The sequence below is a fragment of the Sphingomonas sp. genome (assembly GCF_019749955.1).
In the GTDB taxonomy this organism is placed as follows: domain Bacteria; phylum Pseudomonadota; class Alphaproteobacteria; order Sphingomonadales; family Sphingomonadaceae; genus Sphingomonas.
Window position 1 is genome coordinate 1 of sequence record NZ_JAIEPC010000003.1, and the last position, 57,022, is coordinate 57,022.

Genomic DNA, 57,022 nt, shown 5'->3' on the forward strand with positions numbered 1-57,022 from the left:
CGATGACGTTGTCGGCGCTGTCGTAGGTGTAATCGACGCTCGACGACACTGATCCATCGCCCGCCGACACGGTGATCCTGGTCGGCAACAGGTTTAGCCCGCCGCCCGACGCCGCATATTCCAGCGCTGTGACTTGTTCCGACGCGCTGCCCGCGCAGGTCGCAGCCGTTGCACACTGCGTTTGCCGCGTCAGTTTCCACACCGGGCTGTCCGCATCGACCAGGGCGCCCGCCTGATTGCGAACCTTGGCGTAGAAGGGGGCATAGGTCGCGTTGATTTCGGGACGCGGCGCACCGGCAGTCGGCGCCGGCAGCTGGACGCGCGTCGCCTCGCCGTGATCGTTGCTATAGGTGATGTCAGTGCGGTTGCCGCGCGCGTCCTGCGTCCACACCGGCTTCATGCAATATTTGACGCCATCGACCGTGCAGTTCGCAACATAACCGGCGGTCGATACCAGATCGGGCAACCCGCTTCCTGGCTTGGCCCTGTTACGCACTTCGACGATGCGCCCGATCGGGTCATAGCTGGTCTGGGTCGCATCACCCTCAGGCGCCGTCACCAGATACAGCCGGTTCTCGCTGTCATAGCCATAGGTTGTCGTGTTGTTCAGCTCGTCGGTTTTGCTCTCGAGCCGCGTCGGCAGCGCGCTCGAAGATCGGATGACAAAGGTGTCGACCATGTTGTTTGGCCCCGTGCGCGTCACCGTCAGCTGATCGCCCGACCTTGCATAGCTATAGGTCGTCGCCACGCCGTGCCGCACGATCTGGTAGATCATGCCGTCGGGATAACGGCTGACCGACCAGTCATCATTGTTCTGATTGTCACTGTTGACCGCGAGCAGTCCCGTCGCGCTGATGCGCGCCAGGAAATCCCCGCCCAGCGTCGACAACAGCTTTTGCTGATTGCCGTTGGGATCGGTTGAAATCGAGATACTCAACGTGGGCCAAGGCTGCGTCAGATTCGAGCAGGCATCCGCATTGGCGTCGCAATAATCGACAGCTCGGTTGATCGCCTGGACGCTCGTCAGTTTGCTGAAATCGGCACCAGGCGTGTTCGTCGCGTAGTTCGCCTTCAGCATCAGGCCGGTGTTGGTCGTAACCGATTGGACTCGCAAATAGTTGGTAGAGGATTGGCAAATGCCGAATCGACCGCAGTTTGAACCGACAGTTTCCTGCCGGTAGTTCCACGTACGTATTTCACCATTGGGCGCGACGATTCGCGACAAGCGGTACCAACTTTGATTTGTTCCTCGCTGATTTTGAAGGCCGCCGCCATCGGTCGGCGGTGTCGTCAGATATTCATAGCGCGTGCCATCTGGCGCTACATAAAGTGCCGTGCCGTTAGCAATGGTGAGCCGAGCGCCGTTCGCAAGTTCTGGCTTGTAGCTATCGTCAGGCTGCCGTACAAACAGAACTGAATTGCCGTTGATAAATACAACCGCACTTAACGCATTGTCGAGAACGGCGTTTGTAAAGGTCGTTTCATCAACCGGTCCGCTCCAAATATTTTCAAATGACAGGTTGCCAATTGATACATCCTTTGACGCAGCAGCAATCGTGCCGGTCGCCAGATCGACCCCCAGTTCGTCGGTAACGGGTCGCGATGGTGTAGGCGTCGTCTGCGCGTTGACCTGACCTGGCACCGTCAGGACAGCAATAGCACTTGCAAGAAGTGCGAACCGAAACTTTTTGGTGTTTGACATTCTTAAGGCAAGCATCTTCTACTCCTGATATTGCTATCGGATTTTTACTTGATAAACACTGATCAATTTGTCTATTGAGGCGCGCCGGTGACCTTCACCTTCTTGCGATTGTCAGCCTTGTCATGGGTGTATTCCTTGGTGACGCCGTTGTTGACGGCCCCCGTATGGACGACCTTCACGACTCTGCCCTTGGCGTCATATGTGTAGGTGATTGTCTCGGAGGCCATCGCTGCAAAAGGAACTGCACTTGTGGCAATGATGATGACAATTTTATTGATCGTATTTGCCACAGCAAAACCTCCCTACAGATTACCGTAAAATAGATTTTCGAGCACACCTGACATGCACTCGAATCGATTTCGTTATTATTGGGATTAATTCATATTTGAGCGATTTTGACAAGCGCAACAATGAATCTACCGCTGATAGGCTGACTGACTGAAAGTTCTTGACAGAGCAGAATCTGTAGAAAAATGGCCGATCACGCATGGCCTATCTTGTGAAAATTTTTTCCGAAAGCACCCTTTAGGTGTAATCGAGCACCCATCTTCGACGGTAATGACAACGGTGACATGGCCGTTCGGGTATAAAGGCTATGGACTTCACGAATCAAATTTAGCTATCATTGCGAAGCCATTTGGAGAGTCTGCCGTGAGCAATTACAACGCGGAGCACGCGTCGGTGTTCACGGAGGCGGTGGCTTGGGTCGAACGGTTGGTTGTCGGATCAATCGCCACGAGTGTTGCCGTGCTGGCGATTGCTACGCTGGGTGCTCTATTACTTACAGGTCGCAGCGATTGGCGTCAGGCGTTCCGCACGATCGTCGGCTGCTTCATTGTTTTTGGGGCCAGTGGCATCGTCGGCGGCTTGCTCGGGACCAACTCGTCGGGAGCGGAATCGGTCAGCATCACACCGCCACCGCCCGTGACTAGTGAGCCAAGGGTAAGCGGACGCCCATATGATCCCTATGCTGGCGCTGCCCTTATCCGCCGACCGCTCAGCAAAGAAGAACTCCGTTCACGTCCGCTTGATCCTCCTCCGGACGTTTCAAATCTGCCCACCGTTAAGTAGAGATCACAACGGCTATGCGTCGCAAGATCACACCAGATAGCGAGTCAATCATGCGTATCGTCAACTGTTTGCTAGTGCCCACGCTCGCGGCTTTCGCCTCCCCTCTTCGCGCCCAAAGCAGCTATGCCGATCCCGCCGGCTCCGGGCCGATCCTCGGCGCGGTCAACTGGCTCCAGGGCACGTTGCTCGGCACCGTTGCGACGGTCGTCGCGGTGATCGCGGTGGCGTCGGTGGGCTTTCTGATGCTCACCGGGCGGATGAACTGGCGCTACGGCGTCACCGTCATCATCGGCTGCTTCATCCTGTTTGGCGCAACCAGTATCGTTGCAGGCATCCAGTCGACCGCAGCCGGGGGTTGAGGTGACCGGTCTCGACCGCGACCCGCTATTCGTTGCGCTGACGCGCCCGCAGATGTTTGCAGGCGTTACCTATAGCTTTTTCGTCATCAATGCGATTCTGACGACCGAGCTGTTCCTGATCTTCAAGTCGTTTTGGGTGTTTCTGGCAGCGCTGCTGGTTCACGTGATCGGCTATCTCGCTTGCCTTGGCGAGCCGCGCATCTTCGACCTGTGGCTCATCAAGGCGTCGCGCTGCCCGCGCGTGCGCAATTATCGGCTGTGGCAGTGCAACTCATACCGCGCCTGACCAGCGACCCGAAAGGCTTTGACAAAGAGGCGAGCGCGGGATCGCGGCTGCCCTATGCCCGCCATGTCGATGACCGCACGGTGGAAACGCGCGACGGCATGCTGTTTCAGGTGATCCAGCTTGGCGGGCTGATGTTCGAGACCGCCGATACCGACGAGCTCAATTATCGAAAGGGGCTACGCGATGCGATGCTGCAAGCCATCGGGACGTCGCGGTTCGCGCTCTATCATCATATCATCCGGCGGCGCGTCGAGCCACTGATCGAAGCCGATTACCCTGACGCGTTCAGCCGCCAGCTCGACGCGAGCTGGCGCGCCCGGCTGGCCGGTAAGTCGCTTTACGCCAACGACTTGTTCGTGACGGTGATGCGCCGTCCGCTCCAGGGGCGCGGCGGCGCCGCTGACCGCTTTGCCCGGCTGCTGGGGCGCGGCGGCGGCCGCGAGGAAGCCCGCGCGCAAGCTGCGGTCGAGCGGCGCGCGCTTGACGCAGCAGTCGAGCAAGTGGTGGCAGCACTCGGCAGCTATGATCCGCGCATCCTTGAGGTTTATGACACGGCGGCTGGCCCTTGCTCGGAGCCACTCGAGTTCCTGTCCGCTCTCTACAATGCCGAACTGCGCCCGGTGCGCCTGCCGCACGGCGATGTCGGCGACTATTTGCCCTATCGCCGGGTCAGCTTCGGGCAGGACGCCGTCGAACTCGGTCCCGTTGGCGACAGTGGCCCCGTGTTTGCGGCAATGGTGTCGATCAAGGACTATCCCGGCCAGACCCTCCCCGGCATGCTCGACGATCTGCTACGGACGCCGGCCGAGCTGGTGATCAGCCAGAGCTTCGGCTTCGTCGACCGGCAAGCCGGACTCGGCGCGATGAATTTGGCGCTGCGACGGATGCGTGCTTCCGACGACGAAGCGCTCAGCCTGCGCGGCGAATTGGCGTCGGCCAAGGACGAGCTTGCCGCTGGGCGCGCCGCCTTTGGCGAACATCATATGACGATCGCCGTGCGTGGCGCCTCGCTCGCCGAAGTCGATGCGGGGGTTGCCGAAGTACAAGCGGCGCTGAGCGACCTGGGCATCATCGCCGTGCGCGAGGAAATGGGGCTGGAGCCCGCTTTTTGGGCGCAATTTCCGGGAAATTTTCGCTTTATCGCGCGCCGCGCGCTGATCTCCAGCAGCAATTTTGCCAGCTTTGCCAGCGGCCACAATTTCCCCATCGGTCGCGCGTCCGGCAATCATTGGGGGCAGGCCGTCACCCTGCTCGAGACCACGGCGGCGGGCCCCTATCACTTCAATTTCCACCAAGGTGATTTGGGCAATTTCACGGTCATTGGGCCTTCAGGCTCAGGCAAGACGGTCGTGCTCAATTTCCTCCTCGCCCAGGCACGCAAGTTCCACCCGCGCATCATTTTCTTTGACAAGGATCGCGGCGCCGAACTGTTCATCCGCGCAATCGGCGGCAGCTATGATGTGTTGCGTCCGGGGGCGCCAAGCGGGCTCAACCCGTTAAAACTTGCCGATACCCCGGAAAATCACCGCTTTCTGATCGCGTGGGTTTCGCGGCTGGCTGAAAGCGGCGGTGCCACGCTATCGTCCGATGATCTTGAGCGGATCGCCGATGCCGTCGACGCCAATTTTGCTGCACCAGCGGTTTACCGCCAGTTGCGCTATTTCGCCGAACTGTTCCGCGGCGGCCAGCGGCCGCATAGCGCCGATCTGTGGTCGCGGCTGCGCCCCTGGTGGGGTGACGGGGAGCATGCCTGGGCATTCGACAATGCGCTTGATCGCACTGACCTGGCGGCGGACGCGGTCGGGTTCGACATGACGCGCATCCTCGATGACCCGACGCTGCGGACGCCTGTGATGATGTATCTGTTCCACCGGGCTGAGGAGCGGCTCGATGGAACGCCCTCGATCATCGTGATCGACGAAGGGTGGAAAGCGCTCGACGACGACGTGTTTGTCGCCCGCATCAAGGATTGGGAAAAGACGATCCGCAAACGCAACGGCATCGTCGGGTTCGCGACGCAAAGCGCCGAGGACGCGCTCGGCAGCCGCATCGCCAGCGCGATTGTCGAGCAGGCGGCCACGCAAATCTTCATGGCCAACCCCAAGGCACAGGCGCGCGACTATGTCGACGGCTTCGGGCTCACTCAGCATGAATATGATCTGGTGCGGTCGCTGCCCGACAGTGCACGATGCTTCCTCATCAAACACGGCAATGACTCTGTGGTCGCCCGGCTCAATCTGGGCGGCGAAGACGAGATATTGACGATCCTGTCGGGGCGCGAACGCACGGTCCGGCTGCTCGACGAAATACGGGCGCGCACTGGCGATGATCCCGCCAATTGGCTCCCCGAATTGCTGAAGGTCGCGTGATGAGCGTCTGCCCTGGCTTCGATCCGCTGGCACCCTATGTGACGAGCGTGGTCGGCTTCGTCGATTGCCACGCGCGCACGCTCGGCGAGGCGGGATATCGCGCGCTGGGGAGCGGATCGCCGATCGGCCTCGCGATTGGGGGGCTGATCACGATCTACATCGCGCTGATTGGCTACCGGCTGCTGCTGGGCGAGACGTTCAGTGTCCGCGACGGCGTGTCGAGCGTCGTCAAGATCGGCCTCGTTCTTGCGCTTTCGACCCAATGGCCCGCGTATCGCACGGTCATTTACGACGTCGCCATTGATGGCCCTGCCGAACTCGCCAACCGGATCCTTGCGCCCTCGGGCCTCGGCGGCGGTGACCGGCAGGGACTGACGGCACGGGTGCAGGGCGCCTATGACGTTCTCGACGCACTGCTCCACCCCGATCCCGCCGCCATTCCCAGCCGCCAGGCTTCGCCACGCAATGCCGACGGCGTTCCCGCAACGCTGCCGACCGCAGGCGGTACGGCGCAACTCAGCACGCCGTCGCCAGGATTTCTGGCCGCATCGAGTATGATCCTGATCGTTGGCACGCTTGCCGGGCTCCTCGCGGTCCGGGTGATCGCGGGATTGCTGCTTGCGCTCGGGCCATTGTTCATCGGTTGCTTCCTGTTCGAGGCAATGCGTGGTCTTTTTGTCGGGTGGCTGCGCGTGCTCATCGGGACAACGGTCGGCGCGGTGGCGGGTCCAACCGTGATCGCGATCGAGCTTGCCATTCTCGAGCCGCAGCTGCGCCTGCTTCAGCAACTGGTCGCCGCCGGCACGCCTGTTCCGATCCTGCCCGGCGAAATATTGGCAACCACCGCGTTGTTCGCGCTCGTGCTCACGGCGGCCCTCATCGCCGTAATGCGCGCGGCGGCAGGGCTTCGGCTGCCCGACGCGGTGCGTCGGCACGCGATGCAGCTCGTCGAGCGCCATCAAAGCCCAAGCGATGCGCGGCCTCAGCAAGGAGAGCAGCAGGCTTTTGCCCGCCAGGCCGACGAAGGCATGTCACGTGCGCGATTGGTAGCGAATGCCGTCATCGATCTCGACCGACGCGACGGGCGGACGGGGACCACAGAGGGCGGTGGCCGTGTGGCGCAGATCGCCGGATCTGTGCGTGCCGTTGGAGAGAGCGAGTCAGTGACACTCCAACCGCTCGGCCAGCGTGGACGGCGGACGTCCCGGCGACTGTCGCAAGCCGCCGCTCGCAGGGATGCCCGCACATGACTGAAACGATCGACGCCGCAGCGCACCGCGATAGCTATTATGCCGAGGCTGAGAGTTGGGCAGCCGATCGGCAGCAAGGCCTGCGGCGGTCGCGGACGATCGCTTGGACGATCGCGGGCATCGCCGCCGGGATCGCCATCCTCGAAGCGGTTGCGCTCGCGGCGCTTGCGCCGCTCAAGACCGTCGAGCCTTATACGCTGCTGGTCGACAAGACGACGGGCTTTGCGCAGATTTTGAAAGGCAGCGCCACCGACCGGATCGAGCCCGATGCCGCGCTCACCCAATCGATGCTCGCGCAATATGTGATCGCGCGCGAGGGATTTGATATCAGCGCACTCCAGACCAACTATCGCAAAGTCGCGCTGTGGTCGGCCGATACGGCGCGTCGCAGCTATCTCGCCACGATTCCTGCGAGCAACCCGGACAGCCCGCTCAACCGCTATCCGCGCACCACCGTGATTGCGACGACGATCCGCAGCGTATCGCCGATCGGGCCGAGCACGGCGCTGGTGCGGTTCGACACCGAACGGGTCGATCAGGGCCAGGAGGCTGGCCCTCGCGCCTCGTGGGTCGCGATCATCCGTTACCGGTTCGCGCGCATCCCGATGAGCATCGATGACCGGCTCGTGAATCCGCTCGGCTTTCAGGTGACGAGCTATCGCCGCGACCAGGAGGCATTGCCCGCGCCGCCACGGGCGACTCCGCCAGCGGCGGCCTCGCTTGACCCCGGTGCCCCAGCGCGGACGCAGCCATGATCAGGGGCTTTTTGGTTGCCACGCTGTTGGCGCTCGCGACCCCTGCCCTGGCGGAGGTAACGCCGAAGCCGGGGCCCGGCGACCCCCATCTTCAAACGGTCGGCTATGACCCCGAACAGGTGGTCGCCTTGCGCGTGGCGCCCGGATTTGCGCTGACGGTGCAGCTCTCCCCCGATGAGCGTGTCGAGACAATCTCGGTGGGCAATAGTTCGGCTTGGCAGGTGCAGCCGAACAAGCGAGGCGATGTTGTTTTCGTCAAGCTGGCGAGCGGCGGGTCGGCGACGAACTTGACGATATTCACCGATGTGCGGCGGTATAGCTTCACTCTCTACCCCACCACCAGCGACGATCAGCAACTGGCCTATACGCTGCGGTTCACTTATCCGGTCGCCGAACGTGTTCCTGAAACCAAAGTGACGATCGAACCGACACGGTACCGGCTTCGCGGTGACAAATCGCTGTGGCCGCTCGCGATGTCCGACGATGGCAGTTTCACGTCGATTGCCTGGGGGCCGGACGTGGCGATACCCGCCGTTTATCTGGTCGACGCGCGGGGTCGCCAGGCGCTGGTCAACGGCGTGGTCCGCGATGGCGCCTATGTGATCGAAGGCGTTGCGCGCCAGATGGTGTTCAAGCTGGGCAAGGCGCGCGCGACCGCAACGCGGATGCTGACGCAGGTCGAGCGGCCATGACGGCGGTTGCCGAAGATCCGCGCGATACCCTGCCGCGCCACGATGTGCGCCCCAGCGTCGCGCGCCCTCGCAGCGTCGTCACGGGCCCTGCGATCTTTGGCATCTCGGCGATCCTTGCGGTCATCCTGTTCCTGGTGCTCGACGCGCGGCGCCGCGCAGTTATCGCGCAGCGCGACCGCCCGGCGGCGGTGACGCAATTGCCAGCGGCACCACCGCCTCTGAATTTGCCGGTTCCCCCCGCGCCAGCGCCATCCCCCAGCCCGCAACCGGCGGTGGCACCCCGGCCCGCAGCATCAACGCCTCCGATCCGCCCGGCGCCGCCGCCCCCGATTTTCGTGCAGTCCCCGCCGCCCGTTGCGCCGCCCCCGATTCCGCGCCCGCCCGAGCGCGCGCCCGACGCTTCGCCGGTGATGGTCTATGACCGAACCACCGGTGCACCCGGCGCGGTCAGCAGCGCCAATGGCGACGGCAAGGGCGCGGAAGCAGCGGCTGCCGATGGTGATGACGCCGTGCGCGCCACGATCATTCGCAATCGTGGCACGCTGATCCCACAAGGGACGGTCATCGCGGCCGTGCTGGAAACGCCGCTGAACTCGGATCGATCTGGCATGGCGCGCGCGATCATATCGCGTGACGCGCGCAGTTTCGACGGCAGCCGCGTGCTCATCCCGCGCGGCAGTCGCCTGATCGGCGAGTTTCGCGCCGACGCCAATGCGAACCAGCGCCGCGTACTCGTCACCTGGACGCGGTTGATCCGTCCTGATGGTGTTGCGATCCGGATCGGCTCACCTGCGACCGACGCACTCGGCGGCGCAGGGATCGCGGGCCGGGTGAACACGCATTTCTTCGAACGCTTCGCCAATGCCGTGCTGCAATCGGCACTGACGATTGGGGTGGAGGTTGCCTCGCGCAGCGCGGGCTCGGGCTCGAACTCGGTGTTTGTCGGCGTGCCCGGACAGCTCGGGTCGGTCGGTCAGCAATTGCTGCCCAACGTCGCGCCGCGCACCACGGTCAAGGTCCGCGAGGGCGCCGAGGTCGCGATCTTTGTTGCGCGCGATCTCGATTTCGGCGGCACGCCGCCCGTTCGATGATTGCACCTGCCAACGACGGCGACGCCGCACCCTTACCCTTTCGCTATCTCGACGCGTATCTTGCGCCGTTGCTCCCGATGTTGGCGCGCGCCGATGTCACCGACATTTTCGTCAACCGCCCCGGCGAGCTATGGATCGAGACGCTCGGCGGCGGCCTCGAACGGCATGAGGCACCCGAACTCGACGAGGTGAGACTGTGGCGGCTCGCCCGCCAGATCGCGAGTCTCAGTCACCAGGGGATTAGCCGCGAACATCCGCTCCTGTCGGCAACACTCCCCGACGGTGCCCGCGTCCAGATTGTCGCGCCGCCGGCAACCCGGGGGCCAATGGCACTGGCGATCCGCAAGCATGTCGTCGCTGACATGACGCTCGCCGACTATCACGCAAATGGCGCGTTTTTGGGAACGCAGGTCGCCAACGACGAGCCACCGGAACCGCCCATCGACTTCGAAACCCCCGGGGATGGCGGCCTGGCGACCGCGCTCGGATCAGCCGTTCGCGCGCGCAAAAATATCCTCGTCGCAGGTGGCACCTCGACCGGCAAGACCACGTTCCTGAACGCGCTGATCAAGGAAATCCCCCCCGCCGAGCGTGTGATCCTGATCGAGGACACGCCCGAGCTCAAACTCAATCACGCCAACGCGATCGGGTTGATCGCGGTAAAAGGCGACATGGGCGAGGCACGCGTGACCGCCGACGATCTGTTGCAGGCAAGTTTGCGCATGCGCCCCGACCGCATCATTCTGGGCGAACTTCGCGGGGCTGAAGCCTACACATTCTTGCGCGCGGTCAATACCGGCCATCCCGGCTCGCTCACGACGATCCATGCCGACAGCCCTGAAGGCGCCGTCGAGCAAATCGCGCTGATCATTTTGCAATCGGGCGTGCAGATGCGGCGAGCGGATATCGTCGATTACGTCAACAATGTCGTCGATGTGTTTGTGCAGCTCGAACGCCAAGAAGGAAGGCGCGTAATTTCGCGGATTTCGGCCAGGGATTCGTTGGGTTCGCGCTGAGGTCGCAAACACCGCAGTCTGACGGGCAGGCATCGTCCAATCCCATCAGGAGCAAGGAGAAAGTCCGGTCCCGCAACGACCGATTTCATGCGGCCCGCGTGACAGTCTCAAACACTGCCTTCGCCAAGAGTGGCGGAACGGCGTTACCAACCTGCTGCTGCTGCAGTCCAATGGTCCCAGTAAACTCGTAGTCGTCGGGAAAGGATTGAAGTCTCGCCGCCTCGCGCACCGACAAACCGCGATCCTGGGTGGGGTGGACGAGCATATTCTTGCGGAAGTTGCCAATGACCACTGACGGAGCCTCGCGGTCAAGTCGGCGGTAGATTCCGGTGTGGCAGCGCGTACGGTCCTCATAGGTCGACATCATGGCCTCAGGAATGTCCCGCCAATTTCCGCCCTGCGGTATGGTCGCATACCGCTCAACGATGTGCGGGGCGTTGTTGGTCACAAGGTGGCCCTGCGTTACCTTCAACCCTCGCCGCATTGAGCGCGCGTATTCCGATTTCGCGACGCACCGGTAGGGTAGCCTGTCCACCGACGCTCCGTTCTGCAGGACCGGAAGGTCGTCAATCGCGTCCGCAACGGTTATTGGCGTGGCCTTGCCGACCGGCAGGGCGGGAGCTTGCCCTTCCCGCCGCGCAAGAAGAAAGAACCGTGTGCGCGCCTGGGGCACCCCGAAATCGATAGCGTTAAGCAGACCCGCAACGACGTCGTAGCCAAGGCCGCGGAGATCGTTTTCGATCTCGCGGGCGAACAGGCCCTTCTCGGTTTCCAGGATGCCCTTTACGTTCTCGAAGACGACCCATTTCGGGCGGATTCGGGCGACGTGGGATATGAAGCTCTTGAAAAGCCAATTTTTCTCGTTCGCCAGGTTGCGGGTTCGCTGGTTGGATGTGGAGAAGCCCTGGCAGGGAGGACCACCGAAGAGTACGACTTCGGCATGCGCGCCAGCAAAGGGCAGGCTGTCGAGATCCTCGACGCGGCCATGGATCACGGTCGCATCGGGATGGTTGCGGCTGTAGGTCGCGTGAACGCTGCGGTGCGCCTCGACAGCGACTATCGTCTCGACGCCGGCCCACTTTGCACCAAGCGCCATTCCGCCCGCTCCAGCGAAGAGGTCGATGCCAATCATTGTTCCCGCCCGTGCGTCGCTCGTCGAACAGGTCGCACGAGTAGAATCCTAATCTTCGCCCGCCACAAATAGTCTGTCAACCGCGGCAATGTCGATGCGGGTGCTTGCTCGTGCGAACGGAGCGATGCTGGCGACCAACTCGTCGTGCCCAAACGCCTGGAAGCATTCTGAATGCTTTGAGTAATGGATATTGTAGACGAGTGCCGGCGCGTAGCAAACCTGCCAGTCCGAATTTGCCAACGCGAGCATGCCTACGGCAATGGTAGAAACCTTTGTGTTGAGTGGCGCAATGATGACATTGTGATCAACTCCCTCGAGCGCCTTCGCCACTTGCCTCGCGGCATCTATCGGGTCAAGAGCCCCGTATTCGAAGACGACGCCGTCGCGCGCAGCGGTGATCGACCGGGCGACTTCGTGGTTGCGGGCATACATCCACTCATGCTCGGGCTGGGACGGGCGCGCTACGCCGACGATCACCCGGTCGGGTTCTATCTCGTCTACGATGCGCCGCACGCGCTCAAGGTCAAAGCCCGGCAGCGCCACCAGCGTAGCCTTGTCCCCGGGTGACCAGAGACCCGAATACCCCACGACGGAGCGCACGCATTGGATCCCTCTGCTCAGCCAGCGTTGCGAGCTATCCCTATCGTTTCCGCCATACTGTCCGGCCGCGTTGTACGCGTATCGCAAGTCAGACCAGCTAGGAGCCAGTTCGGAAACACCCGCCACGACCATCAGGGCGGTCTCATGGGTCATTGCCGAGACGTCCACCACAATCGGCCGCGACGTCTCACCGATGGCCTCAAGAATGCGTCGGATCGCGTCCGCGACCGATAGCGGATCCCGGCGGGTCGTCTCCTCAATCTCCAAAGCGATCCCTGCCTCTGCGGCGATCTCATTGGCGCGTCGCTCGATTTGCTCGACGCTCATCTCGATGTCGCGGTTCTTAAGGCAGATCCAGCGCGCTAGGCTCGCGGGGCCCACGGCCTCAGCGAGCGCGAGGCTGCGACTCTCGAAGCTTATCGACCCAATGAGAATGATCTCGCCCAGAGCGCCGTCCGCGATCTGCCGCGAGGTGAAATCAGTCATCTACAACACCCTTATCAAAGTCGAGCGTCGGCTGTTCCGCACCCGCCGCAGCCCCCCCGCGGCTGCGTCGCAGGCGGTTGCGCACCCGGTCCGGATGATCCATCATCTCCATCACCGCCGCGCTGGTCATGAACTTATAAGCCGCAACGCCAGTAGGGTCGAGGTTGAACAGCGGGGCAAGACGTCGGCTCATAAGGTAGAGGCTGGTGCGTCCGATCCCCTCCTTTCGGCCGATCACCCCTCGAAAGAAGTAGCCATAGCGCACGCCGAGATCGAGGACCGCCTCAACGTCCGGGTCCGGAACATCCGAAAAAGCGAAGGCGAACTGCTTGCGCTCACTGGCCACTTCGTCGAGGAGGGCCGCCTCGAAACTTGCGCCAAGTCCATTGATCAGGTTGTGGAGCCTCACGGCACGTTGCGGCGTGCCGTCGAGCCTTTCAGCATCCCTACTAAGGGCCTTGATGTCGAGGATGAACTGACGTTGCGCATGCTCGCGTATGACGTCGTTCTGGATGTTGGCGGGTATCTCGGTGACATGCGGATACCTCGAAAGCTTCTTGGTATAGGCAACGTCGTACATATCTGCAGCCGCCTCAAGGAAGAATCGCGGCACCCCAGAGGAGATGTAGACGAGCTGCTCGAAGCCCGAGTAGCTGTATTTGTTGCGGCTCTTGCGCGCGCCGCCAAGGGAGCGGATGAAATCGGGTCGGGCATAGCGCTGGACGTCGTCGCGCTCGCGATGGCCTCGTCCCTCGCCATCGTTCCACGACCGGCGAAGACGGCGGCCGATCTTCTCGATCGCGATCTGCTGACTATGATCTTCCCTGAAATACTTGTCGGCGGGCGTGGTGACGTTGATCGCCCTCAGCCGCTGATTGACGATCGCCGCGATGCGCTGGCGGTAGACCAGCTCGTTGCCCCGGCGAATGCCCATGTCCGACAGGTTGATCTCGTGATAGTCGTGGGGCGCTTCGATCCGGCGGTCGCCGATCGTAAGCATAGTTCTATAGGCGTTGACCTGCGCGGCGACCTTGATGCTGCATTCGGCCGACAGCCGCCGCGCGATCCACGAGTTGATGACGCTCATCTGCGTCGTGGTCAGGCTGTCGGCATCATCGAGCATCAAAAAGACCGACGTGCCAGGGCGGAGCAGCATCGCCTCTCGCACAAGCGCAACGAGCGGCAGGAGGAAATCGTCATAGCCGTGAAGATGGCCCTCGTAGGACAGTATCTCGGAGCGGAACGCGTGGCGCTTCACATACTGTATGGCGGTTCGGTAGGCCTTGCGGATCGCGGCGGCGAGATGGGCGAGGGCCGCACGAGCGTCATTGGCGTCGTTCGCACCTGCGGGCTCTCCGAGGGCGTCAGTTAGCTCGCCGTAGACCCTGAGCGCGGGCTCATTAAGCGCACCGTCCGGTATAGGCAGGTTGCGGAGCAGCCGGGCAATGATCCGCGCGCCGATGGCGAGAACGAGCAGATGTTCGTTGAAGAAGATCTGGCCATGCATGTTGTTGAAGCGCGCGAGCTCGCTGATCTGCGCCTCGGTCTCGCGGAATGACACGTACATCCCGAAGTGCGCCAGGTCACGGACCGGCCGCTTCTGGACGATCGACTGGCAGTCCGGCTCGAGGTAGCGTAGCAGGATGCTCTTGCCGGAGCCGCGCGTTCCGAACAGGAAGACGTGGCCGTCGACGCTGATGACGTCGAGGCCCGGCATTGCGGTCGAGAAGATCTCCACGACCCTTTCCGCGCTAAGCCCCTCCGGAGTGAATACCGCGAAGGGGTTCAGTTCGGCAAGGCGCTCCATCAAGTCGGCTCCCGGGAATTGGCGGCGTCCGCCGGGCGGAGCAGCACGGCCAACCTCTCCGCGGTCAAGCGCGAACCCTCGAAATTCGCCAGTTCGGGTGAGAGGTCGTAGATGGTTCTCACCTCGTCCCCGTATCCATGCTCCCCGATCGTATAGGATATCGGCTGCGCTAACTCGTTATCGCGGTCGAAAATTGAAATGGTTACCCTCACGCGGTCAAAGTCGAGCAGTGGACGGAGGTGGCGCGAGCAGTAGCGGGCCTCGCGATAAGTCTTGAGCGTTCGCTCGAAAATCTCATCGAGGAATTGGGTTTCGCCCGGCCCCTTGCCGAGCGGGCGTGTGAAGAGGGTCTCGTCGTATATCTCAAAATGCAGCTCGATCGTCCTCTGGGCGGCTACCGCCACCTGGCTGTGTAGCGCCGCTGCATAGTGATGGTAGACCTCTGCCTCGCGGGGGAGTGTTCCCGCGCGCATCGCGACGCGGTCAGCCCTGGCGGGATCGTCCGCAAGCTCGTCGGCGAGCCGTAGAATTGCCGCGATCAGCCGCGTGCGGACGGTGAAGTTCCAGATCGTCTGCTGAACCGGAAGCTGGCCGATCGTGTCCTTGGACCCTGCAGCGCGGCCACCGTGCGCACGCGCGATGTCCCGCGCCTGACGATTCTCGACCTGGTCCATTGTCATCGGCAGCTGCGCTGCGTCGAGGACGTCGTTGGCGCGACGCTCGTGCCCGTCCCGACCCAAGCTGTTGCCGAGATCATGGATATAGACCGCGTATAGAAGGAAGACGAGCTCATATGGCTCGAGCGCCGTCGCAGCCTGATGGACAAGATCGGAGCAGACGGCCCGTACCCGGCGAACATGCTCGACGTCATGGGCGGTAAGGCGACCGCCATCGACCGAGACGGCACCCGCGGTCGTGTGGGGCAGGACGTTGGCCTCGAGCTGGCTGATCCAGCCCCGGAGAACCGAGCCATAGTCGATCTGACCATTTCTCGGGAAACTCGATTTCGCATTCGCGCAGGCGCTCTCGATCAGGTCGAGCAGGTCGGGCCTCTGACCATTATTCGGTTGAGACTTTTCAAGTTCGGCGGTCATTGGCGCTGATTAGCAAAGTCACTGCGATGCCGATAGCCTGACATGCACTACCGCCGGCCGGCCTTAAAGAGTCACAGCGGCATCGTCCCCAGTGGGAATACCGGCTAAATCGGCTCCCCTGCAGCATTGGCGGCGCCTCGTCGAGCGTCGGGACGATCGGCGCCTCGTTCTCCTCATTGAGTTCTGCGATTCGACTCCACGCCGGAAATGGTCGTCCTCGATAAATGCGTCTTTAACACCAGCTCATCGAGCGACATTAAACGTCTGCGTCGGGTAGCGCGCAATTGTTCTGCCAGAGTTCCGCCAGGCCCCAGGCCCGTCAAACTAAAGTCCAACGCCCCCATCACCGTCGTCAGGTTCGCGACTGAACCGACGCCTTTCTCCAGCCGCTTGATGGTCTGGGCATCGGCGCCGATCCGGTTGGCCAAGGTTCGTTGCGACCATCCTGCCAGCCGTCGAGCCTCACGAAGTTCTTCGAATAGCATCCGATCCCGATTGGGTTCAAATTCTAACCGGATACATTCCAGGGCTCGGGTCGGCAATACAATGCATCCAGTCGAGCTCGTTTGCAGTCTTCAAAGCCAAACCTCCGCGCATGCTGCAGAGCAACATTAACCAGCTGATTGCATTGAATCGGTATATGACTGGGTCGATAGTAGGCCGTTTCACTTAGCCGACTGCACGCAACGGCAGTTCCATCCCGCCGGCGATGCCTGGCCGGGCACCGATCGCCATCTCGTCGAACCGTAGCGTTTCTCCAGAACGCCCCGTTCGCCGGTGTTGAATGTCGCGACGCCAAGTGCCGTCCGAGCACAGACTTTCCAGCAGATCAGAAATCGGAAGGGAAAAATGCATGACCCACGACCTAACGTTCGTGGCGCTCGAGAGGCGTGACGAGGTGCGCCGCAGGATCTTGGTGGTGGAGCGTTTTATCGCGGCCCCAGGTCGAAGAGCCGCCGAAGCCGCCGCCGCAGAGCTGGGCTTGCGCCCGGCCCAGTTCTACAATCTGGTGCGGGCATGGCGACTGAAGCCGGAACCGGAAGCCATGATGGGGCGCCACGCGCCTCGCAACACGTCGCCCAGGATCGCCAAATCCGTGCTCGACCTGATCGACGAGGTGATAGCCGCCGACGGCCGGGCGGCGGCTGGCGCGGTCATCGACGCGGTTGCGGCCGCGGCGGCGAAAAAAGGCATCTCGCTTCCCAACTCGAGCACAGTCGCGAGATACGTGCGGCGCAAGCGACCCACGCTTCTGACGAACGAGCAAAGGTCAAGGCTCGACTTGATCGTCGATCACACTGTCATCGACCTCGCGGTCGATTTCGGCGATGGCTGCGCGCGCCGTCCGCTCGCGACGCTCGTCATCGACGTGGCGTCCGAAACGCCCGTCGGGCTTGCAATCTCGAACGGAACGCCCGCTTCGGCGCATACCGCGACCGCGATGCTCGATGCGCTGCGTCGCGGGATACAGTACACGTCCACGTCATCCGGCAAGCCTCGCGTCGGCATTGTCGCGATGGCGGAGGCGGAATGCGGCACGGTGATCGAGGCTCTGCGGCTAGTAGGGCTCGAGGCAACCTATGTTCTCACGCACGCCCACGGGGGCGGGCTCGTTGCAGAATCCGTTCTGGGGCGCGAGCACGCGGGGTTGCGGCTCAAGCAACGGCTGATCTGGCACCGGGGCAGCAGACGGTCGGCGACCGTAAAGTCCGGCGCCAAGGCCCTGACGCCGGCTGATGCCGAGGAGTTGATCCGGGGTCGCTTGCTCAGCGGACAACCGACAATGGCGTTCGCGCACTTGCACGGAAACTGCCGGGGCCGCCTGACCAAGGCCCTGACCGAGATTGCTCAGGCAGGTTGAAGGGCGGCGAGCATTGCGAGGATGACGGCAGCGAGACGGCCGTTGGTGACACCGCTGCCGATGATGCCCGCCGAAGTCAGGGCGGCGACACGGTCGGCGTTGTGCCGCTCTACCTCGCGCGCCCAGATTGCCCGCGCCTCATCGAGGGTCACGATGGGGGCGACGCGACGCGTTAGGTATTCCTCCATATCCACGTTCGCTAGCAATGTCCGGCGGGGGTTCAGCGGTGTCCGGCCGATTCGGGGCCCAACCACCTGCAGAACCTGTTGGCCGAACGAAAAACCGCCGGCGCGTCCCATGATCAGTTCGTCAACGTGCGGCTCCACCGACCCGGCAATTTGCTCGGCATCGATGCCAGGGGGCAACATCCAGCCCAGCCGAGGCATCGCGTCGCTGGAATCTGCGATGTCGGCCTTCTGGCTTTCGAGGAACGAGAGTCCACTCTTCAGGGCATCACATTGCAGCGACGTCCCTTGGTGCATCTCTCCAAGTGCCGAGCCCAAGACGAGACCACTGGCTGTCTCTAACAGGATCGCGGCTATGGCGAGAAAGCGCTCAGAGGATTCGATGATGATTTGAACGGCGGTCAGGTCGAGCACGAGCTCGCCGCCGTAGGCGGTACCTACGAAGGCCGGGTCCGCGGCCAGCCGCCTACGTTCTTCCCCAACGAGCCGTTGCAGGCGCTGCAGAACTGTCAGGGCATAGTTAGGTCCCGCGTCCTCGGGGACCAGCGACTGGTTGGCATCCATGATGGATTTCGCCAAGTCGACGTTACGTTTCAGTGGACCCGCGCGCAGAAGAGCCACAGCCTGACTCCGGAGCGGATCATCCTTGTCGGCGTCAATGCGGCGGCCTCTCCGGGTGTCATGCGGAACCAGCCCGGCGAGCGAATTTTTTCGCCACGCGACCCGCAGATTATAAAAAGCCGCACGCTTCAGGCCGGCGAGTTTGGCGAGAGCGCCAGGCGGCTCGCCCTGCTCGGCCCGCCAAACGGCCTCAAGCCGGTTCAGCAGCTGATTCCGGACAGCGGCCGGAACAGCTTCCATCACAATGCGTTCGCGGATCGACATGCCTTTGGGCCACACGAGCGCGATCAGCTTTTCCTGCCTCTCGCCAACAGACTTTGGACGATCCTCAAGCATGATAGCGCGTTAACCATAGTCGCTTCGAATGTCTAGTGCAATGCACCTACTTGACGATCAGCATCACGCTCTCCATAGATTATTGTCTAGTGCAGTATGCCTACGAATAGCGATTCGCGGGTGGTCGACGAGGAGATGACGGGTGCGGAATACCTTTGGCGGGGTGCCCAACAATGACGACGCCCTCGGTGCCCGAACGATCATGCCGCTGTCGACGGAGGCGCAAGCGCGGATCGCGCTTTGGCGACGCCCGGCGTCGGGTCGCCAGCGGCCTCCGTTTGGCAGCACCGCCGGATCGGGAGCGTCAGAATGACTTCCCGCGACGACAAACGCGGTGATCCGCAGGTCGGCGGCGCTCGACGTGAACATCTAAACGGGGTGGGCAAAGGCCCGGCCGAAAGCCGAGCACCGTTTGGATGTGTTGGTCAGCGACCACCTTTGCCTTGTCGTCACGATACCGCATTCGGGGGGGCTCGAATGACAGGGCTTCCCGAAAACGCGATTGCCAGCATCGAGCCAGGCCTTCGCGCCACGAGTGCCGACGAATGGGTCTGAGGCTCCTCCAAGACGAACTCGAGCGCCGCGCCGCCATATCCCGTAAGCGCGCAGACGAGGATGTTGACATCCAAGAGCTGATGCGGGCGGCGCCGTCCCGCATCCCAAACCCCCGCGAAAGTCTGCCATGGCGTCCCGCGCGGACGCCAGCGTGGGAGCCGCGGCGTGACCGGCGAGACGCCGGGCGGCCGCCGCTGCCGCGCCACGCCCTGGAGGGGTGGCACTCGCCGACCCTGGTCGCGGCCGCCGACCTCGGCCAGATGCGGATCAACTTCAACTACCGAAACTATTTCACGACGGCCGCCGGCTACGGTGAGAAGCCGCGCCGTGCCCAATACTTTGAGGGTCCCTACGAACTCGCGCTGTTCCGACTGCTCGAGATGAGCACAGCAGTCGTCGACTACCAGTTCCAGCCCCTACAGATGCGATGGTCCACGAAGGATGGCCGGTCGGTCGAATACACCACCGACGTCATCTACGCGACCGAGGACGGCGAGATCCTGGTCGAGGAGGTCAAGGCGACACAGGCATATTTCGATCGGTCCGACACGCGCGACCTACTCGCGCTGTTCGAGGAGCGGATCGAGAAGGCAGGTGCCCGCTTTTTCCGTCGCACCAGCCGCCGCATCGCTGAACCCACCTTCTGGCGCACAGTAAAGGACGCCTTCGACGACCGACGCACCGCATATTCCGATGCCGACGTCAAACGCGCGCAAACGGCAGTCACCCGCGAAGGCGGCATCGCCCCTCTGGGCGTCGTTCTCGATGCAGTGGGCGGACCGGGCCGAGAGGCCCAGGCGAAGCTCAACGCTATGATGTTACGCCGGGAGGTCGGCGTTGACCTCTCGGCGCCACCCATGGGCGACACCAAGGTAACGCTTCCCGCCGCTCCAGCCAATCCCGACGCGCTGCGCGCGTTCCTCCAGCGCTTCGCGGTACGGCCGTGAACGGCGTCCCGTTCTTCGCCGTCGCCGGCACGATCCTCGATCACGTTGAACTCGGGCGACTTAGGTACGTTGAGCACCTCGGCGACTGGGTGCTCCACATTGTGCCCGATAACGATCCCGACGCGGGACCTGTGCGGGTTCGGCTGCCCGGTTCCAACGAGTGGATCATGCCGACGGTCGTCTGGGTGCTCGCTGAGTTCGCCGCAGGGCGTCTTCAGGACGTCGGTAACTCCTCCGATGACGACATCCGGGCCGGACGCTTCCTCGGCCTCGACCGCGCCGCCTGCATGGAGAGGGATCCGAAGGCCGCTTCTCGTCACGACTGGGCGATGGCCGCGAAGAAGGCGGGCATGCCTAAGTCGGCCGACGTCCTCAAGGTCTGGATCTCAACGGCCGAGATCCCCCATCACCCGGACGATACCGACCATGTCAAGCGACTGAAGAATGTGCGTCCGCATCCCCGCGCTCTTATCCGCTGGATGGGCAAACTCGAGATTGGCGACGCAGACATCTGGAGCTTCGTGAACACCTCGGGCCGGCTGACGGGCATGTCGCAGCTTTCGCCGGTATTGGATCGGCTCGTCCACCGTGTCGCAATGACGTACATCGCCACACCTCGCCTGTCCTCGTTCGAGGACGCTGCGGCGCTCTGCGACCGCTGGTGGCGTCAACTTGAGGCGGCAGGTGTCCCCGACATCGGCATCGAGCCCCCTTCCATGGAGACTGTCAGGCTTCGCGTGCGTCTGCTGGACGGACGAACCTCCGAGGAGATCCGCGAAGGCCGACACAGCGCGAAGAAGCGTTTCGAGGCAAGCGGCGAGCCCGTGGAAACCGAGCACGCGTTTGAGCGCGTCTTCATGGACGGCACCGAATTCGAACACGCTTGCCTCTATGCCGAGGATTGGCCGATCCCCTCCAACAAGATGAAGGGCGTCTTCGCGATGGACGCCCACACGCAGTATGTCTTCCCAGGCGTGGTGTTCACCGGCCCCTACCGTGCCGAGATGGGCATTCAGGCCGCGCTCAACATCATGGTAGCTCCTGTCCTCAGTGCCGAGGAGGTGGCCGCCGATCCCTACAAGGGCCTGCTCGTTGCCCTGCCGTCCGACCTGATGTATGACAACGACAAGGCGCAACTGCCGCCGGCGCTGGTGCCAGCGACCGTCACTGCAACGTCGTCCACAGAACTGGCGCCTGCGTATCTCCATGACGCCAAGGCCACCCTTGAGATCTTCAACAAGTTCGTCAAACGCAAGCTGCGCGGCGTCCGGGGCCGTATCCGCGGACCCAGCCGGATGGCAGATCCGAGATACGATCCGATCAAGTCGGCCGACGTCAACCGCGCGGTCTATGCGCAAATGGTCGATGATGCTCGCCGGGAGTGGAACAGGAAACCCCGCAAGCGCTTCGGAAATAAGTCGCCTGAGGATCTGATGATCGAGCACCTGCTAGCAGGCGGCAACCGTCTCGTGGACCCTGGCAGGATCCGCCGACATTTTGCAAGCACGCCGTCCGAACGACAGATCCTCACCAGCGATGGACTGGTCTACGACAAGGTCCGCTACCGCTGGAACAGACGAGGCATAAGCGAGGTCCTCGACAATAACCATCGAAATACGCCGTTCGACGAGAGGATCGAGGGCACGAGCAAGGCCCTCGTCACCATCCGAGTCTACGACGGCGACATCGACATGATCGAGGTGCTCGACGACGAGACCGGTGATTATCACCCGATGTGGTCGACCAATCCTCGTTACACGGGCGGCCTGAGCAGGTGGGAGCACCACCAGTATTGTGGCATGGTCCGTGCGGGGAAGGGCGGCGCGACCAGCGACCGGGAATGGATTGCCATCAAGGGCAACGCGATCGTCGCGTTCGACATCGAGATGCCGAAAGCCGACTTCTCCGCGCGCGAGAATATGGCGGCGCTGATCGAGCGCGAGGACATACGTCGCAAGTCTGGCCTGCGTGCCAAGGATCCGTTGTTTGGACAGCTACCCGAGATCGGCCTAGTGACTGAGCTTGGCGGCGTGAACCGTGCGGACCTGCCTGTGCCGCCCCCGCAGAAGCAAGATCGCAAGCCCAAGGACCAGCCCAGCGCGCCCAAGCGGGCTAGCGACTATGGTTATGCGAGCACCGCCGATGCCACGCGCGGCGAGGAAAAGCTGGAGCTGGAGCTCGACGACAACCTCCTCGGTGCGGATGCCGACGAGGGTTCATCCCTCAGCCTCTGGGACGAAGACGACGGAGAGATAAGTTGAAGGATCCGTTTGGCAAGCAACCGCGGCATGTCACCGGCAATGCTGCACCCGACTATGCGGATCCGGCGCTGGACGACCGCGTCGATGCCGCCAACGCGGCGTTCGCCACCATTTGGGTGTACCATGGGCCGCAGGTCGCCGTCATCAGTCAGCTACGCCGCTACATTCGCCAGACGCAAGGCAAGCGGGGCATCCCACTGACCGGACGTCGCCTCAGCCAAGAGACGCAGGCCGGTAAGAGTGCGCTTGTCTGGCGCCTCAAGGCCGAACTAGCGGCCGAGCGGGCTGCGGCAGGGCTGCCCCCCAACCCGTATCAGGTAATCATCGTCACGATCGAGCGCCACATGACACTCAAAAGCTTCCTGCAGGAAATTCTCAAGCAGCTCGGCGAAGACGAGATCGATCCTGATCCTGAGGCGACCGAACGGAAGCGGAGGAAGGATGGGGAAAAGAAGGAGGACAGGCGCAGCTACCACACCCTCGAAACCCGGATCGCCTATTGGTCGATCCGGCTTGGTGTCGACCTTGTCGTGGCAGATGAGGCTCAGCGACTGGACCGCGTGGGCTCCGACGCGAGCAACGTGACCGAGCGCATTCAGACGTTCCTCGACCGCGGCGTCGTGCCGTTGCTGCTCATTGGCAACGGCAAGTCAGAGGCGTTCTTCAAGAAGAATGGTGACCTCTGCGCTCGTCTAAGCACGCCGCTGATTCTAAAGCAGCTCAAGCCGGACAACAAGACCAAAGCCGGGAAGGAGGACGCAAGGCTGTTCAAGGCGTTCTGTCGGAATCTCGACGACGCCTTGGTCACGACGGGCGCCGTCCTTCTGTCCCCCAACCTCGTCGCGCACGCGACTCTCGACGCCCTACTTGCGGTCTCCAGCGGCCACGTCGGCCGCGTCGCGCGGTTGATCGAGGAAGCCCTACCGATGGCAGTGGCGCGCGGCGCGGCCACCATCGAGGCGATTGATCTCAGCAATGCGGTGCGCGGCTACGCGATTGGCAACGGATGGATCGACCACGATCCGTTCTCCGACAATGACTGACCGCGAAACCGGGGCTGATGCTTTGAACCCGTCGGAATCCTCGCCGTCGACCGATGCGAAGTTCCCCCGGGTGAGGTTCGCCGTCGATTTCGAGGACGATGAGAGCATTCCGGGAATGATGGTTAGAGCAGCGGCGGAGCACGTCCTCCACCGCGTCGGCCTTATCTACGACGCCGCCGGCATCGAATGCGCTTATCCCGGCCATGCGCAGCTCCTGCCGCGGACAGACCTTGAACGCATCGCCGTCGTCGTTCGCGCGGATCCCGACAGGTTGGCTGCGAACGCCGGTCAGCGCGTCCACTCAACGCACTTCGGCGCCACCCACCAACGCGCAAAGTTTGGCGACCTTACGCTAATCCGATCCCACCTGGAGCTGTATAAGAGGCGAATCGGTCCAGTGTCGCTGCAGTCGGCCGGCCACCACCGCGTCGCGTGGCTTAACAACCTGCTGCCATACTGCCCGATGTCGCTGGAGCGGCTGGTCGACACTTGCGGACACTGCTCCGAAACTCTGGGTTGGTTGTGGACGTGGGGCGTGGGCACCTGCGAGTGGTGCGAGACGACGGTGCCCGCATCCGCGGATGCGATGCTGCCGGCCGACATGGCGACACACTACCGCCTGTTCTCCGCGCTCGTCTCGCCCGTCGAGGGTGAACGCGCCGCTGCCCGCGCGTCGCTCCCGGAACGGCTGCGTGGGGTCGAATACGCCACCCTGATCCGTCTCGCCTGCCGCCTTGGCCTGATCTGCCGCGACGACCCGATTACCAAGTGCACACAGCATGACCTAGACCAACTGCCAGCCGAGACGTTGGCGTCGGTCGTAACGACCGGAGCGTCAATGCTTGACGACTGGCCGACCTCCTTTGAGCGCTTCGTGCATGACCGAGCCGACAGTCTTCGCAACGACCGCGATAGCTTCCTCAAGTGGCGGACACTGCTGCGTCGGATCTCGGTCGCCAAGAGCCAAGGGGAAGAGCTGAGCGCGCTTGTGCTTGAAGTGCTGCCCGACCTGAATGCCAGCGTCGAGCGGAGCTTCGCCGGCGGGCGCCGTTATTATTTGCCCAACGAAACTGCCCGGAACTGGGGTGTCGATCACAATGACGTCCTTAAGGTCGTCGATGTAGAAGCCGTGAAGGTAGTCCGTCTCCCTGGCATCACGCGGCGCAGGATGCAGCTCGACGCTGCACAGGTCGAGGGCATCGGACGGATTCTGCGCTCAGCAATCCCGATCAACACGCTGCCCGGCAAGCTGGAGTTGCCCCTATACGGCGTCGAGCAGCTGATCGATTCCCGGCTCCTTCGATGGGAGCGCCACCCAGCGGTGCTCGTTGTCAGGGAATGGGTTTGCGTCCAGAAAGAATCGTTCGACCGCCTTCTATCAAGGCTGGGGAGAGTCACCCGGCCTGGCAATGCCCCGGCGGACGCGATATCGCTCCTCGCGGCATCGCGCCGGATAGGAGGGCGCGAGAAACCCTGGGCCGACATCATCACTGCAATCTTGATCGGACGGCTACCGGTGTGGGGCAACGGTGGCCCATTCAACGCCAAGAGGATCTTTGTCCGGCCCGCTGACATGGCTCAGTTCGATGGTTGCAGCTTTACACCGAGTGGGCGAACCTTCCCATTTTCATCGGTGATATCAAAGGACGACCTCGGCGAAATTCTCAATATCGCTCCGAAATACCTCGACGCGCTAGAGAAAGACGTTGAACTGAAGTTCGAAGAGGTGGGTCGCGCTGAATGCGTTGCCAAGGAAAGCGCGATCAAGATCGCTGTGAGGATGGCCTCGTCCGCCGAGATCGGCCATCACATGGGTCTCCACTCGCGGAAGGCAAGCACGGCGATGCGAAAGCGGTCAATGACGGAGGTAGGCGTTGGCTGGGACCGTACACAGCTCATTGCTCTCGGCATCCTGCCGGAACTATGAAGCGGCTTTGTGACAATGCTAGCTTGTGGCAGTGGCTATGTGTGTAACCCCCAGCTAAGACTGGGCCGAATCCCAGCTAACGCTGGGCCAACCGGGTGGCTGGTTGGTCCGGGTGGCTTTCCAGCGAGGCGCGCTTTGTCACGGGCGTCGAGCGGAGTATCGCTGATCGCTGCCGGGCAATGGCGCCCGTCTGATCGCGGCGCTGATTGGTGACGATTCGCGCGCGCTGAACCGGTGACATCCAATTTCTGTAGCGCTTGCAACAAATCATCTCATAGTCGAAGCTTTGGTCCATGCGGGGTTTTGATGACGTCACAGGCTGACGCCTCCTTACTGCATCCCGACCTGTGGCGGGGCTGGGTCGCTGCGGACGATCCGCTGGCGAGTGACCCCTGCGTGTTGCGGGGCGGCTTTCTGCAATCCTGGCAGAACACCAGCTCGACCATGCTCCAGCCGCCGCTGGACCACCATCTCGTGGTGCTGCATCAGGGCGGGCCCAAGCGGGTCCGGCGCGACGGGGGCGGCGGTCGGCGCGTCAACGATGTCGAGGAGCGGTCGGTGACCTCGGCGGAAGCGGGCAGTGCCTATCGGTGGCAGACCGAGGGCCCGATCGCCTTTTCCCATTTCTACATCCGCCCCGACTATTTCGGTGCGCTGGTGGGTGAGGCGTTCGACCGCGATCCGGCGTCGGTGAGCTTTGCCGAAACCATCGGCCGCCCCGACCCGCACGCCGCCAATCTGTTCGAGCTGTTGCTCAATGGGCGCGACGATCCCGATTGGGCCTTGTCGGCCGATTTTTATGTCGATGCCTTGCTGGTTCGGCTGGCGACGACATCGACCTGGAATGGCGAGTTTCGGCAGTACCGCCGACTGACACTGGCCCCGCTCGTCGTCGCGCGCGTGTGCGATTTCGTCCGCTCCAACATCAGCCAGCGCATCACGCTTGAAGATTTGGCCGCCGTGGCGGGCTATAGCCGCTTTCATTTCGTACGGGCTTTCAAGGACAGTACGGGGGTACCGCCCTATGCCTATGTGCTGCGCGAGCGTGTCGCCGCCGCGCGGGGCCTGCTTGATCACAGCGCGCTGCCGATCGCCGAAATCGCGCAACGTTGCGGTTTTTCGACGCACACCCATTTCTCGACGCGTTTTCGCGAGGCGATCGGCCTGACGCCCGCTGACTACCGCCGCCGCGCAGGCGGCGGCGGTAGTAGCGACTGATCGGCTAAAAACCCTGAACGAGTTGGACGATGTAGCGCTGACTGAACGAATTGGCGACGTTGGTCACCGGAAACTCGACGCCAGCTAGCAAAAACAGATTATTGCCGACATGGGTACGCATCCCGGGCGTGATGCTGACAAAGCTGTTGCCTACGCCGCGGATTGGTTGGCGCCAATTGGCCGAAACATACCAGGTCAAATCGCCAAACGGGGCCCGGCTGTGCGGTGTGATCGTCTGGCCGACCGCAGCATTGAGCACGAAATTGTCCGGTTGGTTTCGGTTCGCGAATTCATAGGCAACGCGGCCACGCAGCGAAAAGCCGCGACCAACATCGGTCCAGATGTTGAGCTGCGGCTGCGCGGCAAAGACATTATTGCCCTGGCGGATCGATCCGGTCGGCAAGCGCCAGCCGACACCGCCGTTGATCGACAGATTGCGCTTTTCGACCAACATGACCTGCGTGGTCAGCGTGACGTCGCCGAAATTGCCGCTGCGGCCGGAATTCTGATAAAAGGGCACTTCGATGCCGGCCCAAAGGCGGCGCGTGAACGGATAGTGGAACCGCCCGAGCACACCCCATGAATCGGGGCCGCGCGCTTCGGTATAGTTGGCGGCCAAGTGCACTTCGCGGGTGAAAAAGCCGTCCGCCGTGGCCAGCCAGCCGTGGCGCGGCGCGCCGCTGTCCCCATTGGGAACGGGAATCCACTTGCTACCCAGCTCCTCCCCGAATTTGGCGCTGTCGAGTGGCGTCCATTCGCTGGCGGGTTCTGCGGGCGGGGGCGGCGCATCCTGCGCCACAGCGGCGTCAGCGCACCCAACGATGAGTGCTGCGGCAAGCGCGGTGCGGCGGGCAGCGAAGTTACTCCAATGCATGGTCAATTCCCTCCTTAAGAGAGGGGCGGCATAGCATTTGGGCGCGCGGGCTTCTTTCGCAGCCCTTTGAGTTTATCGGCAAATTGCTTCGCTCTTTTGCCGAACGTCCCAGCCGCGCGGCTTACTGTCCGCGCTGTCGACGATAGCGTCCGGGCGGCATGCCGATCACCTTGGTGAACGCCGCCGTGAAATGCGATTGGCTGGCAAACCCGCACGCCAGTGCCAACTCGGCCAAGGGCAGATCGCCGCCCACCAGCATCGCACGCGCGCGGTCGAGCCGCCGTGACCCCACGAAATGATAGGGCGTCTCGCCCGTCGCCAGCTTGAACACGCGCGAAAAATGAAAGGGCGACAGGCCAGCGACTCCGGCCAAATCCTGGAGGTGAATTTCATGGTCGAGCCGCGAGTCGATGAAATCGACCACGCGGGCCAATCGCACGGGCGACAAATGGATGCGCTCGTCGGCCGCGTGCGTCGGGGTGATGTTCTGCTGGACCAGCGTCGCGCCAATCGCGCGGATCAGGCCTTCGACCATCAAATCGGACGCAAAGCCCGGCGCGCGCAGCTCCATCGCGCACATCGTGATCAGTTGACTCAGCCGGTCGTGGCGTTCGCTCGCGATCGGCGGCAATTCGGCAGCGCCCAGTTCGGCAGTGATCTTGCGAAGGTCAGCTTGCGGAATGAACAGCGCCAGCGCGCTGTGTCCGGCCGAAAACTCAATCTCGGTCGTATAGTCATGCGGCACGAAGCTGACATGACCGCGCTGCAGCGGCTTGTCGACATGCAGATGGCCGATGCGCCCCCGGTGCCGCGGCGAGGCGGTCAGATTGACCAGCAGCGTGTCGCTGTCGGACAGGCTGCCGGCCGCGCGCGCCTGACCCGATTCGCCAACCCCGATGTGGCGCACGGCCTGGATTCTGTTGCCCGGTTTCGACAGCATTTCGGCCTGCGGTTTCGCCGAAAACCGGATTGAATCATAAGCATCTGCACCCGTCGCCGCCAGAAAACTGGAAGGAGCGTAGACCCGCGAGTCCATATCGTGCCTCGACCTATGAAAAAGGAGTCACGCCAAACAATTTGGCGCCGAAAATCTCCTCAATCGGAATCGATAATAGCATGGCGCTATTGGTTTGCGGGGCTGCTCTCGGCCCCTAGCTTTCGATTTGCGCAATATCGCAATACAGTTGTCGACTGTGATCGGGGTTACGACATCGCAATTGACTAGTGCAGCGACCCCGCCGGGTTGGACAGCCGGAGCATCGATACCAACCGGATATCAGCCTCGGCCAAGCCGGCGGCGACGAGCGGCAAGCTGTTGACGTGCGTCTGCATCACCGCGACCGATTCGGTGCACAGCAGCGTCAGCTCGTCGCGCTCGCTTGCCACAAAAGCCATGACGAAACGGCCATTCATTGCCCAATCGACCAGCGCGTCGAACTCGGCGCTGGTATAGAAGGCGACCTCATCCGCGCTTGACCCGGGGATCCCGCGCAGCGTGATGAGCGTGAGCGGCATCGGCGGATTTTTCTGCCCGCGCCGCAAGCTTGCATACCAGGACGACAGCAGGTTCCAGGGCATTTGGGGCGACCCTCCTGCCGCGCATCATAACCATGATAGCGGGGTCCGCGCTATCACGATATTGCGCACCGAGTGACCGCAAGCAGCATTAAAAAATGCGCGGTGCAGGAAAGCTTGCCGCAAGCTTTCGCAAAACACCAACGCATCACGAAAGCAAAACGGCGCGCGCTGTGGCGACATGCGGCTCAGCGGTGACCAGACTTCTCTGGTGCAGGCCGCGCGCCAATTACCGGGAGCAGTCCATGTCCAAACACCTCGATACCCGATTCACTCTGCTAGCCAGCGCGGCCGTGCTGCTGGCGGCGGCGGTCGCCCCTGCCAGCGCCGAAGTCGTTGTTCGCGGCAAGGAAGGCAAGCCGCTCGACGAAATCCGCCGCGCACCGGGGTCAATCTATCCCGATCTGCGCACCATCGTCGCCCAGCCGTCGCCATCCGAGATCAAGCCCGAATTCCTCGGCCCGGTTGTGCTGATGAAGTCGGCACATATCGATCTGGAAAAAGGCACAGCGACGCTGCCGCTCCGCAAGGGCAAGCTGAAGAACGGCACGCCGGTGTGGTTCATCATCACCGACACCACCGACGAAAATCTGTCGAACCTGCACGGCGTCAATTATGCGCCGAAGATGGCGTACGGCCTGACCGGCGTCGCATCGCGTCACGCGACGATCGAAAAGGATGGTAGCTTCACCTTCGCCACCGGCAGCGTCGATTTCAAGCCGGTCCTTGGCGTGACGCCCGGACCTGCCAACGCACCGTTCCCGCCCGCTAAGTTCCAGCCGGGCTCGGTTGGCGATGCGACCTACACGCCGATGGTCTATATCGACAATTCCGCCAAGGGCGTGTTGATGAACGCGCCCGTCGTCTCGCAGGCAACCGAAGCCGAACTCAACACCATGTGCGACGGCAATGTCGATCACAGCAAGGTGCACGACAAGGTGCTGGCCATCTGTCCGCGTGACGAAACCGTCACGCTGTCGCTGACGCTCGGCTTCACCTTCGACAAGCCGATCCAGTATCTGTCGACCGAGGCCAACAACCCGCTTGTCGCCGCGCTTGAAAATGCGACCTTCGCGCCGGCGCTTGCCGACCTGCCGTTCGCGCTCGAAGATGCGTCGCCCGGCGAATCGGCAGAGCGTATCGTCGTCGTCGTCAATGGTCCGACCGGCCTCGACAATCCGCATCGTCAGGGGCTGGTGAGCGCGCTGACGGATGGCCGTGGTCCGCTCAACATCCTCGGCGGCATCCCGACGATCAACCTCGACTATTCACCGATGTGGCGGCTGTTCCCGGCGGTGTGGACCGACGAGGCGATCAAGAAGGGCTATCGCTATCGCATGACCAGCGCGCTGCAGGCGGCAGAAATGTCGACGCGTGGTTTGATCAAGAGCCTCGACGGCGGCGATTTCCGCGCGGTCGGGTTCGTTGTGAATTGCCCGGTGGTCTATCGCATCAACTGATCGACCACGGGCTCAAGCATAGGCGATGGTCCAGCGTTCCCCCCCCACGCTCAACCCCTCATCGCCTGGGCGGCGCTGCTCGTCAGCGCCGCCCCATACTCCGCCGCCGGTGCGCAGCAAATCGCTGCGCCCGGCGCGGCTTGTTGTGTGATCTGACCACCGACCGCCCGGATACGACCAAAAGCCCCTTCACCATCGACGCGGGGTCGCGGCAGAGCATGTCGATCACTGCGATCTGTGGTTCGGGCCTCTCTCCCGCGAACTTTCTGGCAATGGATGGGAATGAAGGCGCGCGCGCAATTCGCGGAGCACTCAACGACGTCGCCAGCAACTTGCGCTAACCGACGGCGGTTGGACGCGCTCCGCTTTTGGCCAAATAAATGGGGCTGGATCGACCTGCCGCAGCTCGGGCAACGCTGATATCGGTCGGCCAATCAGTCGAATGGAAGGCACTGGCGCAGGACAGGCGCGGGGCGCGTTGCGGGATCAGGGTCGGCGGGCATCAGCGACCGGGGTGGCGCCTTGCCGAGCCGCGAGTTCCATGAACCAACGACCTCATCCGCGATCTGACTCCCCCAGGACGGCCATGCCGGTTTGCACGAATCACGACTGCCGCTTGTGCACGAATGGCGGCTTCGGAGATCCTCTCAGGACGGTCGGTCGACCGGGATCGGCACCCGATGGATGCGGAGGTCGGTCCTGTGTGCTGACGGTGGCCCAGCGTTAGCCAGGAATCTTCTGGCCAGGCGAAGTTTTCGCTGGTCGCCGATTTTTGGGCCATGTGGGAAAAATGCGTATACGAGGCGACGCTCGGCCCAAGCTTGGCGGGGGGTTGCAACAACCATGGCCGACGCTGCCGAACGCGCTGATCCTGTTACCAGAGCGGTGCGCCAGCCGCTGTGGGGCTATTACGCCGCCGCGGCGCTCGCTGCTGCGATGCTGTTATTGGTCGGGCTGGGGGCGCTTGTCGCGCGCGGGCAGCTGTTCGCTTTCGACCGCGCGATTATGTTGGCGATGCGCGAAAGCGAGAACAGGCGCATCCCCGAAGGGCCGATGTGGCTCAAGCAGGCGATGCTCGACGTGACCGCGCTTGGTGGTGAAACGGTGTTGGTCGTCGTCGTATTGGCCACCGCAGGTTTTCTCGTGCTTGGGCGGAGATGGCTGACGCTGGGGCTGGTGCTCGGCGGGACGATCAGTGGATCGTTGCTGGTCGGGGTGTTCAAGGACTTGGTTGGCCGTGCGCGCCCTGTACTGATCGATCATCTGGTCGATGTCTGGTCGGCGAGCTTCCCGAGCGGCCATGCCGCCAACAGTGCGACTGTCTACCTGACGATTGCGCTGATCCTGATGCAAATCGTCGAGCAGCGTGCGGCGCGGCTGTACCTTGTCGCGGTCGCCGCGCTGCTGGTCGGCGCGATCGGTGTCAGCCGCGTCTATCTGGGCGTGCATTTCCCGAGCGACGTGATCGCGGGCTGGAGCTTCGGCACGCTTTGGGCGCTGGGGTGGTGGTGGATCGGGGCGTGGACTCGCGTCAGGCGCGCGCGAGCAGAGCCTGGGCCGCTTTCAGATGCGGCGCATCGACCATCCGACCGTCGAGGCTGAGCGCGCCCGCGCCGGGATTCGCCGCGAACAGATCGACGATGGCCTGCGCCTTGGCGACCTCCTCCGCGCTCGGCGTGAAGGCGGCGTTGATGACGCTTACCTGCGTCGGATGGATCGCCATCATGCCCGTAAAGCCGTCGCGCCGCCCGCGCGCGGCATAGGCGGCGAGCCCGTCGATGTCGCGAAAATCGGGATAGACCGTCTCGAGGGCCGGCACACCCGCCGCATGCGCGCCAAACAGCGTGAGCGACCGCGCGAGCTGGTAAGGCGCGGTATAGCTGCCGTCGGCCTCGCGTGACGCGCTCGCGCCGATCGCGGCGGGCAGGTCCTCGGCGCCCCAGGTCAGCCCCGCCAGCCGGGGCGTGACGCCGCCATAGCTGCCAAGGCTGAAAATCGCCGCCGGGGTTTCGGTCGCGATTGGCAGGATCATCATGTCGCCCCTGAGCTTGGCATCGAGTGCGGCGAGCGAGGCGCGGCCCTCCGCCTTCGGCAGCACGATGCCGTCGGGGTGCGCGGGGAGCACGGCGGCGAGATCGTCGTCCGCGAGCCCCGAATCGAGCGGGTTGATCCTTACGAACAGCGTCGTCGTGCGCGCGTGGCCGAGGAATTCGGCAACGGCGGTGCGGGCGGCTGCCTTGTTCGTAAGCGCCACCGAATCCTCAAGATCGACGATCAGCGCATCGGCGCCGAGCGTCAGCGCTTTCACCATGCGGTCGGGCCGGTCCCCGGGGACGAACAGCAAGGATCGCAGGCGTGGCATCGGATTGGCCTCATTCAACTTGTGATGCGTGCGCTAGCATGGCCAAGCCGTGCGACGGAAGCGCCGAAGCATATTGATATTGTATATCATCGCTTCTAATGCTGCGGCGCGTCATCATTGGAGTGTTTGCGTGAAGCGTTCGAATCCCTGGTTGGTGGGTGTGACCCTTGCCGTTTTGTCCCCCGCCGCTGCGCAGGCCAAGCAACCCCCCGCGCCGCCCCCCGCGTCACCTGAAGCGCCGGAGGGGCAGGCCAAGCCCACTGCCCCTGCCGACCAGCCAAATGAAGTGATCGTCACTGGCACGCTCGATCATAGCGAGCGCGACGTGCTGTCGGGGACGTCGGTCCTGAGCGGCGCTGAGCTGACGCGCAATCTTCAGCCAACGATCGGCGAAACCCTTGCGCGCCAGCCCGGCGTTTCGGCAACCTCGTTCGGGCCCAACGCCTCGCGTCCGATCCTGCGCGGTTTCCAGGGCGACCGCATCCGCGTGCTGACCGACGGGATCGGCTCGATCGACGTGTCGAATACCTCGGTCGATCACGCCGTCGTCATCAACCCGCTGCTCGCTGAGCGCATCGAAGTGCTGCGCGGGCCAGCGGCGCTGCTCTATGGCTCGTCGGCGGTGGGCGGCGTGGTCAATGTCATCGACGCCCGCATTCCGCGCAGGGTGCCGGACAAGGGCTATAGTCTCGACGCGATCGGCACCTATGGCTCGGCGGCCAACGAGCGTTCGATCGGCGCCAGCGCCAATGTCGCACTGGGCAATCAGTTCGTGATCAACACCAATGGCAGCTATTCGAAGACCGATGATCTGCGCATCCCGGGCTTTGCGCTGACGCCCGCGCGCCGCGCCGAAGCGCTGGCGACCAGCCTCCTCCCCTTCAATCCGGCCGACCCGGACCGAATCGACTTTGCGGGCAACGCTGCCATTCGCGGCACACTTCCCAACAGCGCGAGCGAGACCTGGACTGCCGGTGTCGGCGCCGCGCTGATCACTGATGGCGGATCGCTTGGCCTTTCCTATGGCCATTATGCGAGCCTGTACGGCGTGCCGATCCGCTATGCGACGCAGATCGGCCAGGGGCAGGAAAGCCCGCGCATCGACATCGTCCAGAACCGCCTCGATCTGCGCGGCGAAGTCGACACCGGTGGGGGCTTTATCGAAACGCTGCGGCTGCGCGCGGGCTATGCGGCGTATCGCCAGTTCGAGCTCGAGCCCGATGGCGCGGTGGCGACGACCTTCCTCAACAACGGCTTTGAAGGCCGGTTCGAAATCATCCAGGCCCGGCGCGGGGCGTGGCTCGGCGCGTCGGGGGTGCAATTCTCCAACCGCGAGTTCAACGTGATCGGCGACGAAGCCTTTCTGCCGCGCAATGCCACCGCGCAGACGGGTATATTCACCCAGCAGCAGCTCGATTTCGGGCGGTTCAAGGCTGAGGCCGGCGCGCGCTATGAATGGACCGACCTGTCATCGCGCAGCGACATTGGCGATCTGCGCTATTTCCGCGGTGATCGCCGATTCGGCGCTTTCTCGGGCGCGGTCGGCGCGTCCTATGGGGTAAGCGATGCGGTGCGTTTCGGCCTGAACCTGTCGCGCACCGAACGCGCGCCGAGCGCCGAAGAACTGTTCGCCAATGGTTCGCACGCGGGCACGCAAGCCTATGAACTCGGCAATCCCGACTTCCGGCTGGAAAAGAGCTGGGGGCTCGAAGCGACGCTCCACGCGCATGGCGAAGGCTATAGCTTCGACGCGTCGGCCTATTACAACTGGTTCTCGAACTTCATTTCGGACAACCAGACCGATCAGGCGGTGTGCGAAGCCGCGGCGGCGCCGAGCGGACGTGATGTCGATCTGCCGTGCTTCCAGCTGTCCCAAGGCGATGCGCGTTACTATGGCTTCGAAGCGAGCGGATCGGTGAAGGTCGCGCAGCTTGGCAATTATGCGATCAACGTCGATGCGCTGGGCGATTATGTCCGCGCGACATTGGTCGGCAACGGCCCCGCCCCGCGCATTCCCCCTGTGCGCGTGCTCGGCGGGATCGAGGCGCAGTCAGACCGGTTGAGCGGGCGGATCGAAGTCGAGCATGTTTTCGCGCAGAACCGCGTGGCGGCGTTCGAGACGACGACGCGCGATTTCACCCTCGTCAACTTCTCGGCGCAGTGGCAGCCGTTCGCGGACAACAAGACGACGCTCACTCTGTCAGCGAACAATCTGTTCGACGCCGACGCGCGGCGGCACGCGAGTTTTCTGAAGGATTTCGCCCCGCTCGCCGGGCGGGATATTCGCGTGACGGTGCGGTTCGCGCTTTAAGCCCAATCAACGGGGGCCTCATTTCCCAAACCGTTCGTGTCGAGCGAAGTCGAGACACCGCGCGGATCGCTTGCGGCCCGTCGCTCGACTGCGCTCGGGACGAACGGAAGGGGTTAGGCCCCCCGCTCCGCCAATTTCCGCTCCCACGCCAGTGCATGCGCCACAATCGTGTCGAGATCATCCAGCTTCGGCCGCCACGGCAAGGTCGCCAGAATCCGCGCATTATCGGCCGTCAGCGCATCGGGGTCGCCCGCGCGGCGGCCTTCGTAGCGGCGCTCGATCTTGACATTGGTCACCCGGTCGACTGCGTCGAGCACGTCGTTGACCGAATAGCCGCGGCCATAGCCCGCGTTCATGATGTGACTCTCGCCCGGCCGCGCCACCAGCAGGTCGAGCGCGTGGACATGCGCCGCCGCCAGATCGCTGACATGGATGTAATCGCGCACCCCCGTCCCGTCGGGCGTCGCGAAATCGGTGCCGAAGATGCTGACATGGCCACGCTTGCCGGTCGCCGCCTCGACCGCGACCTTGATCAGGTGCGTGGCGCCTGCCGTCGACTGGCCCGATCGCCCCTCGGGGTCTGCCCCCGCGACGTTGAAATAGCGTAAAGCACAGTAATTGATCGGGTGCGCGGCGGCGACATCGGCGAGCATATGCTCGGTCATCAGCTTCGACATGCCATAGGGATTGATCGGGCGCTTCGGCATATCCTCGCGCACCGGCACCTCATCGGGAATGCCATAGGTCGCTGCTGTCGATGAAAAGATGAAATGCGGCACCCCGCAAGCGACCGCGCTTTCGATCAGCGATCGGCTCGCGGCGGTGTTGTTGCGGTAATATTTGAGCGGGTCGCTGACCGATTCAGGCACCACGACCGAGCCTGCAAAATGCATGATCGCGCGCACGTCATGGTCGCGCATCACGTCACGCACCGCGTCATCCTCGATATTCGCCTGCACCAGCGTGGCGCGCGGATCGACCGCCCAGGCAAAGCCAGTGACCAGATTGTCGACCACCACCACCCGGTGCCCCGCATCGCACAGCGCCAGCACGGCGTGGCTGCCGATGTAACCCGCCCCGCCCGTCACCAGTATCGCGCCGTCCATCCTTGGTATCCCCGATTGCGTGTTGCGTCCGCGTTCCTATCTAATGCGCACAGAGTTTAAAGGAGCTATTGATGGCCACGGAAATCGCGACGCTTGCCGGTGGGTGCTTCTGGTGCACCGAAGCGGTGTTCAACGACGTGATCGGCGTCGAAAAGGTCGAAAGCGGCTATATCGGCGGCCATGTCCCCAATCCGACCTATCGCCAGGTCTGCGGCGGCGACACGGGGCATGCCGAAGCGATCCGGGTGACGTTCGATAACGATCAGCTCAGCTACGGCGATCTGCTCGACATGTTTTTCGCGACGCACGACCCGACGACGCTCAACCGCCAGGGCAATGACGTCGGCACCCAGTACCGCTCGACGATCTTCCCGCATTCGGACGAGCAGCGGATCGAAGCCAAGGCCGCGATGCAGCGCGCCGCGTCGGGCTGGCCCGCGCCGATCGTGACGACGATCGAGCCGCTGAGCGAATGGTACACCGCCGAGGATTACCACCAGGAATATTGGGGTGGCGACGGCCAGCGGAATCCCTATTGCATCGCGGTGATCCCGCCCAAGCTCAACAAGCTGCGCAAGAGCTTTGCGGCGCGGTCGAAGTCGGCGCAGGCGGTGGGGTGAGGGGGACGAAAGAGCTTCGTTTGTTGTGCCTAAACTGTTGCCCTTAGCGAAAAGACATTCGATCAGTTCCAGTAAAGATCGCTCTTATGGCAGAGAAAAGTCTTGAAGAATCAAGTGATTGACCTAGTAACTGCTGCTCACTCGCTGCCAGATGAGTACCAAAAACTGACGCACTTAATCTATCAGTTGCGGGACTCTAATAGCATCCGCACCGACCTGACGCTTGCCAATGATTTTATCTTTACTATGGGCGTGATTCGAGGCGATGCGACGACCCAAGGGGCTGGTGGACATGCCGAGAATGCTTTTTTGGCACTTTTTTATAGTGCAATCGTTCTGTATGTAAGAGCAACAAAAACGCAGCATGACAATCGACGCTCTTTCGACTTTGTTAAAGATTATGACGAAGAGCAGAGGCAAAAACATCGAGTATTGTGCGATCTTCGCGATCATGCACTTTCGCATTATGGGACTGGTGGGATTTATAACGGGCCTGCATTCCAGAGGGATGGCGTATTCGTTGCGTCCGGACCGCAAAGCGATGGTCAGATAATGACATTGAGCCAGAGGCTTGTCATCCAACCTCAGTTGATTGCGGACCTAGGTCAGATGGCGCATAGGGCACTTATGCTCGCAGATAAGCGAACTCAAATTCTCAATCAGAAAGTTGTAGACGCAATCAATGAGGCATCTTCCGCGTCTCCTGATCTCTTACCCGTGCTCCGCGAGCACTCAACGGACCTAGCCGATTTCCTGGGAAGTGATGAGGCGGCGAATACTCTGCTGACGGGTGCCCGGGTAGGTTACAAGCGCGGTAGCATGCAACACTAGCTCGCCCCCTACCGCACATCCCCCTCGATCGGCGGCTTCGGCGGGACATCCGCCCCCAGCGCCTTGTACGCGATTCCGCCGAGCGCGCCGCCCAGGATCGGCGCTACCCAGAACAGCCACAATTGCTCCACAGCCCAGCCGCCGACCAGTATCGCCGGGCCAGTCGAGCGCGCGGGATTGACCGAGGTGTTGGTCACCGGAATGCTGATCAGGTGGATGAGCGTCAGTCCAAGGCCAATCGCGATCGGCGCGAAGCCGGCGGGGGCGCGGCCGTCGGTCGATCCCATGATGATGATCAGGAACATGAACGTCATCACCACTTCGGTCACGAACCCTGCAACCATCGAATATTGCCCCGGCGAATGCGCGTCGAAGCCGTTCGCCGCAAAGCCGCTCGCGACCAGATCGAACCCCGGCTTGCCGCCTGCGATCACCGACAGCACGAACGCGCCTGCGATCGCGCCGACGACTTGCGCGATGATGTAGAGCGGCACGTCCTTCGCCGGAAAACGCCCGCCCGCGACCAGGCCGATCGTCACCGCCGGGTTGAGGTGGCAGCCCGAGATATGGCCGATCGCATAGGCCATCGTCAGCACGGTCAGCCCGAACGCGAGCGACACGCCCGCGAGACCGATCCCGACGTCCGGGAAAGCCGCCGCCAGCACCGCGCTGCCGCAGCCGCCGAGAACTAGCCAAAACGTACCGATAAATTCCGCTGCCCCGCGCCGTGCCATGTCCATAGCTCAAACTCCCCGAAGAATGCGGGTGAGCATAACTTGTTTCGGTGACGAGGCTAGGATCAAAACGCTGTGTCGGAGCATGATCAATTCCGGCCCCCGCGCGATCGGTATCGAATCGAACCACCCGCCACCGTTCGCCCTGAGCTCGTCGAAGGGCCGTTCTTTCTTTGCCCGCGCGTCGCAAACAGAAGGACGGTGCTTCGACAAGCTCAGCACAAACGGGCCGGATGCGATTCAGCGAATTTGGTCTGACCCAATTCTGGTCGCCGCCGACTGGCGCAGCTATGGTCTGTGCGTCAGTGCGCCGCGCGCGCGAGCCGGTCGTTGATCGCCGCGCCCAGCCCCTCGTCGGGCACGGGCGCGACCGCGATCCTCGGCTTGCCGCTCGCGTCGGCGCCGTGGAGCGTGTCGAACAGGCTCGCGGCGGCTTCGGTCAAGTCGCCGGTGGCGGACAGCGTGTCGTCGCCCGAAACCGCGCCGAACCCGATCAGCCATTCGTCGGGCCCGGCGTCGGTCGCGTCGAGCCGGAGCGGCTTGGCGGGGGCATAATGGCTCGCGAGCTGCCCCGGCGCGATGATGCCGCCCACGGCATTCGCCAGCGGTTGGCCGAGCACCGCCGCAATCGCCGCCGCCGAAATCGGTCCCGGCCGCAGCAGGCGCGGCGTGTTGCCGGTCAGCACGATCGTCGATTCGAGCCCCTCCGGACATGGCCCGTCGTCGAGCACCAGCGCGATGCGGCCTTCGAGGCTCATCAGCACATGCGCGGCGCGCGTCGGGCTGATGCCGCCGCTGGCGTTGGCGGATGGTGCCGCGAGCGGCTTGCCCGATGCTTCGATCAGCCCCTGAATCGCGCGGTGCGCGGGCACGCGGATCGCAATCGTCGGTAGCCCCGCCGTCACGAGCGAGGCAATCCCCGATCCGGTGCGTGCGGGCAGCACCAACGTCAGCGGTCCCGGCCAAAAGGCTTCGGCCAGCGCCCGCGCGCCCGCGTCGAAGTCGGCGAGCGCCTCGGCGGCGGCGAGGCTGGCGACATGCACGATCAGCGGGTTGAAGCTCGGGCGGCCCTTGGCGGCATAGATAGCGGCGACCGCGCGTGGATTGGTCGCGTCGGCGGCAAGACCATAGACGGTCTCGGTTGCGACGGCGATCGGCTGGCCCTCGGCAACCAGTCGCGCCGCTTCGGCAAGCGCCGCCGCGTCATAAGCCCGGCATCGTGTCGCGAAGGAATTTGTGGCGTCCACAGTCGCGAGCTATAGCGACGGGGAGAGTTCGACAAGAGAGGATTGAGATGCCCTTCACTGCCGCCGTCGCCGATCAGCGTTTCGTTCTGGATCATGTCGTGCGCCTGAGCGAAATCGCCGCGAGCGATCGTTTCGCCGCCGCCAGCCCCGATGTGATCGACGCCGTGCTCGAAGGCGCGGGCGCCTTTGCCGAAGGCGCATGGGCGCCGCTCAGCCGGTTAGGCGACACCGTGGGCGCGAAATGGACCCCCGACGGCGTCGTGATGCCCGAAGGCTTTGGCGCGGCCTATCAGGCCTATGTTGAGGGCGGTTGGGGCACGATCGGCGTGCCCGAAGAATTTGGCGGGCAGGGGTTGCCGTTCATCATCCAGACAGCGGTGCTGGAGACCTTGGGTGCGGCGAACATGGGCTTTGCGCTGTGCCCGACCCTGACCGTCGGCGCGATCGAGGCGCTGGCGCATCACGGCAGCCCCGAGCAGCAGGCGCTCTACTTGCCGCATCTGGCGACCGGCGCGTGGACCGGCACGATGAACCTCACCGAGCCGCAGGCGGGGAGCGATGTCGGCGCGGTGCGCAGCAAGGCCGAGCCACTGGGCGGCGACAAATGGTCGATCACGGGGCAGAAAATCTACATCTCGTTCGGCGATCACGATATGGCCGAAAACATCGTCCACCTCGTGCTCGCGCGCACGCCCGATGCGCCGCCGGGGACCAAGGGGCTGTCGCTGTTCCTCGTGCCCAAGTACCGGCTCGACGCTGACGGCAAGCCCGGCGACCTCAACGACGTCCGCGTCGTCTCGATCGAGCATAAGCTCGGGCTGCATGCCTCGCCGACCTGTGTGCTGAGCTTCGGCGACAATGGCGATTGCGTCGGCGAGCTGATCGGGCCGGAGCTGGGCGGCATCCGCGCGATGTTTACGATGATGAACAACGCGCGGCTCAATGTTGGCCTGCAAGGCGTGCAGATCGCCGAGCGCGCGACGCAGCATGCGGTGGCTTATGCCCGCGAGCGGGTGCAGTCGGCGCGTGCGGGCGGGGGCCGTGATCCGGTCGCGATCATCGAACATCCCGATGTCCGCCGCATGCTGATGCGGATGAAAGCGCAGACGCAGGCCGCGCGCGCGCTGGTGTATCTCGCGGCGGGGCAAGTCGACCGCGCCACCTTGGGGGACGAGGCGGCGCAGAAGCGGCTCGATCTGCTCACGCCGCTGGCGAAAGCGCATGGCACCGACATCGGCTGCGAAGTGTCGAGCCTTGCCATTCAGGTGCATGGCGGCATGGGCTATGTCGAGGAAACCGGCGTCGCCCAGTTCTTCCGCGATGCGCGGATCACACCGATCTATGAAGGCACCAACGGCATTCAGGCCGCCGATCTGGTGGGCCGCAAGCTCAGCATGGACAATGGCGGGGTGATGCTCGGCCTGATTTCGGAAATGCGTGGGGCTACCGAGGATGTGGGGCTGCGCGGGCTGATCGACGCCTGCGATGATGTCGCGCGGCGGCTGCTGACGGCGGACGTCGATGACCGGCTGGCGGCGAGCTATCCGTTCCTGACGATGCTCTCGACGGCGGTTTGCGGCTGGCTGATGGAAGCGCAGGGCCGCGCGGCGGCGAGCGGTGAGGGCGATCCCGAATTTCTAAAGATGAAGCGCGCGGTCGCCGATTTCTATGTGGCGCAGATTGTGCCCGAAGCACTGGGGCTGAAGGCCGCAGCGATGGCGTCGGCGGCGCAACTTTACGCGCTCGCGCCGGAAGCGTTCGCGGCTTGAGCGACTGGTCGTGGACCCCGCCCGCCGACAGCGGGATCCGCGTCCGGATGCTGCGCGCCAACGGGATCGATTTCGAACTTGCCGAGCTCGATGCGGCGGACGGCGGCACCGACCGGCTGGCGCTCTGCCTGCACGGCTTCCCCGAACTCAACTTCAGTTGGCGCTTTCAGATGCCGCTGCTCAGCGCGCGCGGCTGGCGGGTGTGGGCGCCGAACATGCGCGGCTATGGCGCATCGTCGCGGCCCTTGGGGATCGAGGCGTATCGGCTCGACACACTCGCCGCCGATGTCGCCGCGCTGATCGACGCCAGCGGCGCGCGCGAGGTAATGCTGATCGCGCATGACTGGGGCGCCGTCGTCGCGTGGCACTTCGCGATCAAGCGGCTGCGTCCGCTCGTTCGGCTGGTGATCATGAACGTCCCGCACCCGATGGTCGCGCGGCGCGAGCGGCGGAACCTGCGCCAGCTTTCGATGAGCTGGTACATTTTCTTCTTCCAGCTGCCGTGGTTGCCCGAATTCGGCCTCAAGCAAGGCGGTGCCCAGCGGATCGGCGCGGCCTTTACCGGGATGGCGGTCGACAAGGCGCGTTTCCCGGCCGCTGTCGCCGATGTTTACCGCGCGGCGGCGCTGCGTCCCGGCGCACTGACCGCGATGATCAATTACTACCGCGCGCTGCTGCGAACGCGCGATTTTGCCAATATCGGCGATGGCCGTATCGAAACGCCGACGCTGATGATCTGGGGCGAGGAGGACAAGGCGCTCGGAATCTGGTGTACCGAGGGCGTCGAGCAATGGGTCCCTAACCTGACCCTCCACCGGCTACCCGGCGTGTCGCATTGGGTGCAGCAGGAAGCGCCCGAGGCCGTCAATGCGCTGCTTGGCGACTGGCTTTCAACGCCAGCCGACGCGCGATAGCTCAATCTCAGGCCGCGCGGGCGAACTTGCCGCGCGATGCCATCCCGCCCGCCGTAATCGGCAGCGCGCTGCCGCAAAAGGCGCATTCGGCGGTCAGCCGACCGACATACCAATGCGACTTGCCACAACCGGGGCAAGGATTGGTCTCGTCGAGGCGAAAGGCAGGGCGAAAGCCCGATCGAGCGAGCTGAATAGGCGAGTGCAACATGCGCGGCTCCCAATGCTTCAATAGGTCTAAAGCATGGTGAACCGTATTCGGTTCCCGATGGGCCGTTGATTTATGTAGGGTACCGGAAATTTGCCGCGAAGAACTCAGGCTAATTCGCCGCTCAGCAATTCGGTCGAATCGAGCCCGAGCAGATCGATCTGCGCGCGCACCTTTGGCCAGACCGTTTCGACAAAATGCGCGCGTTCGGCGGCGCGCAGCTTTTCGGCCGCCCCCGCCAGCACGAACATGCCGACGCCGCGCCGGACTTCGACATAGCCGTCGTCCTGGAAACGCTGATAGGCCTTGGCCACCGTCAGCGGATTGGCGCCATGCTCAGCCGCAAGCGCACGCACCGATGGCAGCTGGTCGCCTGCCTTGAAATCGCCGCGCAGCACCGCGGCGGCGATATGTTGCCGAAGCCGGATATAGACCGGGCTGTCTTCGCTGTTCAGAGCCGTCATGCTGCCTTAATACACCAATTGCACTTCAGGTCCAGCCCCAACTGCCCCCTAACCGCCCCAGTGCGACACCGTCTGGCCCAAATCGGGGCGCGCGCGCTCTTCGAGGGGCTGGCTGGGCGAGCCGATGAAGACAAAACCCGCAATCCGCGCAGGCGCCGCGCCGAACGCATCGCGCACCGCGTCCGAATAGGCAGCCCAGCCCGTCAACCAGCCCGCGACAAAGCCCATCGCGTGTGCGGCGTGGAGCAAGTTCATGCACGCGGCACCTGCTGAAAGCTCCTGCTCCCACAAGGGGATATGGCTTTCGGGCTTGGGTGATGACAGCACGACGACCAGCGTCGGGGCCTGGCGCGCAAAGCCTTGCAATGCCTCGATTTCCAGCCGCGCAGCTTGCGGGCGATCGGCGCGATAGGCGCTCGTGATCACTTCGGCGAGCCGGTCGCGCTGGTCGGCGCCGACGATCACGAAGCGCCAGGGCGCAAGCTTGCCGTGATCGGGCGTGCGTGCGGCGATCGTCAGCATCGCATCGAGCTGGGACGCGTCAGGGCCAGGCGCCGCCATATCGCGCGGTCGGCCCGAGCGGCGGGTGGCGAGCAGGGAAAGCGGCGAGGTGCGATCATTGAGCATGACGGCGTCGATACCGCCAAAACCGGCCATTTACAGCCCCGCGTTTGCCGTTAGTGTCGCGACCTTTGCCGCCACACAAGAAGCGGTAGGGACATCAGGGCCAGTTTGGGGAGCGTATCAATGACCGACAGCAGCAGCGGCGCCGCGCACGGCGGCGTGCCAGAAGGCAAGACCTGGTTCGGCCACCCGATTCAACTCGCGCGCCTGTTCACGACCGAGGCGATGGAACGCTTTGGCTATTATGGCATGCGCGCGCTGCTGACGCTCTATCTCGCGCAGCATTTCCTGTTCAGCGACACGACGACGACCGGCATTTATGGCGGCTTCACCGCGCTGGTTTATCTGACGCCGCTGATCGGCGGGCTAATGGCCGACCGGTTCCTCGGCTCGAAGCGATCGGTCAAGTTCGGTGCGATCATGATGTCGCTCGGCTATCTGACGCTCTGTTTCGGCGGCCAGCCCGCCAAGCCCTTCGCGACGATCGATGGCCAGCGTTACGAAGTGACCGTGAAAGGCAGCGGCGACGCCCGCAAGCAGTTCGTGCTCGATGGCGGTCGCGAACTGCAGATCAAGGGCAATGACGACAAGACCGTCTCGCTGCTCGATTCAAGCGGCAAGGAAGCGCGGCACGTCGATGCCGGAAAGTTCGAGGCAAGTGGTGATCGCGCGCCGCTTTCGGTGTTCCTGCTGTTGATCGGGCTGGCGCTCGTCACGATCGGCAATGGCTTTTTCAAGCCCAATATCTCGACGATGGTCGGCGCGCTTTATGCGCAGGGCGATCGTCGCCGCGATGCCGGGTTCACCATTTTTTACATGGGCATCAATCTTGGCTCGCTGTTCTCGCAGATCCTCTGTCCGCTGCTTGCGGTGGGGATGGGTAGCTGGGGCGGGCTCGGCTGGTGGGCAGGCTTTGCGCTGGCTGCCACGGGCATGCTGATTTCGTGGACCTTGATTCAGTTCGACGGCGGGCGCCTCGACGGCATTGGCGATCGTCCTGCGGATGCGCCGACCAACCGCGATTTTCTGATCTATGGCGGCGCGATTTTGATGATCCCGATCGTCTGGTTCCTGTTTTCGAACCTCATGAGCTATGTCCGGCCTGAAGCCGGTTCGGGCATCGTCGGTTATTTCCTGGGCTTGCCGATCATGGGCAAGATCATGTTCGGCACCTTCCTGGTCAGCGTACCGGGCATTCTCGTCTGGGCGCGGCTGAAAGGCAGCGCGCAGGAATTCCAGATGATGCTGGCGGCAATGGTGCTGATCACCTTCAACACCGTGTTCTGGACCTTGTTCGAACAGGCCGGATCATCGCTGACGCTGTTTGCTGATCGCAATACTGATTTGTCGGTGTTCGGGTGGTTCTCGATCTCCGCCGGGCAGACGCAGTTTTTCAACGCGCTGTTCATCGTGCTGCTCGCGCCGCTGTTCAGCGTGATGTGGAACGCGATGGCCAAGAGCGGTATCGAGCCGACGATCCCGATCAAATTCTCGATCGCGCTGATGGCGGTTGGCGGCGGGTTTCTGTTCCTCGTCTGGGGATCGCAATTCGCGGGACCCGATTTCAAGGTCGGGCTGTGGTGGCTTGCCGGGCTTTACCTGATCCACTCGATCGCTGAGCTGTGCATTTCGCCGGTCGGGCTGTCGATGATCACCAAGCTGTCGATCGCGCGCGTCGTCGGGCTGATGATGGGCGTGTGGTTCCTGTCGATCGCGGTGGCGCAATATGTCGCGGGGATCGTCGCGCAGTTCGCCAGCGTCGAGACCGTCGGCGGGCAAGTGACCAACCTGAAGGTCAGCCTCGACACCTATGTCGGCGTGTTCACGACGATTGCCGAAGTGTCGATCGCGCTCGGCGTGCTGCTGCTGGTGCTCTCCTTCCCGCTCAAGAAGTGGATGCACGGGGTCAAGTGATCGGCTAGCGTCGCGCCGAGGCAACAGGGAGCGACGATATGGACGGCACGATGATGGTCGCTTTGGCGGTCGCGCTTTTCGTCGGCAGCCATTTGCTGCTGTCGCATCCGCTCCGCGCGCCGTTGGTGAAGGCGCTCGGCAATGGCGGGTTTACCGGCGTCTATGCGGTGGTCGCGCTGGCGAGCCTTTGGTGGATCAGCAAAACCTACAAGGCGGCCCCGATCACGCCGCCACTATGGGAGGTGGGTGACGGGCTCTGGGCGCTGGGCTGCGTGATCATGCTGATCGCGAGCGTCTTGCTGGTCGGCTCGCTGATCGGCAATCCGGCGATGCCCGGCATGGTGAAGACCGCACCGAGCGAAGCGCGCGGCGTCTATGCGGTCACGCGCCACCCGATGCTGTGGTCGTTCGCGCTGTGGGGCTTGGCGCACATCATCGTCTTTCCGATTGCCGCCAATTTGATCGTCGCCAGCGGCATCGCGGCGTTTTCGCTGGTGGGTGCAGCGGCGCTCGACGCGAAGAAGGCCAAGCTGGTGCCCGAACTCTGGACGCCGTGGAAGCGCGTGACCAGCTATGTCCCGTTCCAGGCGATTGCCGAGGGGCGCGCGAAGTTCGGCGGCTTTCGCCCGCATGATCTGGCGGGCGGCGCAGTGATCTGGCTGGGTGCGACCTGGGCGCATATTCCGGCAGCGGGGATCGCGGCGGGGATTTGGCGCTGGGTGTTTTAGCCCTTCAGGCGTCACCCTTCAGGATCGTATCGGCTTCGCTGGTTTCGGCACCGCCGCCGTAACGCTTCGAGATGACCGTTGTTACTGCGACGTCCATCGTCACATTGCCGATCGTGCGGAAAATATCGGGGATCGTCTCGACCGCGATCAGCAGCCCGAGCGCCTCGACCGGCACGCCGATCGCCAGCCCAATCGGCGCGCAGCCCGCAAAGAAAGTGACTTGCCCCGGCAATCCCACGCCGCTGAAGGTGGTGATCGAGGCGGCGGCGACGGCGGCCACATATTGGAATGGCGTCAGATGGATGCCGTACCAATGGGCGATGTAGAGAATGACCGCGAGGTTCATCGGCGGCGCCGTCACGCGGAACACCGCGACGGCTAGCGGCAGCACCACCCCCGACGTCTCGACCGGCACGCCGAGCGCGCCTGCCCCGCGCAGCATCGCCGGGAGCGAGGCGAGCGAGCTCTGCGTGCTCACCGCCACCGCCTGCGCTGGCCCCACACCGCGCGCGAAATCCAACAGCCGCCGCGCGCCGCCGAAGATCGCGACCGGATAAGCGACCAGCCCGATCGTCGCGCCCACTGCCGACACGATCAGGATGTAATGGAGCAGGGCGCCGACCGCCCCCGTCCCTGCCCGCGCACCGACCACGAACGCGAGCGCCCCGACGCCGATCGGCGCGAGCCACAGCACCCAGCCGATGATCACCAGCATGGCATCGGCAATCGCCTGAAAGAACAGCGTCAGCGCCGCGCGCTGCTCGGCAGGCAGGCGGGTGACTGCAAAGGCGAACACCATCGTGAAGACGATCAGCGGCACGATCGCGTCATTGGCGGCCGCTGCAATCGGATTGGTCGGCACCACCGATTTGATGAACGCGCCCATCCCCGGCACGTCGCTGACTTTCTGCGCGCCGCTTAGCGCCGCCTTCAGCGCCGCCGCCGATTCTTGCGGCATCGGGAACAGCGCGAGATAGGCGGGGGTCAGAAACGCCGCCAGCGCCGACGCGCACACCAGAAAGCTGAGGAAAATCATCAGCGAGCGCGCTGCGATCCGCCCCGATCGCGCCGTCTCCGCCGTCGCGGCAATGCCCGTAATCAGCAGCGACACGACCAGCGGGATGATCGTCATCCGCAGGCCATTGAGCCAGGTGTCGCCCACCGGCTGGGCAATCGCCACCGCCTGGTCGACCCAGACGCCCCCGCTCGCGGCTGCGGCAATGCCCACGATCAGCCCGACGATTAGGGATAGCAAGATACGGGTCGGTTGTGACATGCGCTCTATCTATTCGGTCATAAAGACCAACACCTGTCGCCTCGGTTCCCCGGCGGCAAGCGAAATGAGCGATGGCGCATGGCAAGAAAATATTTCGGCACCGATGGCATCCGCGGCCTGACCAACACCGCGCCGATGACCGCCGAGATGGCAATGAAGGTCGGCATGGCGGCGGGCGCGCATTTCCGGCGCGGCGATCACCGCCACCGCGTGGTGATCGGCAAGGACACGCGCCTTTCGGGCTATATGCTCGAATCGGCGATGGTCGCGGGGTTCACCAGCGTCGGCATGGACGTGACTTTGGTCGGGCCGATGCCGACCCCGGCGGTCGCGATGCTCACCCATTCGATGCGCGCCGACATGGGCGTGATGATTTCCGCCAGCCACAATCCTTATGCCGACAATGGCATCAAGCTGTTCGGCCCCGATGGCTATAAATTGTCCGACGCCGATGAAATGGCGATCGAGGAATTGATCACCAGCGACATCGCGCTCGCCCCGGCAGCGCAAATCGGGCGCGCACGCCGGGTCGAGGATGCGCGCGGTCGCTACATTAATTCGGCCAAGGCGACCTTCCCGTCCGAACTGACGCTCGATGGCCTGCGCATCGTCGTCGATTGCGCGAATGGCGCGGCCTATAATGTCGCCCCCTCGGCACTTTGGGAACTCGGCGCCGATGTCGTCGCGATCGGCGTCGAGCCCAATGGCAAGAACATCAACGACGGCTGCGGATCGACATCGCCGCAATTGCTGCGCGAGACGGTGGTCGCGAGCGGCGCGCATATCGGCATCGCGCTCGACGGCGACGCCGACCGGCTGATCGTGGTCGACGAGGCGGGCCGGGTGATTGACGGTGACCAGCTGATGGCCACGATCGCGATGGGCTGGGCGCGGCGCGGGCTGCTCAAGAACGGGTCGCTCGTGGCGACCGTCATGTCCAACCTCGGCCTCGAACGCTATCTCGAAAGCCATGAGCTGGGGCTGATCCGCACGCAAGTCGGCGATCGTTATGTGCTCGAGGCGATGCGATCGCGCGGCTGCAACGTCGGCGGCGAGCAATCGGGGCATATCATCCTGTCGGACTATGCGACGACCGGCGACGGGCTGGTCGCGGCTTTGCAGATTTTGGCGGAGATCGTCCGCGCCGACAAACCCGCAAGCGAAGTGCTCCACCGCTTCGATCCCCTGCCGCAATTGCTGAAGAATGTGCGCTTTTCGGGCGGCAAGCCGCTGGAGGATGCCGGCGTGATGGCGGTAATCGCCGACGCCGAAGCCGAACTCAACGGCAAGGGGCGCCTGGTGATCCGCCCATCAGGGACCGAACCGGTGATCCGGGTGATGGCCGAGGGGGATGATCTTGGGCAGGTGGAAGCGGTGGTCGACCGGATTTGTGAGGCGGTAAGGGCGGTGGCGTAGGGGGGCGATCTCCCAGCCTTGAAGTAACCGGCAGTCATTTTATTGCGGCGCACTGGTTGCCAACTGCTGATTGTGGCCGTAGCGGAATGAGGCACCAGCAGGCAACCGTGCTGCGCTAAAGTCCCATCGTGCTAACCTGCCGGTCCGGTCAAGGAGCTGCAGGTTAGGTACTCTGAGTGCCTGCGTCTCCCCCCACTGCCGTATTCAAATACGCCTCGATTTTATCCAGTGCTGCACTAAAAGCTGAAAAGTCTTTGCTCGAACCTTGTTCGCACATCCGCTGGCAGAGCTCAGCCTTGCGGAGAGTTTTTCGAGTAATGACATCTCCATTAGGCTTCGGAGTCTCGACCACTTCGTAATCAGGATCGCTGATAGATTCGCCCGCCAGAAGATTTTCGATACCTGCTCGAACTTTCGCGTTTGCTGAATTTGTTGGCATGCTTCTTACTGAGACACTGGCATAATCCGCGTCGCCCTTCATCGCGTCGCTATCGTAGAGTAGAAGAACCGGTCTGTTAGAGAGTTTGGGATTCGCGCGAAGAACGGCGAGAGTGTGATCGAGCGCTGCCTTGCCGGTATGAAACCCTTGACCGCCATCGTCTTTAGCGCCGATCCACTGGATGTCGCAGCGTTCCAATAATTCGGCGCGGTTCAGTAATTGAGCAGCACGGCGGATGTATGGAGTATCTGTCTCCCCTTCGACAAAAACAATCGGAAGGCCAGGCTGTGCCGCTTCCAAGAGTAGCCTTTGATTGAACGCCTCGGTGGCAGTTAGGGCTTGCATCGCTTTGCCGAATTCTGAGTAGCTTTCTGCAGTGACTGTGTGACCGCCTGGCATTTCAACAAGCTGAAATCCGTCGGTTCCAAATTCCTTCTCCATGCCGATTACAAACAACGGCGAATGGCTTGAAATGATAAACTGAACCCGAGGAAATAATTTGATTAATGAAGGTAGAATCCGATGCTGCAAATCAACATGGATGTGTGCATCGATTTCATCGACTACGCATATTCCTTCGATTTTTTCAAGCTCAAGTGCCTGGCCGCTATTTGATTGATCACCATATCGCAGCAACGTACCAAAAAGACCCAATAAAATTGACTGTCCGCCAGAAAGTGCATCAAGGTTAGGTAGCATTATATCATGCTGTCGCGCGACCGCAATTTTGTCAGGTGACTTTCTCCCTAACCAAACGAAACGAACCTGTTCATCGTCAAGTACACGGCGTAGAATGACGTTACACTGAGTAAGAACCCTTTCTGATATAATCGTTGCGTTCACGTCGCTCAGAACATGAAGCTCTATTGACTGATCCTGGCCGACTGCGTAGCCAATGTGAGCTCTAGATTCGAGAATAACTGAAATTAGCCATTGTTTAAGCTGATCTAGACTTCGCTCGACAAAAATAGGCGTCCGCATGCGCTTAGTAAATGCAGTAAACACGTCAAACTCGGTCTTTGGCAGAGATTCCCTGTTCAGCCAATACGGTATCTCAGACCGGCTAGATGGAAAATAGGCATAAACGCCTTCTTCAAAAATGCGGCGAGACGTATCGTCTGTAACAGGAAATTCTTTCACAGATCCTTCGACCGGCCATTGGACCCAGTCAGTAAAGTCAGCGGGTACCCTCTGTTTCGCCTCGTTCGGATCGACCGTACCGGCCTTCTCTTTGTAAATGAGTGTCTCACCGGCATGCTCGAACCGGAAAAGCGTGAATCCGCCAAGCGTACCCACTGTGGTTGTGCGCCCGCCAACCAGCCTAAACCAAGCTCGGCCAGCACCTATGGCAGGGAGCACGTTTTCGTAGTGCGCAGCGGCGGCCTCAAAGAGCGCGTCGGTAATGAGAGACAAGATGTTCGTCTTGCCGCCGCCATTGGTTCCAACAAGAACGAGGGGCATTGGAGCACCCTCACTGCTAAACAGAAGATCCAGGTCAATCCGCCGTAACGGGCCGCTGTTTTCGATCACTGCTTGTTTCAGGTACATATCCCTATTAGGCTCAACGCCTCAGGTAGGGCAAGGCCGCTGCGATATAAGCGTTGCTTAGGTAGGCTGGAAGTTTGGGATAGATTTTGCCGGTTGCGAGAGCGAACATGGCCTAACCAGGTATCTTGGTTTTCTCGGGGATTCTTGCGCTGTTTCGATCCGTCTGCGTTTGCCATTAGATTCAACCGCCTGTCTTATAGCGACTTAATGCCACCTCAGTTGTCAATATTCGGCGCTCTGAGTAGCCGCACCGAGGCAGCATCCGCCCCCACACCCCCTCCACCCCGCCCCCAAACCGCGCTATAGCCCCTCCCACCACCACCGCTTCAGGAGGGCCGCACGCATGAAAACGCCCCACGCTGCCGCCACCGCGCATGAGGGCCGTCAGGGCCATGTCACCAGCGATGATGGCGTGCTCGATCTCGACACCGCGACGCCCTGGCCGATGGGCGGTCGAGTTGGCGCGCGAGCGCGACGGTCGATGCCTGTCTGAAAATTCCTGGCGTCAAGCGATCATCCACCGGTGGCGGCCGTGCGCTGCGCCGTGCGCCGCTTGCCGTCTCGCTACGCCTTTGAACGACGGCAGAAACCGGCGCTGACCAATGAGCCGGGATGGCGTGACCAGCCCATCGCCTGCGACCCCACTCCCGCGCCTGATTTCACGCTCGGCATCTTTTTGGCAAAATCTCGGAAACCTTGGTCGTCCGCTGGCATCTAATATCCGTGCGTATCTGCAACTGCACCCCGAATTGAACCCCGCCCAAAACACCGGCCCGCGCTGCCGAACGCGCGTCGACTGAACAAAGGAATATTTTTTGAAGCTTTCACAATGCCAAACGGAAATGGCCGAGCAAGCGGCATCGGACTTGGGGGCAGGGCACGGAAAGCCGGACAGGGCGGATATCGAAAGCGCGGTGCGAACCTTGATTCGGGCAGCCGGGGACAATCCCGATCGCGAGGGATTGGTCGACACGCCGGCGCGGGTGGCGCGCGCCTATCGCGAGTGGTTTTCGGGCTATGCGATCGATCCGGCGGCGTTGCTCAGCCGGACTTTTGCCGAGGCGCAATCCTATCAGGAAACGGTGCTGCTCTGTAACATCCCGCTGGTGTCGACGTGCGAACACCATATGGCCCCGATCATCGGCGTGGCGCATGTCGGCTATCGCCCGTGTGAGCGTGTCGTCGGGATTTCGAAACTGTCCCGCCTGGTCGATGCGTTCGCCCGACGGCTGCAATTGCAGGAGCGGCTGACCCAGCAAATCGGCATGACGTTGTGGGATGCGCTTGCCCCGCGCGGTGTCGCCGTCGTGATTGATGCAACGCATGGCTGCATGGCCACGCGCGGGGTCAATCAACGCGGGGTGGCGATGCGGACCGCGTGCTGGCTCGGCGACTTTCAAGCGGATCGCGATCTGCGCCGGGAGTTTCTGACGTCGGTCAGCGACGCGCGGGCGAGTGCGCGTTGATGCGCGTGGAGGAGCTTGATTACGCCGGTTTGAACGATGCCGATCTGGTCGATCTTTTCCGCGCGCGCGATTCGGGCGCGGTGCGGTTCATTGCCGCCAAGAATAACCAGCGGCTGTTTCGCGCGGCATGGGCGGTCCTGAAGGATAGCGCCGAGGCCGAAGATGCCGTCCAAAGTGGCTATCTGAAGGCATTTGCCGCGATCGAAAGCTTTGAGGGCAGGTCGAAGCTGTCGACCTGGCTGACGCGGATCGTCATCAACGAAGCCTTGAGCCAGCGTCGCTCAACACGCCGCCGCGCGACCCGCCTCGCGGAAGACGATACCGGCGGCGCAGAGGCTGGCCTTGCGGATGGCGGGACTTTTCCGCCCGACCAGCCGACCCCGGAACGCCATGTCGCCAATGTGCAGTTGCAGCAGGCGCTTGAGCTGGCGCTCGACCGTTTGCCCGAAATCTATCGCATGGTCTTCATCTTGCGCGAGATTGAGGGGATGACGGTCGATGAAACATCGGCCGCGCTCGATGTGCTGCCCGCAACCATTAAGACGCGGTTCTTCCGGGCGCGCCAGATGCTGCAGGCGCAATTGGCCTCGATCGATCGCACCGACCTTGATGGTTTCCTGACCTTCGGCGGGGACGTCTGCAGCGCGCTTACCGCCCGGCTGACCGATTTGATTGCTGCCCAACCGGCGCATGCCGGACCTTGGCTTCACTGAATTTCTAACGGAGTAACCCAATGTCGTCGACGAACCCCTCGCCCGCCCGTTCCGAATGGCGCCAATTCAAGGTCGCGCAGATCGTCGCCGAAAGTGCGGTGATCAAGTCCTTCTACCTCGAACCCGCCGATGGCGCGGGCGTGGCACCGCATCGTGCGGGGCAGCATTTGCCGATCCGGTTGTCGCAGCCGGATGGTGCAGCGCCGTTGCTGCGCACCTACACCGTCTCGGTCGCGCCGTCCGCGCCGCAATTGCGCATCAGTGTGCGCAAGCTCGGCGTCGGGTCGAGCCATTTGCATGACGCGGTGGCGGTCGGCGACATCATCGATTGCCGCGCGCCCGATGGCGATTTCATCATCGACACCGCACCCGCGCACCCCGTCGTCATGATCGCGGCGGGGGTCGGCATTACGCCCATCCTGGCGATGATCGGGCATCTGGTCGACGAAGGCGAACGCACCGGCGCGATGCGCCCGATCACCTTCTTTTATGCCGCGCGCACCAAAGCCGAACGCGGTTTCGACGGTGAATTGGACCAGCTGTTCGCGCGATCAAACGGCAAACTGACGATCATCCGCCTTTTGCAGGAAATCGATGATGCGGTCGTCGGCGCCGATTACGAAGAACAGGGCTTTCTGTCGGCAGCGGTGCTGGAGAAGTATCTGGGCTTCCAGCTTTATGATTTCTACATGTGCGGGCCGCCAGGCTTCATGCAGGCGGTTTATGATGCGCTGATGAGCCACGGCGTTGCGGACCAGCGCATTTTCGCCGAAGCATTTGGCCCCGCGTCGCTGAAGCGCCAGATCGAAACCCGGAGCGCCGCGCCGAAAGCCGAACCGTCGAGCATGCCCGTCGACGTCGTTTTCAATGCAGCGAGCGAGCCCGGCATCTGGACACCCGGCGCAGGCAGCCTGCTTGAGTTCGCAGAAAGTTCGGGCCTGACGCCCGAATTTGGCTGTCGCGAGGGCGCCTGCGGGGCCTGCAAAACGCCGCTGGTGAGTGGCGCGGTGGCCTATTTCAGGGAAACTTCCGCCGCGCATGCGGACAATGAAGTGCTGATCTGCTCCGCTGTGCCAGCCGCAAGCGCGGACGGTTCGATCAACAAGCTTGTCCTCGCGATTGGGTAAGCGCGAAGTCCACGTCGCGCCGCCTTTTGCCGGTTTTCCATGCCGCGCTCGACTGTAGCGCCAAACACAATGGGGATGTTATGACTGAACGCGCACCAATTACCCTCAGCCGATTTGTCGGCGCCGATGCCGGGCAGTGGCAAATCACGTCGATCTGCGAATTTCGCGGGGCAAGCCTGCCTGCGGCGCGTTTTCTGGCGATCGATAGCGATGTCAGCACAGGGTCCGCCGCTTGGACGCTGCGCGGCGCTGGCAGCAATTTGCGCTACACCACCGCGCCGGAACGCGCGGCGCTGCAGGCCAAGCAGGAGGGATTGGGGCGCCCCGCCTCGACCCGCGCGGCGCTGATCCCGATCCGCAAATCGGCCGAATGGTGGGCGCTGGCGCAGGACGAACGGCGTGCGGTCTATGAGCGGGGATCGCATTTGCCGATCGGGCTCGATTATCTGCCGGGCGTCGCGCGCAAGCTTTACCATTCGCGCGATCATGGCGAACCTTTCGATTTCCTGACCTGGTTCGAATTCGCGCCCGATCAGGAAGCAGCGTTCGACCATATGCTGGTGCGGCTGCGTGGCTGCGCCGAATGGGACTTTGTCGACCGCGAGATTGATATCCGGCTGACGCGCGTCACCACCTGACGCTGCGACACCCCTCCACCCCGCTCCCAAACCGCGCTATAGCCCCCGCATCACCACCACCGCTTCAGGAGGGCCGCACGCATGAAAACGCTCTACACTGCCGTCGCCACCGCGCATGGCGGCCGTCAGGGCCATGTTGCCAGCGATGATGGCGTCCTCGATCTCGACACCGCGACGCCCAAGGCGATGGGCGGGCCCGGCGGGGCGGCGACCAATCCTGAGCAACTGTTCGCGGCGGGCTATGCCGCGTGTTTTCAGTCGGCGATGATGTTCGTCGCGCGCGGGCAAAAGCTCGACATCGGCGATTCGACGGTCGAGGGGCATGTCTCGATCGGCCCCAACGACAATGGCGTGGGCTTTGGCCTCGCAGTCAAGCATGTCGTCACGCTGCCGACGCTCGATCAAGCCGGCGCCGAAAAGCTCGTCCACGATGCGCATCAGGTCTGCCCCTATTCGAACGCGACGCGCGGGAACATCACGGTCGATTTCGACGTGAAGGGCGGCGCCTGATGCTCGAGATGCGCCCGGATTGCGAACGCTGCGGCGCCGATCTGCCCGCCGACGCGCCGGGCGCGTTCATCTGTTCGTTCGAGTGCAGTTTCTGCGCCGAATGCGCCGATGCGCTCGATGAGCGTTGCCCCAATTGCGGCGGCGAACTGCTCGACCGGCCGACCCGCATCGGCAAGGCGCTGAAACAGTTTCCCGCGAGTGCCGCCCGCAAGTTTCAGTCGTGAGCCGCCATACCTCAACACCGCGCATCCTGATCATCGCCGGGTCCGATTCGGGCGGTGGTGCTGGCATCCAGGCCGATATCAAGACCGTGACGATGCTCGGCGGCCACGCGATGACGGCCGTGACCGCGATTACGGCGCAGAATACGCTGGGGGTGCAGGCGGTGATGCCGGTGCCCACCGAGATGGTGATCGCGCAGATCGAATCCTGCGTCAGCGACATCGGCGTCGATGCGGTCAAGATCGGGATGATCGGCTCGGCGGAGACGGCGCATGCGGTGGCGGATTGGCTCGAGAAACTCTCTGCTAACCCCTCCCCTTCAGGGGAGGGGCAGGGGTGGGGCCTATCCTCAGGCCAGTCAGTTGTTGGAGAGGCCCCACCCCCATCCCCTCCCCTGAAGGGGAGGGGCGAGAAATTGCCGATCATCTTCGATCCCGTCATGGTCGCAAGCTCGGGCGATAGGCTGGCCGACGATGCAACGATCGCGGCGTTCGAGCGGCTAATGCGGCTTGCGACGATCGTCACGCCGAACCTGCCCGAGTTGCATAAATTGGGAGGTTCAGCTGCGGTGTTGGGACATGGCTGCGCTCTGCTGGCGAAGGGCGGTCACGATCGAGGCGACGTTCTGACGGACCGCTTGATCGACGAGGACGGAGAGCTGCGTTGGCTTTCGGGTCGTATCGCGACGACCAGCACTCACGGCACCGGCTGCACGCTTGCCTCCGCAATCGCCACATACCTGGCCTATGGCTACCCGCTCAAAGCCGCCGTTGCCAGCGCGCGGCAATTCGTGCGGATCGCCCTCAAGGATGCCCCGGGGCTAGGCGGCGGGCATGGGCCGATGGGGCATCAGAACGTGCGGCTCGATCTTGGCCCCGGCGTGCGGCTCAACCAGACGACGCTGCCGATGGCGGCGGGGTCGGAGGCTTTTTACCGCACGCTCGGCCTCACCCAGATCGTCGCGACGGACGACGGCCATTATGCCCGCTTCGAGGCAGATGGCGGTGCGACGCTGTCGGTCGAGCAAGGCGCAGCGCCGACGGTGTTCTTCGAATGCGAGGACCTCGACGCCGAAGTCGCACGATTGCAGGCGGCGGGCGTCGTGTTCGACCATCTGCCTGTTGCGCAGGAATGGTTGTGGCGCGAAGCACGGCTCACCGATCCCGCCGGGAACGCAATCTGCCTCTACCAGGCCGGCGAAAATCGCCGCTTCCCGCCTTGGCGCCTAAAGAAATGATCGCGGGCGTCGACGAAGCCGGGCGCGG

Annotated in this window: 54 protein-coding genes and 1 pseudogene (1 of these 55 cut by a window edge); 35 read left to right on the forward strand and 20 right to left on the reverse strand. The window is 63.0% G+C overall.

Going from position 1 to position 57,022, the window contains the following annotated elements; genetic code table 11:
- Both K2W81_RS00310 and K2W81_RS00315 read right to left on the reverse strand, forming a co-directional pair.
- Window positions 1–1,702 (reverse strand): annotated as a pseudogene (locus tag K2W81_RS00310) (hypothetical protein); the annotation flags it as partial.
- Between the two features lie 71 nt (window positions 1,703–1,773).
- On the reverse strand, window positions 1,774–1,992 hold the full coding sequence (locus tag K2W81_RS00315; protein WP_294100331.1) for a hypothetical protein: 219 nt from the start codon (window positions 1,990–1,992) through the stop codon (window positions 1,774–1,776).
- A gap of 268 nt (window positions 1,993–2,260) precedes the next feature.
- On the opposite strand from K2W81_RS00315, the gene K2W81_RS00320 reads away from it, so the two are divergent.
- Genes K2W81_RS00320 through virB11 form a run of 9 tightly spaced genes read left to right on the forward strand, consistent with a single transcriptional unit; the run spans window position 2,261 to window position 10,591 of the window.
- Window positions 2,261–2,773: a TrbC/VirB2 family protein gene (locus K2W81_RS00320; RefSeq protein ID WP_294100332.1), complete on the forward strand. Its 513-nt coding sequence runs from the start codon at window positions 2,261–2,263 to the stop codon at window positions 2,771–2,773.
- Window positions 2,774–2,823: 50 nt separating this feature from the next.
- Window positions 2,824–3,132, forward strand: a complete 309-nt coding sequence (locus K2W81_RS00325) for a TrbC/VirB2 family protein (RefSeq protein WP_294100333.1) — start codon at window positions 2,824–2,826, stop codon at window positions 3,130–3,132.
- A gap of 1 nt (window position 3,133) precedes the next feature.
- On the forward strand, window positions 3,134–3,418 hold the full coding sequence (locus K2W81_RS00330; RefSeq protein ID WP_294100334.1) for a type IV secretion system protein VirB3: 285 nt from the start codon (window positions 3,134–3,136) through the stop codon (window positions 3,416–3,418).
- Complete coding sequence (locus tag K2W81_RS00335) at window positions 3,397–5,787, forward strand: VirB4 family type IV secretion/conjugal transfer ATPase (RefSeq protein WP_294100335.1); 2,391 nt, start codon at window positions 3,397–3,399, stop codon at window positions 5,785–5,787. The genes K2W81_RS00330 and K2W81_RS00335 overlap by 22 nt, the downstream gene beginning before the upstream one ends.
- On the forward strand, window positions 5,787–7,037 hold the full coding sequence (locus tag K2W81_RS00340; protein ID WP_294100336.1) for a type IV secretion system protein: 1,251 nt from the start codon (window positions 5,787–5,789) through the stop codon (window positions 7,035–7,037). Before K2W81_RS00335 ends, K2W81_RS00340 begins: the two co-directional genes overlap by 1 nt.
- Window positions 7,034–7,792 (forward strand): VirB8/TrbF family protein, encoded by a 759-nt coding sequence (locus K2W81_RS00345; protein ID WP_294100337.1) that lies wholly within the window; start codon window positions 7,034–7,036, stop codon window positions 7,790–7,792. Before K2W81_RS00340 ends, K2W81_RS00345 begins: the two co-directional genes overlap by 4 nt.
- The gene (locus tag K2W81_RS00350) at window positions 7,789–8,484 is read left to right on the forward strand and encodes a TrbG/VirB9 family P-type conjugative transfer protein (RefSeq protein ID WP_294100338.1); all 696 of its coding nucleotides are present in this window, start codon (window positions 7,789–7,791) and stop codon (window positions 8,482–8,484) included. The genes K2W81_RS00345 and K2W81_RS00350 overlap by 4 nt, the downstream gene beginning before the upstream one ends.
- The gene (locus K2W81_RS00355) at window positions 8,481–9,575 is read left to right on the forward strand and encodes a TrbI/VirB10 family protein (RefSeq protein ID WP_294100341.1); all 1,095 of its coding nucleotides are present in this window, start codon (window positions 8,481–8,483) and stop codon (window positions 9,573–9,575) included. The genes K2W81_RS00350 and K2W81_RS00355 overlap by 4 nt, the downstream gene beginning before the upstream one ends.
- Window positions 9,572–10,591, forward strand: a complete 1,020-nt coding sequence (virB11, locus tag K2W81_RS00360) for a P-type DNA transfer ATPase VirB11 (RefSeq protein ID WP_294100342.1) — start codon at window positions 9,572–9,574, stop codon at window positions 10,589–10,591. Before K2W81_RS00355 ends, virB11 begins: the two co-directional genes overlap by 4 nt.
- Before the next feature lie 85 nt (window positions 10,592–10,676).
- Here virB11 and K2W81_RS00365 read toward each other — a convergent pair whose 3' ends face one another.
- From K2W81_RS00365 to K2W81_RS00385, 5 genes are all read right to left on the reverse strand, one after another.
- Window positions 10,677–11,723, reverse strand: a complete 1,047-nt coding sequence (locus K2W81_RS00365; RefSeq protein WP_294100344.1) for a DNA cytosine methyltransferase — start codon at window positions 11,721–11,723, stop codon at window positions 10,677–10,679.
- 48 nt (window positions 11,724–11,771) lie between these two features.
- Complete coding sequence (locus K2W81_RS00370; RefSeq protein WP_294100346.1) at window positions 11,772–12,809, reverse strand: hypothetical protein; 1,038 nt, start codon at window positions 12,807–12,809, stop codon at window positions 11,772–11,774.
- Window positions 12,802–14,616, reverse strand: a complete 1,815-nt coding sequence (locus K2W81_RS00375; RefSeq protein WP_294100348.1) for a hypothetical protein — start codon at window positions 14,614–14,616, stop codon at window positions 12,802–12,804. The genes K2W81_RS00370 and K2W81_RS00375 overlap by 8 nt, the downstream gene beginning before the upstream one ends.
- On the reverse strand, window positions 14,616–15,710 hold the full coding sequence (locus tag K2W81_RS00380) for a hypothetical protein (protein ID WP_294100350.1): 1,095 nt from the start codon (window positions 15,708–15,710) through the stop codon (window positions 14,616–14,618). Before K2W81_RS00380 ends, K2W81_RS00375 begins: the two co-directional genes overlap by 1 nt.
- 173 nt (window positions 15,711–15,883) lie before the next feature.
- A complete protein-coding gene (locus tag K2W81_RS00385; RefSeq protein ID WP_294100352.1) occupies window positions 15,884–16,195 on the reverse strand; it encodes a helix-turn-helix transcriptional regulator in 312 nt (103 codons plus the stop codon).
- A gap of 368 nt (window positions 16,196–16,563) precedes the next feature.
- Between K2W81_RS00385 and K2W81_RS00390 the strand changes: the two genes are divergently transcribed.
- Window positions 16,564–17,571: a hypothetical protein gene (locus K2W81_RS00390; protein ID WP_294100353.1), complete on the forward strand. Its 1,008-nt coding sequence runs from the start codon at window positions 16,564–16,566 to the stop codon at window positions 17,569–17,571.
- On the opposite strand, the gene K2W81_RS00395 is transcribed toward K2W81_RS00390, so the two are convergent.
- Window positions 17,559–18,713: a hypothetical protein gene (locus tag K2W81_RS00395; protein WP_294100355.1), complete on the reverse strand. Its 1,155-nt coding sequence runs from the start codon at window positions 18,711–18,713 to the stop codon at window positions 17,559–17,561. The two genes, K2W81_RS00390 and K2W81_RS00395, sit on opposite strands and share 13 nt — an antisense overlap.
- An 815-nt stretch (window positions 18,714–19,528) precedes the next feature.
- Here K2W81_RS00395 and K2W81_RS00400 point away from each other — a divergent pair.
- From K2W81_RS00400 to K2W81_RS00420, 5 genes are all read left to right on the forward strand, one after another.
- Window positions 19,529–20,215 carry a hypothetical protein gene (locus tag K2W81_RS00400; protein ID WP_294100357.1) on the forward strand — a complete coding sequence of 229 codons (687 nt, stop codon included), beginning with the start codon at window positions 19,529–19,531 and terminating at the stop codon, window positions 20,213–20,215.
- On the forward strand, window positions 20,212–22,476 hold the full coding sequence (locus K2W81_RS00405; protein ID WP_294100359.1) for a hypothetical protein: 2,265 nt from the start codon (window positions 20,212–20,214) through the stop codon (window positions 22,474–22,476). Before K2W81_RS00400 ends, K2W81_RS00405 begins: the two co-directional genes overlap by 4 nt.
- Window positions 22,473–23,519 (forward strand): AAA family ATPase, encoded by a 1,047-nt coding sequence (locus tag K2W81_RS00410; RefSeq protein ID WP_294100361.1) that lies wholly within the window; start codon window positions 22,473–22,475, stop codon window positions 23,517–23,519. Before K2W81_RS00405 ends, K2W81_RS00410 begins: the two co-directional genes overlap by 4 nt.
- Complete coding sequence (locus K2W81_RS00415; protein ID WP_294100363.1) at window positions 23,512–25,446, forward strand: hypothetical protein; 1,935 nt, start codon at window positions 23,512–23,514, stop codon at window positions 25,444–25,446. Before K2W81_RS00410 ends, K2W81_RS00415 begins: the two co-directional genes overlap by 8 nt.
- Before the next feature lie 306 nt (window positions 25,447–25,752).
- On the forward strand, window positions 25,753–26,664 hold the full coding sequence (locus tag K2W81_RS00420; RefSeq protein ID WP_294100364.1) for an AraC family transcriptional regulator: 912 nt from the start codon (window positions 25,753–25,755) through the stop codon (window positions 26,662–26,664).
- A gap of 4 nt (window positions 26,665–26,668) precedes the next feature.
- Here K2W81_RS00420 and K2W81_RS00425 read toward each other — a convergent pair whose 3' ends face one another.
- From K2W81_RS00425 to K2W81_RS00435, 3 genes are all read right to left on the reverse strand, one after another.
- The gene (locus K2W81_RS00425; RefSeq protein ID WP_294100366.1) at window positions 26,669–27,538 is read right to left on the reverse strand and encodes a transporter; all 870 of its coding nucleotides are present in this window, start codon (window positions 27,536–27,538) and stop codon (window positions 26,669–26,671) included.
- A gap of 121 nt (window positions 27,539–27,659) precedes the next feature.
- Window positions 27,660–28,574 carry an AraC family transcriptional regulator gene (locus K2W81_RS00430; RefSeq protein ID WP_294100367.1) on the reverse strand — a complete coding sequence of 305 codons (915 nt, stop codon included), beginning with the start codon at window positions 28,572–28,574 and terminating at the stop codon, window positions 27,660–27,662.
- Window positions 28,575–28,759: 185 nt separating this feature from the next.
- Window positions 28,760–29,116, reverse strand: a complete 357-nt coding sequence (locus K2W81_RS00435) for a hypothetical protein (RefSeq protein ID WP_294100368.1) — start codon at window positions 29,114–29,116, stop codon at window positions 28,760–28,762.
- Between the two features lie 242 nt (window positions 29,117–29,358).
- Between K2W81_RS00435 and K2W81_RS00440 the strand changes: the two genes are divergently transcribed.
- From K2W81_RS00440 to K2W81_RS00450, 3 genes are all read left to right on the forward strand, one after another.
- A complete protein-coding gene (locus K2W81_RS00440; RefSeq protein WP_294100369.1) occupies window positions 29,359–30,573 on the forward strand; it encodes a hypothetical protein in 1,215 nt (404 codons plus the stop codon).
- A gap of 143 nt (window positions 30,574–30,716) precedes the next feature.
- Window positions 30,717–30,914: a hypothetical protein gene (locus K2W81_RS00445; protein ID WP_294100370.1), complete on the forward strand. Its 198-nt coding sequence runs from the start codon at window positions 30,717–30,719 to the stop codon at window positions 30,912–30,914.
- A 502-nt stretch (window positions 30,915–31,416) separates the two neighbouring features.
- Window positions 31,417–32,175, forward strand: a complete 759-nt coding sequence (locus tag K2W81_RS00450; RefSeq protein ID WP_294100371.1) for a phosphatase PAP2 family protein — start codon at window positions 31,417–31,419, stop codon at window positions 32,173–32,175.
- Here K2W81_RS00450 and K2W81_RS00455 read toward each other — a convergent pair.
- Window positions 32,105–32,935, reverse strand: coding sequence for a CoA ester lyase (locus K2W81_RS00455; RefSeq protein ID WP_294100373.1), 831 nt, complete (start codon window positions 32,933–32,935; stop codon window positions 32,105–32,107). The two genes, K2W81_RS00450 and K2W81_RS00455, sit on opposite strands and share 71 nt — an antisense overlap.
- A 130-nt stretch (window positions 32,936–33,065) precedes the next feature.
- On the opposite strand from K2W81_RS00455, the gene K2W81_RS00460 reads away from it, so the two are divergent.
- Window positions 33,066–35,246: a TonB-dependent receptor gene (locus tag K2W81_RS00460; protein WP_294100375.1), complete on the forward strand. Its 2,181-nt coding sequence runs from the start codon at window positions 33,066–33,068 to the stop codon at window positions 35,244–35,246.
- Window positions 35,247–35,359: 113 nt separating this feature from the next.
- On the opposite strand, the gene galE is transcribed toward K2W81_RS00460, so the two are convergent.
- Window positions 35,360–36,352: a UDP-glucose 4-epimerase GalE gene (gene galE, locus K2W81_RS00465; RefSeq protein WP_294100376.1), complete on the reverse strand. Its 993-nt coding sequence runs from the start codon at window positions 36,350–36,352 to the stop codon at window positions 35,360–35,362.
- Window positions 36,353–36,423: 71 nt separating this feature from the next.
- Here galE and msrA point away from each other — a divergent pair, with 71 nt between their 5' ends.
- Window positions 36,424–36,972: a peptide-methionine (S)-S-oxide reductase MsrA gene (msrA, locus tag K2W81_RS00470; protein ID WP_294100377.1), complete on the forward strand. Its 549-nt coding sequence runs from the start codon at window positions 36,424–36,426 to the stop codon at window positions 36,970–36,972.
- A 114-nt stretch (window positions 36,973–37,086) separates the two neighbouring features.
- Entirely contained in the window at window positions 37,087–37,803 is a 717-nt protein-coding gene (locus tag K2W81_RS00475) for a hypothetical protein (RefSeq protein WP_294100378.1), read from the forward strand.
- 8 nt (window positions 37,804–37,811) lie between these two features.
- Here K2W81_RS00475 and aqpZ read toward each other — a convergent pair whose 3' ends face one another.
- Together aqpZ and K2W81_RS00485 are read right to left on the reverse strand one after the other, a co-directional pair.
- Complete coding sequence (gene aqpZ, locus K2W81_RS00480) at window positions 37,812–38,543, reverse strand: aquaporin Z (RefSeq protein ID WP_294100379.1); 732 nt, start codon at window positions 38,541–38,543, stop codon at window positions 37,812–37,814.
- A gap of 296 nt (window positions 38,544–38,839) precedes the next feature.
- Window positions 38,840–39,784 (reverse strand): L-threonylcarbamoyladenylate synthase, encoded by a 945-nt coding sequence (locus K2W81_RS00485; protein WP_294100380.1) that lies wholly within the window; start codon window positions 39,782–39,784, stop codon window positions 38,840–38,842.
- A gap of 47 nt (window positions 39,785–39,831) precedes the next feature.
- Between K2W81_RS00485 and K2W81_RS00490 the strand changes: the two genes are divergently transcribed.
- Both K2W81_RS00490 and K2W81_RS00495 read left to right on the forward strand, forming a co-directional pair.
- Complete coding sequence (locus K2W81_RS00490; protein ID WP_294100381.1) at window positions 39,832–41,553, forward strand: acyl-CoA dehydrogenase; 1,722 nt, start codon at window positions 39,832–39,834, stop codon at window positions 41,551–41,553.
- Window positions 41,550–42,467 carry an alpha/beta fold hydrolase gene (locus tag K2W81_RS00495; RefSeq protein WP_294100382.1) on the forward strand — a complete coding sequence of 306 codons (918 nt, stop codon included), beginning with the start codon at window positions 41,550–41,552 and terminating at the stop codon, window positions 42,465–42,467. The genes K2W81_RS00490 and K2W81_RS00495 overlap by 4 nt, the downstream gene beginning before the upstream one ends.
- 7 nt (window positions 42,468–42,474) lie before the next feature.
- On the opposite strand, the gene K2W81_RS00500 is transcribed toward K2W81_RS00495, so the two are convergent.
- From K2W81_RS00500 to K2W81_RS00510, 3 genes are all read right to left on the reverse strand, one after another.
- A complete protein-coding gene (locus tag K2W81_RS00500; RefSeq protein WP_294100383.1) occupies window positions 42,475–42,675 on the reverse strand; it encodes a hypothetical protein in 201 nt (66 codons plus the stop codon).
- Between the two features lie 104 nt (window positions 42,676–42,779).
- On the reverse strand, window positions 42,780–43,136 hold the full coding sequence (locus K2W81_RS00505; protein WP_294100384.1) for a GntR family transcriptional regulator: 357 nt from the start codon (window positions 43,134–43,136) through the stop codon (window positions 42,780–42,782).
- A gap of 48 nt (window positions 43,137–43,184) precedes the next feature.
- Window positions 43,185–43,763: a nitroreductase gene (locus K2W81_RS00510; protein ID WP_294100415.1), complete on the reverse strand. Its 579-nt coding sequence runs from the start codon at window positions 43,761–43,763 to the stop codon at window positions 43,185–43,187.
- 120 nt (window positions 43,764–43,883) lie between these two features.
- Here K2W81_RS00510 and K2W81_RS00515 point away from each other — a divergent pair, with 120 nt between their 5' ends.
- Both K2W81_RS00515 and K2W81_RS00520 read left to right on the forward strand, forming a co-directional pair.
- Entirely contained in the window at window positions 43,884–45,674 is a 1,791-nt protein-coding gene (locus K2W81_RS00515; protein ID WP_294100388.1) for a peptide MFS transporter, read from the forward strand.
- Between the two features lie 38 nt (window positions 45,675–45,712).
- Entirely contained in the window at window positions 45,713–46,402 is a 690-nt protein-coding gene (locus tag K2W81_RS00520; protein ID WP_294100389.1) for an NnrU family protein, read from the forward strand.
- 4 nt (window positions 46,403–46,406) lie between these two features.
- Here K2W81_RS00520 and K2W81_RS00525 read toward each other — a convergent pair whose 3' ends face one another.
- Window positions 46,407–47,678 carry a dicarboxylate/amino acid:cation symporter gene (locus tag K2W81_RS00525; RefSeq protein WP_294100390.1) on the reverse strand — a complete coding sequence of 424 codons (1,272 nt, stop codon included), beginning with the start codon at window positions 47,676–47,678 and terminating at the stop codon, window positions 46,407–46,409.
- Between the two features lie 78 nt (window positions 47,679–47,756).
- Between K2W81_RS00525 and glmM the strand changes: the two genes are divergently transcribed.
- On the forward strand, window positions 47,757–49,094 hold the full coding sequence (glmM, locus tag K2W81_RS00530) for a phosphoglucosamine mutase (protein WP_294100392.1): 1,338 nt from the start codon (window positions 47,757–47,759) through the stop codon (window positions 49,092–49,094).
- A 163-nt stretch (window positions 49,095–49,257) separates the two neighbouring features.
- Here the strand turns inward: glmM and K2W81_RS00535 are convergent, their stop codons facing one another.
- Window positions 49,258–51,081, reverse strand: a complete 1,824-nt coding sequence (locus K2W81_RS00535) for an AAA family ATPase (RefSeq protein WP_294100393.1) — start codon at window positions 51,079–51,081, stop codon at window positions 49,258–49,260.
- A gap of 343 nt (window positions 51,082–51,424) precedes the next feature.
- On the opposite strand from K2W81_RS00535, the gene K2W81_RS00540 reads away from it, so the two are divergent.
- The 9 genes from K2W81_RS00540 to K2W81_RS00580 form a co-directional block, all read left to right on the forward strand.
- Window positions 51,425–51,574 carry a hypothetical protein gene (locus tag K2W81_RS00540; RefSeq protein WP_294100394.1) on the forward strand — a complete coding sequence of 50 codons (150 nt, stop codon included), beginning with the start codon at window positions 51,425–51,427 and terminating at the stop codon, window positions 51,572–51,574.
- Window positions 51,575–51,923: 349 nt separating this feature from the next.
- On the forward strand, window positions 51,924–52,547 hold the full coding sequence (gene folE / locus K2W81_RS00545; RefSeq protein ID WP_294100396.1) for a GTP cyclohydrolase I FolE: 624 nt from the start codon (window positions 51,924–51,926) through the stop codon (window positions 52,545–52,547).
- A gap of 29 nt (window positions 52,548–52,576) precedes the next feature.
- Window positions 52,577–53,260 carry an RNA polymerase sigma factor gene (locus K2W81_RS00550; RefSeq protein WP_294100397.1) on the forward strand — a complete coding sequence of 228 codons (684 nt, stop codon included), beginning with the start codon at window positions 52,577–52,579 and terminating at the stop codon, window positions 53,258–53,260.
- Window positions 53,261–53,280: 20 nt separating this feature from the next.
- A complete protein-coding gene (locus K2W81_RS00555; protein ID WP_294100399.1) occupies window positions 53,281–54,387 on the forward strand; it encodes a 2Fe-2S iron-sulfur cluster-binding protein in 1,107 nt (368 codons plus the stop codon).
- Between the two features lie 80 nt (window positions 54,388–54,467).
- Window positions 54,468–55,025, forward strand: a complete 558-nt coding sequence (locus tag K2W81_RS00560) for a chlorite dismutase (protein ID WP_294100400.1) — start codon at window positions 54,468–54,470, stop codon at window positions 55,023–55,025.
- 81 nt (window positions 55,026–55,106) lie between these two features.
- Window positions 55,107–55,535, forward strand: a complete 429-nt coding sequence (locus tag K2W81_RS00565; protein WP_294100401.1) for an organic hydroperoxide resistance protein — start codon at window positions 55,107–55,109, stop codon at window positions 55,533–55,535.
- Window positions 55,535–55,759, forward strand: coding sequence for a DUF1272 domain-containing protein (locus K2W81_RS00570; RefSeq protein WP_294100402.1), 225 nt, complete (start codon window positions 55,535–55,537; stop codon window positions 55,757–55,759). Before K2W81_RS00565 ends, K2W81_RS00570 begins: the two co-directional genes overlap by 1 nt.
- A complete protein-coding gene (locus K2W81_RS00575) occupies window positions 55,756–56,994 on the forward strand; it encodes a bifunctional hydroxymethylpyrimidine kinase/phosphomethylpyrimidine kinase (RefSeq protein ID WP_294100403.1) in 1,239 nt (412 codons plus the stop codon). The genes K2W81_RS00570 and K2W81_RS00575 overlap by 4 nt, the downstream gene beginning before the upstream one ends.
- Window positions 56,991–57,022, forward strand: partial view of a ribonuclease HII gene (locus K2W81_RS00580; RefSeq protein WP_294100404.1) — the beginning only. It continues 550 nt past the right edge of the window; 32 of the gene's 582 nt are visible here — the first part of the coding sequence; its start codon is at window positions 56,991–56,993; its stop codon lies off the right edge, out of view. Before K2W81_RS00575 ends, K2W81_RS00580 begins: the two co-directional genes overlap by 4 nt.

Coding starts and splice junctions, on each gene's coding strand:
- K2W81_RS00340 (WP_294100336.1), top strand. CDS start 5,787: ATGAGCGTCTGCCCTGGCTTCGATCCGCTGGCACCCTATGTGACGAGC.
- K2W81_RS00565 (WP_294100401.1), top strand. CDS start 55,107: ATGAAAACGCTCTACACTGCCGTCGCCACCGCGCATGGCGGCCGTCAG.
- K2W81_RS00395 (WP_294100355.1), bottom strand. CDS start 18,713: ATGCTTGAGGATCGTCCAAAGTCTGTTGGCGAGAGGCAGGAAAAGCTG.
- K2W81_RS00450 (WP_294100371.1), top strand. CDS start 31,417: ATGGCCGACGCTGCCGAACGCGCTGATCCTGTTACCAGAGCGGTGCGC.
- K2W81_RS00370 (WP_294100346.1), bottom strand. CDS start 12,809: ATGACTGATTTCACCTCGCGGCAGATCGCGGACGGCGCTCTGGGCGAG.
- galE (WP_294100376.1), bottom strand. CDS start 36,352: ATGGACGGCGCGATACTGGTGACGGGCGGGGCGGGTTACATCGGCAGC.
- virB11 (WP_294100342.1), top strand. CDS start 9,572: ATGATTGCACCTGCCAACGACGGCGACGCCGCACCCTTACCCTTTCGC.
- K2W81_RS00380 (WP_294100350.1), bottom strand. CDS start 15,710: ATGACCGCCGAACTTGAAAAGTCTCAACCGAATAATGGTCAGAGGCCC.
- K2W81_RS00325 (WP_294100333.1), top strand. CDS start 2,824: ATGCGTATCGTCAACTGTTTGCTAGTGCCCACGCTCGCGGCTTTCGCC.
- K2W81_RS00520 (WP_294100389.1), top strand. CDS start 45,713: ATGGACGGCACGATGATGGTCGCTTTGGCGGTCGCGCTTTTCGTCGGC.
- K2W81_RS00415 (WP_294100363.1), top strand. CDS start 23,512: ATGACTGACCGCGAAACCGGGGCTGATGCTTTGAACCCGTCGGAATCC.
- K2W81_RS00365 (WP_294100344.1), bottom strand. CDS start 11,723: ATGATTGGCATCGACCTCTTCGCTGGAGCGGGCGGAATGGCGCTTGGT.
- K2W81_RS00555 (WP_294100399.1), top strand. CDS start 53,281: ATGTCGTCGACGAACCCCTCGCCCGCCCGTTCCGAATGGCGCCAATTC.
- glmM (WP_294100392.1), top strand. CDS start 47,757: ATGGCAAGAAAATATTTCGGCACCGATGGCATCCGCGGCCTGACCAAC.
- K2W81_RS00490 (WP_294100381.1), top strand. CDS start 39,832: ATGCCCTTCACTGCCGCCGTCGCCGATCAGCGTTTCGTTCTGGATCAT.
- K2W81_RS00510 (WP_294100415.1), bottom strand. CDS start 43,763: ATGCTCAATGATCGCACCTCGCCGCTTTCCCTGCTCGCCACCCGCCGC.
- K2W81_RS00455 (WP_294100373.1), bottom strand. CDS start 32,935: ATGCCACGCCTGCGATCCTTGCTGTTCGTCCCCGGGGACCGGCCCGAC.
- K2W81_RS00515 (WP_294100388.1), top strand. CDS start 43,884: ATGACCGACAGCAGCAGCGGCGCCGCGCACGGCGGCGTGCCAGAAGGC.
- K2W81_RS00400 (WP_294100357.1), top strand. CDS start 19,529: ATGCGGATCAACTTCAACTACCGAAACTATTTCACGACGGCCGCCGGC.
- K2W81_RS00425 (WP_294100366.1), bottom strand. CDS start 27,538: ATGCATTGGAGTAACTTCGCTGCCCGCCGCACCGCGCTTGCCGCAGCA.
- K2W81_RS00440 (WP_294100369.1), top strand. CDS start 29,359: ATGTCCAAACACCTCGATACCCGATTCACTCTGCTAGCCAGCGCGGCC.
- K2W81_RS00500 (WP_294100383.1), bottom strand. CDS start 42,675: ATGTTGCACTCGCCTATTCAGCTCGCTCGATCGGGCTTTCGCCCTGCC.
- K2W81_RS00345 (WP_294100337.1), top strand. CDS start 7,034: ATGACTGAAACGATCGACGCCGCAGCGCACCGCGATAGCTATTATGCC.
- K2W81_RS00505 (WP_294100384.1), bottom strand. CDS start 43,136: ATGACGGCTCTGAACAGCGAAGACAGCCCGGTCTATATCCGGCTTCGG.
- K2W81_RS00525 (WP_294100390.1), bottom strand. CDS start 47,678: ATGTCACAACCGACCCGTATCTTGCTATCCCTAATCGTCGGGCTGATC.
- K2W81_RS00540 (WP_294100394.1), top strand. CDS start 51,425: ATGAAAACGCCCCACGCTGCCGCCACCGCGCATGAGGGCCGTCAGGGC.
- K2W81_RS00390 (WP_294100353.1), top strand. CDS start 16,564: ATGACCCACGACCTAACGTTCGTGGCGCTCGAGAGGCGTGACGAGGTG.
- K2W81_RS00350 (WP_294100338.1), top strand. CDS start 7,789: ATGATCAGGGGCTTTTTGGTTGCCACGCTGTTGGCGCTCGCGACCCCT.
- K2W81_RS00375 (WP_294100348.1), bottom strand. CDS start 14,616: ATGGAGCGCCTTGCCGAACTGAACCCCTTCGCGGTATTCACTCCGGAG.
- K2W81_RS00320 (WP_294100332.1), top strand. CDS start 2,261: ATGACAACGGTGACATGGCCGTTCGGGTATAAAGGCTATGGACTTCAC.
- K2W81_RS00560 (WP_294100400.1), top strand. CDS start 54,468: ATGACTGAACGCGCACCAATTACCCTCAGCCGATTTGTCGGCGCCGAT.
- K2W81_RS00535 (WP_294100393.1), bottom strand. CDS start 51,081: ATGTACCTGAAACAAGCAGTGATCGAAAACAGCGGCCCGTTACGGCGG.
- K2W81_RS00570 (WP_294100402.1), top strand. CDS start 55,535: ATGCTCGAGATGCGCCCGGATTGCGAACGCTGCGGCGCCGATCTGCCC.
- K2W81_RS00420 (WP_294100364.1), top strand. CDS start 25,753: ATGACGTCACAGGCTGACGCCTCCTTACTGCATCCCGACCTGTGGCGG.
- K2W81_RS00435 (WP_294100368.1), bottom strand. CDS start 29,116: ATGCCCTGGAACCTGCTGTCGTCCTGGTATGCAAGCTTGCGGCGCGGG.
- msrA (WP_294100377.1), top strand. CDS start 36,424: ATGGCCACGGAAATCGCGACGCTTGCCGGTGGGTGCTTCTGGTGCACC.
- aqpZ (WP_294100379.1), bottom strand. CDS start 38,543: ATGGACATGGCACGGCGCGGGGCAGCGGAATTTATCGGTACGTTTTGG.
- K2W81_RS00355 (WP_294100341.1), top strand. CDS start 8,481: ATGACGGCGGTTGCCGAAGATCCGCGCGATACCCTGCCGCGCCACGAT.
- K2W81_RS00430 (WP_294100367.1), bottom strand. CDS start 28,574: ATGGACTCGCGGGTCTACGCTCCTTCCAGTTTTCTGGCGGCGACGGGT.
- folE (WP_294100396.1), top strand. CDS start 51,924: ATGGCCGAGCAAGCGGCATCGGACTTGGGGGCAGGGCACGGAAAGCCG.
- K2W81_RS00385 (WP_294100352.1), bottom strand. CDS start 16,195: ATGCTATTCGAAGAACTTCGTGAGGCTCGACGGCTGGCAGGATGGTCG.